Source organism: Bradyrhizobium sp. SZCCHNS1050, assembly GCF_032484785.1.
Classification (GTDB): Bacteria; Pseudomonadota; Alphaproteobacteria; order Rhizobiales; family Xanthobacteraceae; genus Bradyrhizobium.
In genome coordinates, this window is record NZ_JAUETR010000001.1 from 1,677,501 (window position 1) to 1,733,971 (window position 56,471).

Sequence of the window (56,471 nt, forward strand, 5' to 3'; positions counted from 1 at the left end):
AATGACCCGGAGATAGTGAAGTGTCGGTGCATAGTCGAAGCGCGGACCGCTTGCGCGGTGACGCTCCATTGCACGACCCAACTCGGATCGATCTCCTCTTCACGATGTCAGATAACACGCAGCCTTCTGTAATCCCGGTGAGGATCAGAAGATGCGAAATGTTGTCTCGCGGACGATGTTGAACCAGCGCTGTCAAGCGATCGCTCGGCGATCAGACCATCTGGTGGAGCCAGACGGGATCGAACCGACGACCTCATGCTTGCAAAGCACGCGCTCTCCCAGCTGAGCTATGGCCCCGTAACCAGAAGACGAATGCCAAGCCAGACCAGAGAGTGAGAGACGCCAGAAAGTGGTGGGCCTGGGAAGACTTGAACTTCCGACCTCACGCTTATCAAGCGCGCGCTCTAACCAACTGAGCTACAAGCCCTAACGCTCGAAGCTCGTCGCCACCCTGCCCGCGAGGGCAAATGCAGCAACCGCGCAGCCCCAGGCAGCGTGTTCGTCCGCGAAGAAAGAGAAACGAAGACGGCGAAATCCCGCCAATGGAGCTCAAGCAAGATCTGGCGATCTTGATGGCCCCTGATGTTTCTAAAACAGCTCGATAGCTGACCGGTCCGAAGACCAGCCGATCCGAAGATCATGCTGAAGAGCCATCCTTAGAAAGGAGGTGATCCAGCCGCAGGTTCCCCTACGGCTACCTTGTTACGACTTCACCCCAGTCGCTGACCCTACCGTGGTCGGCTGCCTCCATTGCTGGTTAGCGCACCGCCTTCAGGTAAAGCCAACTCCCATGGTGTGACGGGCGGTGTGTACAAGGCCCGGGAACGTATTCACCGTGGCGTGCTGATCCACGATTACTAGCGATTCCAACTTCATGGGCTCGAGTTGCAGAGCCCAATCCGAACTGAGACGGCTTTTTGAGATTTGCGAAGGGTTGCCCCTTAGCTTCCCACTGTCACCGCCATTGTAGCACGTGTGTAGCCCAGCCCGTAAGGGCCATGAGGACTTGACGTCATCCCCACCTTCCTCGCGGCTTATCACCGGCAGTCTCCTTAGAGTGCTCAACTAAATGGTAGCAACTAAGGACGGGGGTTGCGCTCGTTGCGGGACTTAACCCAACATCTCACGACACGAGCTGACGACAGCCATGCAGCACCTGTGTTTCGGGCTCCGAAGAGAAGGTCACGTCTCTGCGACCGGTCCCAAACATGTCAAGGGCTGGTAAGGTTCTGCGCGTTGCGTCGAATTAAACCACATGCTCCACCGCTTGTGCGGGCCCCCGTCAATTCCTTTGAGTTTTAATCTTGCGACCGTACTCCCCAGGCGGAATGCTTAAAGCGTTAGCTGCGCCACTAGTGAGTAAACCCACTAACGGCTGGCATTCATCGTTTACGGCGTGGACTACCAGGGTATCTAATCCTGTTTGCTCCCCACGCTTTCGTGCCTCAGCGTCAGTATCGGGCCAGTGAGCCGCCTTCGCCACTGGTGTTCTTGCGAATATCTACGAATTTCACCTCTACACTCGCAGTTCCACTCACCTCTCCCGAACTCAAGATCTTCAGTATCAAAGGCAGTTCTGGAGTTGAGCTCCAGGATTTCACCCCTGACTTAAAGACCCGCCTACGCACCCTTTACGCCCAGTGATTCCGAGCAACGCTAGCCCCCTTCGTATTACCGCGGCTGCTGGCACGAAGTTAGCCGGGGCTTATTCTTGCGGTACCGTCATTATCTTCCCGCACAAAAGAGCTTTACAACCCTAGGGCCTTCATCACTCACGCGGCATGGCTGGATCAGGGTTGCCCCCATTGTCCAATATTCCCCACTGCTGCCTCCCGTAGGAGTTTGGGCCGTGTCTCAGTCCCAATGTGGCTGATCATCCTCTCAGACCAGCTACTGATCGTCGCCTTGGTGGGCCATTACCCCACCAACTAGCTAATCAGACGCGGGCCGATCTTTCGGCGATAAATCTTTCCCCGTAAGGGCTTATCCGGTATTAGCACAAGTTTCCCTGTGTTGTTCCGAACCAAAAGGTACGTTCCCACGCGTTACTCACCCGTCTGCCGCTGACGTATTGCTACGCCCGCTCGACTTGCATGTGTTAAGCCTGCCGCCAGCGTTCGCTCTGAGCCAGGATCAAACTCTCAAGTTGAACTTGAAGCTTTGAACCGGCTGATCACAACGTTTGACGAGGTCCCACCAATCGATCTCCACGCTTCACAGCGCGAAAACCATGGTGTTACCTTTGAAACATTGTCCGCCGAAGTCTTCTCGTCCGATCCCAGAACCAAAAGCCGAAGCCCTCAATCCCGAGACCCGCAAGGACTCCGCCGTCCACGTTTCTCTTTCTTCATCTTCACTTGTCAAACAGCCCGGGACCTCGGTCCCACCCTCGGATGGAGGGGTGCCCAACATCTTCCGACGTCGATGAGCAACCGGGTTTTACCGGTTGTGCATCACTCAACAGAAGTGAGGAGCAATATTGGCGCGAATGCTCGCCTCGGTGTGTCCCGAAGCGGCGCCGCGCTCAGTGATCGGGTTTATAGGGGGGGCCGATCGGGGTGTCAACGCCCAATGTCAACAAATCGTCGCATCGAATCATTTTTTTCCGGACAGCAGGAGAACCCCGACTTCTTGCGGACTTCGTGCCCCACTTGGGCCACAATCCTGCGACGATTTGTTAAGCATCGACCTGGGTTGATTTGGGTCCAGCGGGGACTGCCATCGATTCAAGGATGATCCAGATCAAGGAAGTGGCGAGCCCTTCGCCTGATACGGCCGAGACGACATCGAGAGATCCTGAAGAACAATAGCGGTTTGCGGATTCCGGCTTTCCAGCCAGAGAGTCTCGAACCGTCAGAAGCGCGCCATCATTCCGAGCCGTTTGTCTTGGACGTTAAGCCAACCGGCAGCTGAGTGATCCCGGTGCTGACTTTGAATTTGGGGGACGAAGGTTGAACCATCGGACGTCACGCGGGGGGTATGGACGCGAGGTCGGCATGATCGATCTCGGTCATGAGCCGCCGCTATCGGTCGATGGCTCCGAGGCCGCGGTGATCGACCGCCGCCGCGTTTCCGTACAATGGTTCTCTGGTACGATTCTGACGGGTCTATGCGGCGCAGCCCTCATCGGCGGCGCCGTTTTCGCCTCGCTCGACGGCGAAATGACCTTCGCGCGCATGCCGGAGCGGATGGAGAGCGCGCTGCGCGGCGCCTTCGGTGCCAATGACCGCGTCGCCACCCTGCGCAAGAGCGACCGCCTGCCGCCGCCGAGCGAAGCGGCCGCGGCCCGCAATGTGGTGCGCATCTCGACCGTGACCCGCGCGGGATCGCGCGAGCTCATCCGGGTCCGTCCCTATGTCCGGATCTCGGGCAACCTGTCGATGACGACGAGCGATCTTTCCGCCAAGATCCCGCCGTTCAACGCCCAGCGCCTGCTGAGCGACACCGACAACGACAAGACAGGGTCCGGCGAGGATCCGAACAATCCCGAGGCCGTCGAGCCCGACGCCGAGGTCTCGTTCGTGACCAAGGATCTCGCCGCGGTGCTCCCCAAGGCGAAGATCGCAACCTCGGTGGCGCTCGACGAAATCGTCATGCGGGTCCGTGATGCGGCGAACTGGCGCGGCTACAATGGCGGCGTACGCTACGCCTCGCTTGCCAATGCCGCCGCCGACGCGGCCGGCGCGCAGGCCGTCCAAGGCGGCGACCTGAAACTGTCCTATGCCAATGACGGCACCTTGCCCGATCCTTACGCCGGCTTCGAGACCCGGGTGGTGCCGGAAAATGTCACCTTGCTCCCCAAGACCAAGGACCAGATCACCGGCGGCAATCCACTCGGCGAGCGCGTCCACCTGGTCAAGAAGGGCGATACCGTCGCCTCGATCCTGCGCGACCAGGGCGCGACGCCCGACGAAGCCAAGGCGATCGCCGCCCAGCTCGGCCCGCGCGGCCGTGACGGCGGCCTGAAGGAAGGCGAGAAACTGCGCATCCTGATGGCGCCATCCAGCCCTGCCCCCGGCGCCCGGCTACAGCCGTTCCGGGTCATCGTCGCCAACGACACCATGATCGAGGCGGTGGCCGCGCTGTCGGACCTCGGACGATACGTCGCCGTGGACGCGCAGAGCATGAACACGGTCACCGAGACCGCCGACAACACCAATGACGAGGAGGATGACGGCACCGGTGTCCGCCTCTATCAGAGCATTTACGAGACGGCGATGCGCAACAAGGTGCCCGCGCCGGTCATCGAGGACATGATCCGCATCTACTCCTACGACGTCGATTTCCAGCGCAAGGTGCAGCCTGGGGATTCGTTCGACGTCTTCTATGCCGGCGACGACGACGACAAGCCTGGCAACAACGACAAGACCGAGGTGCTGTTCACTTCGCTGACGGTCGGCGGCGAGACCAAGAAATACTACCGGTTCCAGACCCCCGACGACAGTGTCGTCGACTATTACGACGAGACCGGCAAGAGCGCGAAGAAGTTCCTGGTGCGCAAGCCGGTCAACAACGCGATCATGCGCTCCGGCTTTGGCGGCCGCCGCCATCCGATTCTCGGCTTCGTGAAGATGCACACCGGCGTCGACTGGGCCACCGCCTACGGCACCCCCATTTTCGCCTCCGGCAACGGCGTGCTCGAGAAGGTCGGCCAGGAAGGCGGCTACGGCAAATATATCCGCATCAAGCACAACAACGGATACGAGACCGCCTACGGCCACATGTCGGCGTTTGCCAAGGGCATGGAGCCCGGCAAGCGCGTGCGCCAGGGCCAGGTCATCGGTTTCGTCGGCTCGACCGGCATGTCGACCGGCCCGCACGTCCACTATGAGATCCTCGTCAACGGCCGCTTCGTCGACCCGATGCGCGTGAAGCTGCCGCGGGGCCGGTCGCTCGAGGGCCCGATCATGGCCAACTTCGAGAAGGAGCGCGACCGCGTCGACCAGATGATGACCAGCCGCGGCACCGGCGCCTCGCGCATCTCCGACGCCGGCCCGATCCAGGTCAGCCGGTGAGCGAGGCCCCTCGCCCCCCCAAAGGCGCGTTCAACTGAAAACGGCCCGCGCTGATCGCTCAGCGCGGGCCGCTTCCGTTTCAGTTCGGCGAAACGCCGCTCAGTTCAGCTTGCGCTTCGGGATCGGCGCCTCGAAAGTCGCGATCTCGGCAGTGTGCGGCACCTTGCCGTTGAAGGTCAGCACATTGCCTTCGGCCGAGATCGTCATGTGATCGCCGTCCTTCACGTCGCCGGCGAGGATCATCTCGGCGAGCGGATCCTGCACGCTGCGCTGGATCACCCGCTTCAACGGCCGTGCGCCGTAAGCCGGATCCCAGCCCTTGGCGGCGAGCCAGTCGCGCGCGTCGCCATCGAGCGACAGCGTGATCTTGCGCTCCTCCAGGAGCTTCTGGAGACGCCCGAACTGGATCTCGACGATCCGACCCATCTCGCTCTTCTGCAGGCGGTGGAACAGGATGATCTCGTCGACGCGGTTGAGGAACTCGGGTCGGAAATGGCTCCGCACCGTGCCCATCACCAGCTCGCGCACCTCCGACGTATCCTCGCCCTCCGGCTGATTGACCAGGAACTCGGAGCCGAGATTGCTGGTCATGATGATCAGCGTGTTGCGGAAGTCGACGGTGCGGCCCTGGCCATCGGTCAGGCGGCCGTCGTCGAGCACCTGCAAGAGAACGTTGAACACGTCCGGATGCGCCTTCTCGATCTCGTCGAACAAGACGACCTGGTACGGCCGGCGCCGCACGGCCTCGGTCAGCGCCCCGCCCTCGTCATAGCCGACATAGCCGGGAGGCGCGCCGATCAGCCGCGACACCGAGTGCTTCTCCATGTACTCGGACATGTCGAGCCGGACCATCGCGGTTTCGTCGTTGAACAGATACTCGGCGAGCGCTTTCGTCAGCTCGGTCTTGCCGACACCGGTCGGCCCTAGGAACATGAACGAGCCCATCGGCCGGTGCGGGTCCTGCAAGCCGGCACGCGAGCGCCGCACGGCGGTCGCGACCGCATGCACGGCTTCGAACTGGCCGACGACGCGCTTGCCGAGCGAGTCCTCCATGCGCAGGAGCTTGTCCTTCTCGCCCTCGAGCATCTTGTCGACCGGCACGCCGGTCCAGCGCGAGACCACCTGCGCGATGTGGTTGGCGGTGACCGCCTCCTCCATCATCTCCCCGGCATTCTCCTTGGCCTCGATGTCGGCCAGCTGCTTCTCCAGCTCGGGGATGCGGCCATAGGCCAGCTCGCCCGCCTTCTGATACTCGCCGCGGCGCTGCGCGTTGGCGAGCTCGATGCGCAGGCCGTCCAGCTCGCTCTTGAGCTTCTGCGCGTTCGACAGCTTGTCCTTCTCGGCGCTCCATTTCGACGTCAGCGCCGCCGACTTCTCCTCGAGATCGGCGAGCTCCTTCTCCAGCACCTGCAGCCGCGTCTTGGAGCCGAGATCGCTCTCCTTCTTCAAGGCCTCCTGCTCGATCTTGAGCCGGATGATCTCGCGATCCAGCGAGTCCAGTTCCTCGGGCTTGCTGTCGACCTGCATCTTCAGCCGCGCCGCCGCCTCGTCCATCAGGTCGATGGCCTTGTCGGGCAGGAAGCGGTCGGTGATGTAGCGGTTCGACAGCGTGGCCGACGCCACCAGCGCGGAGTCGGTGATGCGCACGCCGTGATGCTGCTCGTATTTGTCCTTTAGGCCGCGCAGGATCGAGATGGTATCCTCGACCGTCGGCTCGGTGACGTAGACCGGCTGGAACCGCCGCGCCAAGGCCGCGTCCTTCTCGACGTGCTTCTGATACTCATCGAGCGTGGTCGCGCCGATGCAGTGCAGCTCGCCGCGGGCGAGCGCGGGCTTCAGCAGGTTCGACGCATCCATCGCGCCGTCGGCCTTGCCGGCACCGATCAGGGTGTGCATCTCGTCGATGAACAGCACGAAGCTGCCTTCGGCCGACGTGACCTCCTGCAGCACGGCCTTCAGCCGCTCTTCGAACTCGCCGCGATATTTCGCGCCGGCGATCAGCGCGCCCAGATCGAGCGACAAAAGCCGCTTGTCCTTCAGGCTCTCCGGCACGTCGCCATTGACGATGCGCAGCGCGAGGCCCTCGACGATCGCGGTCTTGCCGACGCCGGGCTCGCCGATCAGCACGGGGTTGTTCTTGGTCCGACGCGACAGAACTTGAATGGTGCGGCGGATCTCCTCGTCGCGGCCGATCACCGGATCGAGCTTGCCGTCGCGCGCCGCCTGGGTCAGGTCGCGGGCATATTTCTTCAGCGCATCATAGGCGTTCTCGGCGGTCGCCGAATCGGCCGTGCGGCCCTTGCGCAAGGATTCGATCGCCGCATTGAGGTTCTGCGCGGTGACGCCGCCCTTGGCGAGGATGCCGCCCGCTTCGCTGTTCTTCTCCAGCGTCAGGCCGAGCAGCAGCCGCTCCACCGTGACGAAACTGTCGCCGGCCTTCTCAGCCGCCTTCTCCGCCGCGTCGAAGGCGCGCGCCAGCTCGGGCGACAGATAGATCTGCCCGGCGCCACTGCCCGAGACCTTCGGCAGCTTGCCCAGCGCATCCTCGGTCGCCTTCAAAATCGCACGCGAATTGCCGCCGGCGCGGTCGATGAGACCGCCCGCGAGTCCCTCGCCGTCGTCGAGCAGGACCTTCAGCAGATGCAGCGGCGAGAACTGCTGATGGCCGTCGCGCATCGCCAGCGACTGCGCCGATTGGATGAAGCCCCGCGCGCGCTCGGTATATTTTTCGATATTCATGATGTTTCCCTCAGCCTGCTGTGACGCCCCGAAGGCACGGCTTCAGCATCTTCATTGGGTTTCGGACCGCGCACGTTGACGTCCATCAACGCCGCAACCATTGACGTCGCCGGCTTGCGCCCGGCTTGAGTGGAAATGTGGGAAGGCGGTGCGAAAACGGAAGAGGCCGCTTCACAAATTCGTGTGCCCTGGCCGCGGCCAAGGGAATCTCCTATGAGGCGGCATGAGCCAGACCCCTCCCGCGCGCATCGCCGGCCTGTACCGCTATCCCGTCAAGGGCCTTACCCCGGAACCATTGCAGAGGGCGCCTTTGCGGGTCGGCCAGACCCTGCCGGCCGACCGCCGCTACGCGCTCGAGAACGGTCCCAGCGGGTTCGATCCCGCAGCTCCGGTCTGGAAACCGAAGACGGCGTATCTGATGCTGATGCGCAATGAGCGCCTCGCCGGCTTCAAGACCATCTTCGACGACGCGACGAACATCCTCACCATCCGCAAGGACGGCGCAATCGTCGCCCAAGGCGATCTCGAGAGCCCCGACGGCCGCGCGGCGATCGAGCGCTTCTTCGCAGGCGAGTTCGCCGCCGAGCTGCGCGGGCCGCCAAAGCTGCTGTCGGGCGGTGGCTACGCCTTTACGGATCTGGCGCGCAAGGTGGTCTCGATCATCAACCTCGCCTCCATCGCGGAGATCGAGACCTTGGTCGGCACTCCCGTGCACCCGCTGCGCTTCCGCGCCAACGTCTACATCACCGGCTGGCCGGCCTGGCACGAGACCTCGCTCATGGGCGAGACGCTGCGCATCGGCTCGGCGCGGCTGAAGGTCGTGAAGACCACCACCCGCTGCGCCGCCGTCAACGTCGACCCGGACACGGCCGCCCGCGACCTCGACATTCCGCCCGCGCTGATGACCCGGCGCGGCAACAATGAATGCGGCATCTATGCCGAGGTGATCGAAGCCGGCGATATCGCCGTTGGCGACGAACTCGCCGTGGAGCAGCCGCGGCTGGTGTAGTTCGAGCGCTGGCTGCATCGGCGGCGCGCCCCCTCTCCCGCTTGCGGGGGAGGGTGGGGGCCGCCCCACCCGAAAATCTTCGTGTGGAGAGACTTCCCCCACCCGCATCGCATCGAAGATGCGATGCGACCTCCCCCGCAAGCGGGGGAGGCGCACACCGAGCGAGCCTCGACGGCTCGATTCATTAGTTCGAGATTGGTTAGTTCGGCATCACGTAGGCGTACACCCGCCCCCGCGACACGGCGCTCTCGCGGACGCGGTTGCCGTTGTTGCCGGAGATGACGATCGGGTTGCCCTGGGCATCGACGCCCGACACCACGCCGACGTGGCCGCCGCCGCGGCGGCTCATCACCGCGATCGCCCCGACCTGCGGGCCGGAGACGCGCTGGCCATAGCTCGCGAACGAGCGCGCCATGTCGGAGCCGGTGCCGCGATGGCCGGTGCGCTCCAGCACCATGTTCATGAAACGGGCGCACCACAGGCTGCGCCGGCCGGTCGGATTGCCGCTGCCGATGAAGCTGCGCGCCGCGGAAACGACGCTGCTGCCGCCGCCGAAGCCGCCGGACGACGCCATGCCGTCGGACGCCGTTCCCGGCATCATGACGCTGGCCTGCGCGTCGGCAACGCCGCTCACCTGCACCCGCGCCACGCCGCGCTCCCAGCGCGACAGCCGGGCGACGGAACGCCGGTGGTGATGATGCCCTGCGTAGTGATGGCCGCCGTGGCTGCGGTGGGCATGATGCCCCGAGCCGTGATGCGGACGGGCCGATGCCGGTGTTGCGGTGACGGCGACGACTGCCGAGCACATGGTCAGCGCAACGACGTGAAGCGACCGGCGAAGGGTAGACACAACCATACTCAATCCTTCTGTTACTTCCCCCAGTACCCTGACTTGGCACCCCCTGGTCCTCAGCGCGGCCCCTCTGCAAGCCGCCAGCGGGGTCCGTAAAAAGTCGCGGTGTGACGAAACCATGACCTTCGGCGGCGAAAGCCTGGCGACGAGAGGGTGATTCCGGGTCTATCTTGGGGCGGAAACAAGGCTGCCGGCCGGGCCATTGTCGCGTGTCGCGCGACTCGTCAACATGCGGCACGTGACACGGGAGGAGCTGACGATGCCCCACGCAACGGCCAAAGACGGCGTTCGCCTCTATTTCGAAGAGGTCGGCGCCGGCACCCCGCTCATCTTCCTGCACGAGTTCGCCGCCGACCACACCAACTGGGAGCCGCAGTTGCGCTATTTCGCGCGCCGCCACCGCTGCATCGCCTACTCCGCGCGCGGCTACACGCCCTCGGAGGTGCCGGCCGCGCCCGACGTCTACAGCTACGTGCACTTCTACACCGACGCCCTGGCGGTGCTGGACCATCTCGGCATCGACAGCGCCCATTTCGTTGGCCTGTCGATGGGCTCGTACTCCGCGCTGCAGGTCGCGCTGAACGCGCCCGGCCGCATCCGCTCGATCGTGCTGGCCGGCGTCGGCTCGGGCTCCGACCTCACGCAGCTCGACGCCTTCCGCGCCCAGTGCCGCGCCACGGCCGAGCAGTTCGAGACCCTCGGCTCGGCCGAGACCGCCAAGGTCACCCGCGAGGCGCCCGGCCGCATTCCCTTCCTGATCAAGGACCCACGCGGCCACGCCGATTTCTACGCCGCACTCGCTCGCCACGACGCCAGGGGCTCGGCCAACACCATGCGCGGCTTTCAAGGCGCGAGGCCCTCGATCTACATCATGACGGATGCGATCCGCCGCGTCGCCACGCCCGCGCTGATCATTTGCGGCGACGAGGACGACGCCTGCATCGAGCCGAGCCTGTTCCTCAAGCAGCACCTGCCGGCGTCGGGACTGACGTTCTTCCCGAAGTCCGGCCATGTGCTGAATCTGGAGGAGCCGGCGTTGTTTAATGAGGCCGTGGAGCGCTTCATCACCCTGGTCGAGGCCGGCCGTTGGGGCCTGCGGGATCCAAGGTCGATGGTGTGATGACCTCCGGAAGCGCCTCTCCTTCGTGGCTGAATCACCGACGCCTCGCAGCCCTGCATTGTCGTCCCTGCGAACGCAGGGACCCATAACCACCGGCTTCAATGGGACGATGGCTGGTAGTTGTGCCTCACCGATAGATTCCGCGGTATGGGTCCCTGCGTTCGCAGGGACGACAGCGGAGATTGTGGCACGGACCAGCCCGGCCGTGACGACATGGGTCAGTCGGAGGCGTCAACGCATCCGGAAACGGCGACACCGCCCCCTACTCCCCGATGATCTTGATCAGCACGCGCTTGCGCCGACCGCCGTCGAACTCGCCGTAGAAGATCTGTTCCCACGGACCGAAGTCCAGCCTGCCTTGCGTGATCGCGACTACGACCTCGCGCCCCATGATCTGGCGCTTCATGTGGGCGTCGGCATTGTCCTCGCCGGTCCGGTTGTGCCGATAGCCCGCGACCGGCTCGTGCGGCGCCAGCTTCTCTAGCCACTGCTCGTAGTCGAAATGCAGCCCGCTCTCGTCGTCGTTGATGAACACCGACGCGGTGATGTGCATCGCGTTGACCAGCACCAGCCCTTCGCGCACCCCGCTCTCCTTCAGCGCCGCCTCGACATCATCCGTGATGTTGATGAAGGCGCGACGGCCCGGTGTCTGGAACCAAAGTTCCTTGCGGAACGATCTCATCGGAACAATCCAATCTTCCTGACCATGGAGCATGCGGCACGACGGTGTCCGACGTGGAGTGTGGCGTAGCTCACAGCGTGCGGTTCCGGCTGCGCCCAGACTGGACCCGATGGAGTGCATACTGCAAGCCACAACGGCACGGTCTCGCTTCGTCCTACAATCCAAGATTGAACCGAACGTTGCTCGGACAGACTTAACTGCATTGCCGATCTCATTTCGACGATGACAACGAACAGCGTGGCGGCTCGCCGTTCGGCGACGACCGTGCAGACCTGATCGGGCTGCAGCCGCTCAATCTCATCGCACGAGAAGCTCGACTTCTGCAGGCAAGGCGCCGATCGCAGCGAGTCGCCATTCAGAGGAGAGAGACAATGAGTCTGCTGCGTATCAATCTCTTTGGCGGTCTTGAAATCAGACGCGTCTCCGGCGAGCAGGTCGTCATCCCAAGCCGCAAGGCGGCAACGCTCCTGGGCTATCTCGCCCTCACCTCTCCGCACGGCATTTCACGCAGCAAGCTTGCCGCCCTCCTGTGGGAAGGCCGCTTCGGCGACAACGCGCGCGCAAACCTGCGCCAGGCGCTGTTGACGCTGCGCCGGGTGCTGCCGCAATGCACCGAGGTGATCTCGGCGGAACGCGACGACATCCGCATCCATCCGAACGCCGTCACGACCGACGTGCAGGAATTCGAGGTGCTGCTGCAGCTCGGCGATCTGGAAACCATGGCCCGCGCCGCCGCGCTGTTCCGGGGCGAGTTGCTCGACGGCATCAGCTCGACGTCCTGCGCGTTCGAGGCATGGCTCTCCGCCGAGCGTCAACGACTGAAGACGCGGGCGATCCGGGCGATCGCGGGCCTGCTGGACGTCGGCGGCCGGGAACATGTGGAGATCGCCACGACGTTCTCATTGCGTGTGCTGGCCGCAGATCCGCTGCAGGAGGACGTCCACCGCACCTTGATGCGCTGCTACGCGCAGCAGGGCCGCCGTGCCGACGCCCTGCGTCAATATGACTTCTGCCGCACCGTGCTGCGAAAGCAGGTCGGCGCCACGCCGGAGAGCGAAACCGAGAGCCTGCAGCGCGAAATCAGGCGCATGCTACGCGTCTGACGATCCGCGTGATCTTGCTCCATGCGTTCCACACATGATCGATTTTGACGGCACTTTCACGCCCCGCTTGACACTTGCATCACGGCCACGCGCGCAACATCGCCCTCGATCGACGTCGCGCAGCAACTACGCCTGATGAGGTCAAGCGGCGCGCCGCTCGAAGATCAAACAACGAGCGAGGAGGCTCAACATGAGTGGCATGCAGCAGTCGACTGAGGACTATGGTCAATTGAATCCCGAAGGGATCTTCGGCTCCGTTCTCGGCAGGTTCGCCGGACAGGCGATCGGACGCCTGATCGGCGGCAAGACCGGCCGCGACTTTGGCGGCGCCATCGGCGGAATCGCGGGCGGGTTCGCGCCGTTCTCGGTCGGCCCCGGCACCGAGCAGCCGTCGGAGATGGAGTTGCAGGGCTTCTGGAGCGTGCTCAAGAAGATCGGACAGGGCGTCCAGACCGGGCTCAACGTCGGGCACAACCTCGGCATCTTCAGCGCCGGCCCGCAGGCCGCAGCCGCCGCGCAGCCGACCGACATGGAGCTGCAGGGCTTCTGGAGCGTGCTCAAGAAGATCGGACAGGGCGTCCAGACCGGCCTCGACGTCGGCCACAACCTCGGCATCTTCAGCGCCGGCCCGCAGGCCGCAACCGCCGCGACGCAGCCGACCGACATGGAGCTGCAGGGCTTCTGGAGCGTGCTCAAGAAGATCGGACAGGGCGTCCAGACCGGCCTCGACGTCGGCCACAACCTCGGCATCTTCAGCGCCGGCCCGCAGGCCGCAACCGCCGCGACGCAGCCGACCGACATGGAGCTGCAGGGCTTCTGGAGCGTGCTCAAGAAGATCGGACAGGGCGTCCAGACCGGCCTCAACGTCGGCCACAACCTCGGCATCTTCAGCACCGGTCCGCAAGCGGCACCCGCAGCGGCGCAGCCGACCGACATGGAGCTGCAGGGCTTCTGGAGCGTGCTCAAGAAGATCGGTCAGGGCGTCCAGACCGGCCTCGACGTCGGCCACAACCTCGGCATCTTCAGCGCTGGCCAGCCGGGCCAGCAGACGGCGGCCGCGCAGCCCACCGACATGGAGCTGCAGAGCTTCTGGAGCGTGCTCAAGAAGATCGGTCAGGGCGTCCAGACCGGCCTCAACGTCGGCCACGACCTCGGCATCTTCAGCGCCGGCCAGCCGGGCCAGCAGGCGGCGGCCGCGCAGCCGACCGACATGGAGCTGCAGGGCTTCTGGAGCGTGCTCAAGAAGATCGGACAGGGCGCGCAGACCGGCCTCAACATCGGGCACACGCTCGGCATCTTCAGCACCGGCCAGCCCGCAGGCACGATGCACTAGGACGGCGGATCTGAAGCAGCGACCCGCGCCATTCGCAACGCGGGTCCAAGCAAGCAAGGCGGTGGGCGCACGAACAGTCCGCCCACCGCCGACCTGACATGGAGGGAGCGACGCATGGCGGATCCGAACTCAGAGCAGGAATTCATCGTGCAAGGCGAGCCGGTCAAGTCCGGCCAGCTTGCTGATCATTTGAGCCGCGAGCCCGGCGTGAAACGCGTCGGTCAGGTCGCGCCCGACGTCGTCATCCTGTCGATGACGAAGAGCCAGGCCGACCGCCTCCGATCGACTTTCAGCACGATCGTGGTGGAGCCGAATGCTCCGCTGAAACCCTTTGGCGCCGGCTGACTTCAGCCGCGCCCCCCGACGATGTCACGAGCGAGGATGAAGGAGCCCGCAAATGGCCGCACGAAGCAAACCTGAAATCTCGGATCCGAAGGATGCGGCCGGCACGGCCGTCAACGGCACCGGAGCACGGCCCGGAGCGGAGCAGCCACCAGCCGAGGCCGTTGCCGCACCGCGGGCGGCAACGCCGGTAGCCGCCGCTGCAGCCCCTGCCGCGCAAGGCACGGGCCGAAGCGACGGCGGCAAGGACGGCGGCAAGGCGCCGCCGGCAGCGGACCAACCCGTCGCAACGATCTCGCAGCGGCGGGCGCAGTACATCCTGGCACCGCGCCAGCAGACGGGGCTTGCGACCTTCAGCGCCGACTTCATCGTCCAGCAACTGACAAACACTCCGGACATCGACGTGGTGAAGACCATCCAGCCGCCGCGCCTGCTCGGCTTCCAGAGCGCCGACCCGGGACAGGCCCCGCTCGGCCCGATGGTGCTGGCCCGCATGGCGCCCGACAAGGCCGAATTGCTGAAGGCCCAGGCCGGCGCACGGCTCGCGGTCGAGCGCGATGCGCCGCTCACCTACATGCTCGATCCGACCGTCCCGCAGGTGCCGGCGCCGCACCAGCTTCCCAATCCCGGCGTTCTCATTCCCTTGGCCGACGGGTTCTCGACGACGATCGAAGTGGTCGGCGAGAGCGGCCCGCTGCCGGAGGTGGAAGTGTACGTGTTCGGCAGCGTATGGCCGGTTCAGGGCGTCACCGACGCCAGCGGCCGCGTCACGCTCAAGATTCAGGGCGAGACGCCCGACACCATCCGCTCGATCCTGATCAAGCCGCGGGTCGATTACTGGACCTTCTGGCTCGATCGTCCGCAACTGACCCCCGACAGCGTGAACCGCATCGCCGCGAAGACGCTGGGCGCCTACCTGCGCGGCTTTCCCGGCCAGCAATTGCTGGGATGGGGCCAGCGCGCGATGGGCCTCGACCGCGTTCCCCTCGCCTACAATGGCGCAGGCGTGAAGATCGCGGTGATCGATTCCGGCGCAGCACCAACCCATCGCAATCTGCACGGCGTCACGATCGGCAAGAGCATCGTCGGCAATGATCCCGCGAGCTGGACCATCGATACGATTGGCCACGGCTCGCATTGCGCCGGGATCATCGCCGGCGGGCCTGTCGGCAGCGGCGGAGGCATTCGCGGCTTCGCTCCGGCGGCCGAAATCCATGTCTGCCGGATCTTCCCGGGGGGCCGGTTCAGCGATCTCGTCTCGGCGCTCGACTACTGCATGGAGAACGGCATCGACGTCGCCAACATGAGCCTGGGCGGCGGCGAGCCGTCGCAGATCATCGAGGAGCGGATTCTGCGGGCCAAGCAGATGGGCCTCGCCTGTATCGTCGCCGCGGGAAATTCGTCGGGGCCGGTCCAGTTTCCCGGCTCGACGCCGCATTGCCTGTCGGTCGCCGCGATGGGCAAATGGGGCGAGTTTCCCGAGGACAGCTTCCACGCCCAGCAGGCGCTGGATGGCTTCCGCAGCACCGACGGATATTTTCCGGCCAAGTTCAGTTGCTTCGGGCCGGAGATCGACGTCTGCGCGCCGGGCGTCGGCATCGTGTCCTCGCTGCCGGCGGATGGCTTCGGCGCCTGGGACGGCACCTCGATGGCGACGCCGCACGTCACCGGCCTCGCCGCGCTGGTGCTGGCGCATCATCCCGACTTCAAGGGTCCGTTCGCGACGCGCGACGCGCGGCGTGTGGAGCGGCTGTTCCAGATCCTGAAGGAGACATCGACGCCGCTGCAATTCGGCGATCCCAATCGTGCAGGAGCCGGGCTGCCGAATGCGATGCGCGCCCTCGGCCTGGAGGCGAGCGTGGCCTCCGCGCCCGCGGCCGATCCCTCGCTCGACGTGCTCCGTCGCCTGTTGGGACTGGCGCGCGGCGCGCAGAACGGCGCGACGTCTCCGACGCTGGCGCCGCAGGCGCCCAATGGCAAGCTCAACGGATCCGGTTCGGTTGCCCGGGGCCCGGCAACGACGACCGGCGAGTGGTCCAGCCCGGCCGCCGGTGATCCCAGTCCGGCGCAGATCCGCGACATGATGCACAAGGTCGGCTTGCTGTAGATTGCCGGCCCAACCACAGCGACGAAGCGGCGTCAGGCGTTGCACGACGGGCAGTTTGCGCATGAGCGTCATGCGCGAGTTGCCCGTCGTGTTAGTTCGTCGCACGTTTGGCGCTTGCGCCGTCGGGCAAATCAGGCGCAGATTTCCGCGCGTCCCGCCTCGCAGCACGAGGGGCGTATCGCGGTCGTCACGAACGCTGAGTGTGGGATGCGATGGGCGTGTCGGATTGCGCGTGGGGCTTGCCTCGCGCGGACGAACAATTCCGATGCGCACGGTCAAGTCGCGCGGTCCTGGCATCCCGACGCTGATGCCAAGTTTGTTGTGGTGTTCTGCATCACGCGGACGACGGTGGCCAGAAAGCCCGGCGCACCGGGGAGAACGCGAAGCAGCCGTTCAGCCATCGCGCAGGGAAGGCCGGGTGTTCCGGCTCGTACCTGTGGTTCCTGCCGCCTGCATTTTTTCCGCAGGCGGGCCATGGGTGCGGTCAGCATCCGGCCTTCCCTGCGCCTCTTCGTTATCGGAGGCGGGACCTACCGCAAAGCTCGGGTGTAGACGCACCGCGAGGACACCGGGTCATGTCTCAGCTTCCACCCGCTCTTTGAAAAGTGAAGATCGCCCCCCAAGCTCGTCATGGCCGGGCTTGTCCCGGCCATCCACGTCGCTCCTCGTGCACGGTCTAGCTTGCGATCGTCTCGAAGAGATCATCCCAGCCGGGATTGCTCGTGATGATCAGTCCGACCTTCCAGGCACGCGACCAATGCTTGATGTTGTGCTCGCGCTGGATCGCGCTCTGAATGTCGTCGAAGACCTCGAAGTAGACCAGCCGCTTCAAGCCATATCGCTTAGTAAACCCGTCGACGAGGCCAGACCGGTGCTGATGCACTCGACGTACGAGATCACTGGTCACACCGACGTAGAGCGTGCCATTCGGACGATTGGTCATGAAATACACGTAGCCGCCCGCCATAGTGCCATACTGCAGGACATGGATGGCCTGGACAAGCCCGGCCATGGTGGCGGAGAGAGACATCGTCCATCCCTCGCCCTACATTCGGTCGCAATTGTGTTACTCGTCATGCCCGGGCTTGTCCCGGGCATCCACGTGGCTCTCCAAATGCCGAACGACGTGGATGGCCGGGACGAGCCCGGCCATGACGTGGAGAGAGCGAGCCATCAACTTAGACCGCGCCCCGCTGCAGCAGCGAGCGCGCTCTACCGCCCCTTCTCCGCCCTGCTCAGCAGGAACACGCCCTGCTCGCCGAACATGTTCCAGAACCACCAGGGCATGGCGACACGCAAGGGGCGGGCGTAGGCGTCAAGGGCGACGGCGCGCTCCATCTTGACGCCGATCTCATCGCAGAGCTGGACGAAGTCCTTGATGGTGCAGAAATGGATGTTCGGCGTGTCGTACCAGGTGAAGGGCAGATTGTCGGTTCGCGGCATGTGGCCGCCGACGAGCAGTTGCAGGCGCAGCCGCCAGAAGCCGAAATTCGGAAAGGTGACGATGGCGCGACGGCCGATGCGCAGCAGATTCTCCAGCACGACCTTGGGCTGCCGCGTCGCCTGCAAGGTCTGCGACAGGATCACATAGTCGAACGCATCGTCGGGATAGTCGACGAGATCGGTGTCGGCGTCGCCCTGCACCACCGCGAGCCCCTTGGCGACGCAATGATTGACGCCTTCGCGCGACAGCTCGATGCCGCGGCCGTCGATGCCGCGGCTCTCCAGCAGCTGCAAGAGATCGCCGTCGCCGCAGCCGATGTCGAGCACCTTGGAGTCGCGCTCGACCATGCCGGCGACCAGCAGATGATCCGGCCGATAGGCCAGCACCTCGCCGCCGGAAAAGCCGTTCAGCGGCAACACGCCCTGCATGCTCATGGCTCAGCCTCCGTTCGCGGCGTTGAGGCCGCGCGCCTTGCCGGCGGAATCGAGAAAGGCGCTGGCGATCTCGAAGAACTCGGGGACGTCGAGCAGGAACGCGTCGTGCCCCTTGTCGGTCTCGATCTCCGCGAACGACACCCGCGCGCTGGAGGCATTGAGCGCATGCACCAGCGCCCGCGATTCCGCGGTCGGAAACAGCCAGTCGCTGGTGAAGGACACCACGCAGAAGCGGGTCTTGATGCCGCGGAACGCCGCCGCCAGCACGCCGTCATGATCGGCGGCGATGTCGAAATAGTCCATCGCCCGCGTCAGATAGAGATAGGAGTTGGCGTCGAAGCGCTCGACGAAGGACGAGCCCTGATAGCGCAGATAGCTCTCGACCTGGAAATCGGCGTCGAACGAGAACGTCGGCAGTTCGCGGTCCTGCATGCGGCGGCCGAACTTGCGATGCAGGGCGGCATCCGACAGATAAGTGATATGCGCGGCCATCCGTGCCACCGCGAGGCCGCGATGCGGATGAGTGCCCTTGTCGCCGTAGCGGCCGTGGTCCCAGTCGGGATCGGCCATCACGGCCTGGCGGCCGAGCTCGTGGAAGGCGATGTTCTGCGCCGAATGCCGCGTCGCGCAGGCGATCGCGAGATTCGCGAACACGCGGGTGGGATAGGCCACCGTCCATTGCAGCGCCTGCATGCCGCCCATCGAGCCGCCGACCACGGCGAACAACGTGTCGATGCCGAGATGATCGATCAGCATGGCCTGAGCGCGCACCATGTCGGGGATGGTGATGATCGGGAAATCGAGCCCCCACACCTTGCCGGTGGCGGGATTCAGCGAGGCCGGGCCGGTCGAGCCCATGCAGCCGCCGATCACGTTCGAGCAGATGATGAAATAACGGCTCGGGTCGAGCGGGCGGCCAGGGCCGACCAGCGTCTCCCACCAGCCGGGCTTGCCGGTGACGGGATGGCGGTTGGCGACGTGCTGGTCGCCGGTCAGGGCGTGGCAGACCAGGACCGCGTTGGACCTGTCGGCGTTGAGTTCGCCATAGGTCTGGTAGGCGATCTGGAACGGCGACAGGTCGACGCCGCAATCGAGCCTGAGCGGCTTGTCGGCGCCGAACTGCGCGACCAGCGAGCTCGGATGATCGACCTCGTGCGAGCGCTCTTCGGGCGCAATCGTGCGCAGCGCGGAGGTGGGTTTCGGCGTCAGGCCTGTCATGTCTCTCACCCCGGCCATCCGGCAAGGGCTCCCGAACCACGTGACACATCAGGCCATGAAAAACCCGGCCTGAACTGGGGTTCGGCCGGGATCGATAACGTCCCCGGCCTGTTTAGCGAGTTTTTTAACGTGGCTGCAAGCCGGCCGGCTCAAATGACCACGGAACAGGCAGAAACTAGTCCCGCGGGCGCTCCGCGTCAAGGCAAGCTGGGGTTGACCGCCGATCGGGCGCCCCACGGCTGCAAACCAGCCAAGCCTAGGCGGCACAAGGTAAACTTGCTGTTGCGCGCGTCTCCCGCATCGGAGAGAACGACATCCGTTCCAGTCGGCCGCACGTTAACCGGTGGCCTGCGAAGAGTGACCAGCCCATGTCCAACCCGCCGCCTGCCCCGCCTTCGCTTGCCGATTTGCGCAAGGAGATCGACGCGATCGACGAGCAGGTCCATCAGCTCCTGATGAACAGGGCCGACATCATCGACCGGCTGATCAAGGTCAAGAAGACCCAGGAGGTCGGCTCGGCATTCCGGCCGGCGCGAGAGGCCGACATGATGCGGCGCCTGGTGCAGCGCCATCGCGGCATCCTGCCGCTCGACACCGTCGAGGGCATCTGGCGCGTGATCGTCTCGACGTTCACTTACGTGCAGGCGCCGTTCTCGGTTCACGCCGACGTGTCGGTCGGCGAATCCGCGATGCGCGATTCCGCCAGGTTCCATTTCGGCTTCGTGGTGCCTTATGTCGCCCATTTCAGCGCCCAGGCCGCCGTCGAAGCCGTGGCGCGCTCGAAGGGCGATCTTGCGCTGGTGTCGACGACATCGGGGCATACGCCGTGGTGGATCACGCTCGAGCCCGTGGGCGCGCCGAAGATCATCGCCCGGATGCCGTTCATCGAGCGTGCCGACCATCCGGCGGCGCTGCCGGTGTTCGCGGTGTCGCGGGTCGCCGACGACGCGCTCGTGCTGGAGGTCGAGACCTGGAGCATCCGCGTCTCCGGCTGGAATGCGCAGGTGTCGCGCGCGCTATCGCCGCTGGCCGACGTGGTCGCAGTGCCCGATACCGCCTTCGACGGCGCCGCGCTGCTGGTGTCGATCGAGGCGCCGTCGAACCTCGACAAGATCAAGGCTGCCCTGATCGCGGCGGGCGCCTCGGTCCGCTCGACGGCCCTCGTCGGCGGCCATGCGAAACGCTATACGGTTCCGAGCTGAGACGCCTCGCGCCAGTGATGATTTTCCGGAGTTGATGATGAACCGCCCCGTGCCGAACCCCGGCATCCTCGACATCGCGCCCTACACGCCGGGCAAGAGTCCCAAGCCGGAGCCTGGCCGCAAGGTTTTCAAGCTGTCGGCCAATGAGACCCCGTTTGGTCCCTCGCCGAGGGCGATCGAGGCGTTCAAGAGCGCGGCCACGCATCTGGAAGATTATCCGGAAGGGACTTCCCGGGTGCTGCGCGAGGCGATCGGCCGCACCTACGGCCTCGATCCCGACCGCATCGTCTGCGGCGCCGGCTCCGACGAGATCCTCAATCTGCTGGCACACACCTTTCTCGGCCAAGGCGACGAGGCGATCTCCACCGCGCACGGCTTCCTGGTCTATCCGATCGCGACCATGGCCTGCGGCGCCAGGAACGTGGTTGCCGCGGAGACCGAGTATCGCACCGATGTCGACGCCATCCTTGCCGCGGTGACGCCGCGCACCAAGCTGGTCTGGCTCGCCAACCCGAACAACCCGACCGGCACCTACATCCCGTTCGACGAGGTCAAGCGGCTGCGTGCCGGCCTGCCGTCGCATGTCCTGCTGGTGCTCGACGCCGCCTATGCCGACTACGTTTCGCGCAATGACTACGAGTTCGGGCTCGAGCTGGTGGCGACGACCGAGAACACGGTCGTCACTCATACCTTTTCCAAGATCCACGGCCTCGCGGCGCTCCGTGTCGGCTGGATGTTCGGCCCGGCGCACATCGTCGATGCGATCAACCGAATCCGTGGGCCGTTCAACGTCTCCTCGCCGGCGATGCTCGCCGCGGTCGCCGCGATCGAGGACACCGCGCATCAGCAGATGTCGAAGACGCACACGGAAACGTGGCGCAACTGGCTGACCGAGGAGATCGGCAAGCTCGGGCTGAAGGTGACGCCGAGCGTCACCAATTTCATCCAGATCCACTTCCCGACCGACAAGGGCAAGACCGCGGTCGAGGCCGACGCATTCCTGACCCGGCGCGGCCTCGTGCTGCGCGCGCTCGCCAACTACAAGCTGCCGAACGCGCTGCGCATGACGATCGGCACCGAGGAAGCCAATCGTCTGGTCGTGGAGGCTCTCAGCGAATTCATGAGGGCGAAATGAGCGTCGCGGGGCGGTTCGAACGCATCGCGCTGATCGGCTTCGGCCTGATCGGCGGCTCGATCGCACGCGCGGCGCGGCTGCAGGGCGTGGCCGGCGAGATCGTCACCACCGCGCGCTCGGAAAAGACGCGCGCGCGCGTCGCCGAACTCGGCCTCGTCGACCGCGTCGTGGCGAGTAATGCGGAGGCGGTCAAGGATGCCGACCTCGTCATCCTCTGCATTCCCGTCGGCGCGTGCGGTCCGGTCGCGGCCGAGATCGCGCCGCACCTGAAGCCCGGAGCCATCGTCTCCGACGTCGGCTCCGTGAAGGGCGCCATCGTTCGCGACATGGCGCCGCATCTGCCAGCGCATGTTCATTTCGTGCCGGCGCATCCGGTCGCCGGCACCGAGAATTCGGGACCGGATTCTGGTTTCGCCGAGCTGTTCATCAACCGCTGGTGCATCCTGACGCCACCCGACGGTGTAGATGCCGACGCGATCGATCGTCTCCGCGCGTTCTGGGCGGCGCTCGGCGCCAAGGTCGAGATCATGACGCCGGATCACCACGACCGCGTGCTCGCGATCACCAGCCATCTGCCGCATCTGATCGCCTACACCATCGTCGGCACCGCCGACGAGCTGGCGCAGGTCACGGAGTCCGAGGTGATCAAGTTCTCGGCCGGCGGCTTTCGCGATTTCACCCGCATCGCCGCCTCCGACCCGACGATGTGGCGCGACATCTTCCTGAGCAACAAGGATGCGGTGCTCGACATGCTCGGCACCTTCACCGAGGACCTCTCCAAGCTGACGCGGGCGATCCGCCGCGGCGACGGCGATGCGCTGTTCGATCACTTCACCCGCACCCGTGCGATCCGCCGCGGCATCGTCGATATCGGCCAGGATTCGGCGGCGCCGGACTTCGGCCGGCCGCTGCCGCAGTTGAAGAAGAGCTGAGGTCAGAACAGCGGCGGGACGCGGGCGACCTTGAACGGACCGAGCACGACGACGCCATCGGAGAAGCGCAACGGGAAGGTCCGCGCCTTGCGCCCTTCGAGGGTGGCCTCCTTGCCGAGCGCATTGATGCCGAGCGCGACGCCGACATTGGCGTTCTGCTTGACGACCTTGCCGAGGCCGGGAATGGCGCGGTCGAGCGCACCGAGCAGGTTGTTGACGTCCTGCGACTTCACACCCGGCGCTACGCGATCGAGCGTCCCCTGCGGCACGCCGTTTTCGAGCATCTTGTCGAGACCGAGCGCCGGAATGACCTTTTCGATCCCGGCCACCGTCATTTGCACTTCGCCATCAATGCCGCCATTGGCGGTCAGGCTGAGCGTGCCCGACGCAACGGCCAGCAGCTCGCCCTGCTGGATGCGCGACTGGACGATCTCGACATGACCGCCCGCCGCCTGGATCTCGCGAAACCGCTCCGGCCAGGGTTTGGGCCGGAAGTCCTTGAGACCCGTGACGCGGGCCTGGATGTCGGTATTGAACGGTTCGGCGAGCAGAGGATGGCTGCCTTGGATGCTGCCGCTTTCGATCTGCAGCGCAGTCTCCAGCACCGGATGATCGGACGGCGTGCCGTCGGCGAAGCGGCCGTGCAACTCGACGTGATCGGCGCGCGCGGCGGGCACGGCAGTGTTGCCCTCGATGCGGTCGATGGTCGGTTGTTCGAACACGAGGTCGGCGCGCTGTGGCGGCCCTGGCAGGCCGCGGACACTGGCTTCGCCGACGCGCCAGTTCGCGGAGAACGAGGTCGGTCCGCGCCCATCAGCAATCGTCGCGGGTCCCTTGAACTCCGCGATGAGCCGCTTCGGGTCCCACACCTGGGCGACGACGAGGATCTCGTCGAGCCTGGCATTCATCAAAGGCGTGCCCGCGGCCTGGGAGAAGAGGGCCACGCTCGGATCCGTACAGCGGACCTCGAGCCGGAACGGGAAGCCGGCGACCGAGCGCTTCGCGCAGTCATAGACGCGTCCCGATTTTGCTTCGCGCGCACGCCAAGCGTCGGCCTGGACATCCACTTGCGAAGCGGCGAAGAACCAGAATGCGCTCCACGCAACAGCGGCGATCAGGAGCAGAACGGGAGCTATGAAGAGCCCCCAACGAGAGCGCCTGCGGCGCGCTTGCGGCAAACGAGACATGCAGGACACCCTTTGGGCAGCAATTTTGGCAATTCGGCGATCACGGATTGTGTATCTAAATTAACAATTCGCGAGCATCACACTTAGGCTTCCGCATTGATGTCCGCAATGACCCTCTCCGAACGCGACCTTCCCCACGGCGACCTCTGGGTCTTCGGCTACGGCTCGCTGATGTGGCGGCCCGGATTCGCTTTTCTCGAGCAGGTGCCGGCGCGGCTGATCGGCGAGCATCGCGCGCTCTGTGTGTATTCGTTCGTCCACCGCGGAACGCCGGAGAAGCCGGGCCTCGTGCTCGGTCTCGATCGCGGCGGCGCGTGTCGCGGCATTGCGTTCCGGGTGGCAGCAGACAAGCGCGACGAGACCATCGCCTATTTGCGGGCGCGTGAGCAGGTGACCTCGGTCTATCGCGAAGTGACGCGCTCGGTTTGGCTTGAAAACGACGCGCGCGAGCGGGTGAGCGCGCTGGTCTACGTGGTCGATCGCGGCCATGTGCAATATGCAGGCCGGCTGTCGCCGCAGGAGCAGTTGCGCCATGTACGCCAGGGTCACGGCCAGTCCGGCGCCAATCGCGACTACGTGATCTCGACCGTGAAGGCGATCGAGGCGCAGGGCTTTCGCGACGCGCAGTTGCATCGGCTGGCGACGATGCTGCACGATGACGGCCACTCGCTGCATCCTGCGCCAAGCAAGACATAGCCCTCAAGCCTTCACCGGTGCCGGCACCCGGCCAAACAACTGCGCCTGTTCCGCCTGCCCCGCGGCGACGAGCCGGCCGGTCGCCTCTTCGATGACGCTCTGAATCCGCGCCATGAACTCATCGCGCGGCAGGCCAGGCGGCAGCGGATCGAGAAACTCCACGACGAGCGTGCCCGGATAGCGCAGAAATGTGCGGCGTGGCCAAAACAGACCCGAATTCAGGGCCACCGGCAGGCAGGGTACGCCGCAATCCGTGTAGATCAGGCCGACCCCGCCCTTGTAGTCGGGCGGTGCGCCCGCCGGACGCCGGGTGCCTTCCGGGAAGATCACAAACTGACGGCCGTGCTTCACCTCCTCCGCCGCCCGCCGCATCACCTGCTTCAACGCACGGGCGCCGGAGCTGCGGTCGATCGCGATCATGTCCGCCTTGACGAGATACTGTCCGAACAAGGGAATCCGCAGCAGCTCGCGCTTGAGAACGAAGAACGGCGCATCGAAGAAATGCAGCAGCGAGATCGTCTCCCACATCGACTGATGCTTGGCGGCGACGATCAGCGGCCCCTTCGGGATCTTCTCGACGCCGCGATATTCGACGCGGATGTTGCAGACGACGCGCATCAACAAGATGTTGCTCTGCGCCCACCAGTTGGCGACGCGCAGCAGCGCCTTGCGGGGCATAGCCAGGGTCGGCAACGCGATCAGCGCCCAGAGCACGAAGTTCGGGTAGAACAGGATGTTGAACAGCAGCGAACGCAGGAAGATCGAGACCATCAGAAACCCAGTTCAATTGGCTTGCGCCGTCGTCGGTCGGCGCGACACCGAGCCGGTTGGCGGATCGAACTCGGGCGCGAGATCGAGGCCGAGATCGGCCAGCCGCAGCCGCATCTCGGCGGCGACATATTTGGCATATTCGGACAGCAGAAGCCGCACCGTCGGCGCGCTGGTCCACCACGGCTCGTCGCGCCATTTCTCGCCGACGACCGCATAGGGAATGAGATCCATGCTCGGCATCGCATGCGACAGTTCGACGATGGCCCGCGGCATGTGATAGTTCGACGTCACGACGATCAGCGACTTGAAGCCGCGCTCGCTCGCCCATCGCCGCGTCTGCGCAGCGTTGCTGCGGGTGTTGATCGCCGAATAATCCAGATCGACGCAGCAGTTGATGAATGATCGCGCCTCGGGCAGCGACCGGGTGATGTCGCTGGCCTCGTTGGTCGGGTGCACACCGGAGATCAGCAGCCGCCGGCCATAGCCTCCCGCCAGGAGTTCCACCGCGTCCGATACGCGTGACGAGCCGCCGGTCAGGACCACGATTCCGTCCGCCTTGCGCTCGGGCTGGATCTCGGCGCCCCGCAATTGCGAGAGGAAGCCGACGAAGCCGACCGCCGCGACGAAGAAGCCGACCCCGAGCGTCGCCACGGCGCCCGCGAGCGTCCGCCACACCGCCACGGTGAGCGGCAGCTTTCGCCTGCTATGGTCAGTCTCCGGCTCCATGCAACGCCTGGCTTGTCCTTGCCTGCCTGCGCGCGGCGCCATGCCGTCGCGCGATCCCGTCGTTCAAGTCCGGGAACGCAGGCAGGTTTCGCCGGCCTCCCGATCACGTTCGCTCGCCGCCGATCCTGGCGCGCGACCTCCGCCGTGTTCGTGACCCAGCTCACCCCGTCCTGCCTCACCCCGGCGCAGACGATTTTAGGCGGTTTTCGGGCCAAGTGAAATCCGCAACGAGACGGCTGGGGATAGAAGCCGCCATCAGTCGATGCTCGCCAGGGTCGTGAACAGGGTCCGGCGTGCGGCCCAGCCGGTCACCGCGGCGATCACCACGGCCTGCAGCGCGATCGCGACATAGCCGAGCGGGCGCAGCGAGAATGTCCCCAGCAACGCCGCGAACTGATCGCCGACGGGAGTGCCGGAGAACCAGTTGGCGATCGACTCCGAGAACCCGAATCCGAGCATCGCAAGGCCGCCACCGATCACGCCCCCCTCCAGTCCGAGTTGCAAAAAGTGCCGCAGGAAGTGATTGGCGATGTAGCGGTCGCCGGCGCCGACGAAATGCAGCACCTCGACGATCGGCCGGTTCGCGGCCATCGCGCCGCGGGTCGCGAACGACACCGAGATGATGGTGGCCGCGATCACCAGCACCAGAATGCCGAAGCCTGCGAAAAGCGTCGCGCCTGTCATCGAGCGCATGCGCTCGATCCAGGCGCGGTGGTCGTCCACGCTGGCGGTCGGCGCAACCTGGGTCACGCGGCTGCGCAGCGCGTTGAGATCGAAGCTGGTGCCGGGCTGGACGCGCGCGATGATGACGCGCGGCACCGGAAGCTCGTCGAACGACAGGCCGCTGCCGAGCCACGGCTCCAGCAGCTTGCTGGATTCCTCCTTGGTGAACGGCCGGACCTCGACGATTCCGGACTGCGCCCGCATCGCCTCCGTCACCAGGGCAATGTCGCGCTCGATGTCCCGGCCGGTCTTGGGGCGAACCTGGACGGTGATCTCGCTCGACACCTCCGACTGCCATTCGGCCGCGGACTCGCTGACCAGTAGCACGCCGCCGGTCGTGATCGAGGCCAGGAAGGTCATGATCGCCACCACGGCGACCAGCGCGCGGCCGGCGATCGAGGCGCGCGGCACGATCGGCGACACGATGCGGGCCTGCGCCGGCAGTTGCGGACGGTCGTCGCCGAGATCGACCAGGAGGCCGCGATCGTCTACGCTACTCATAGATGTGCAATCGTCCCTGATGCAGCACCAGCCGGCGGGCCTCGTATTGGTCCATCAGCGTGATGTCATGGGTTGCGATGATGACCGCCGTCCCCGAGCGGTTCAATTCGATGAACAGCCGCAGCAGGCGGCGCCCGAGCGTCGGATCGACGTTGCCGGTCGGCTCGTCCGCGAGCAGCAGTTGCGGCCGCGAGATCACGGCGCGCGCGATCGCCGCGCGCTGCTTCTCACCACCCGACAGGATCGGCGGCAGCGCGTCCATGCGCTCGCCAAGGCCGACCCATTTCAGGAGGTCGATGACCTCCTTGCGGTAGCTCGATTCATCCCGCCCCATGACGCGAAACGGCAGCGCCACGTTCTCATAGGTCGTCATATGATCGAGCAGCCGGAAGTCCTGCAGCACGATGCCGATGCGCTTGCGCAGATCGGCGATCTCCTCCTTGCTGAGCAGCGAGATGTCGTAGCCGAACAGATTGACCAGGCCGCGGGTCGGCCGCAGCGATAGAAACAACAGCTTGAGCAGCGAGGTCTTGCCCGCGCCCGACGGGCCGGTGAGGAACTGGAAGGAATGGGCCGGAATCTGGAAACTGAGGTCGCGGAGGATCTCCGGCCCCAATCCATAGCGCAGCCCAACATTTTCGAACCGAACCAAAGCGTCAGCTCCGTTCGACCGCGTGCGCGGCAGACCCGCACGCTCCAAGCTCAGCGGTACGATGGCCCGATTGAGCGCCCGTTATGGTTTCCGGTTCGTTAACGGTCGCCGTGTACCATTCGCGCGATTGAGTTCCGAAGTTCGTCGACATGGCGGTCCTTGTAGCACGAACTGTCGGAAACAAAGCGGCAATGGCCGTTGGAGAACAGGCGCGATGTTCATCGTTTGCCCTCATTGTACGACATCTTATGCCATCGACGTGGCAACCCTGGGTATGGCTGGCCGCAGTGTACGCTGTTCCCGTTGCAAGGAGGTCTGGCTGGCGCGACCGGAGGATGCGGTCGAGGCGCCCGCCCCCATGCCTGCCATGGCGGAGGCCGGCGCGGCGGCCGCGCCCCGTGACGCGGCCGACGAGTGGGAAGCCCTCGCGCGCCAGGAAGACGACGACGAACGGACGCCCGACGTGGAAAGTCCGCCGCTGGCTGCCGGCTGGCCCGAGGATGCCCTCGCCGAGCCCGACGACGACACGGCCGATGCCGAGCAGCCGTTGCAGAGCGGGGCTTCGCGCCTCGCCGGTCTCCGCAAGCTCATCAGGCGCCCGACGTTGCCGGATTTCCCAGGCAACAAGGTGTTGAACCTGCCGGTGCTGACGGCCGCCATGGCGGCGCTCACAATTGCGCTGGTGGTGTGGCGCGCCGACGTCGTCAGGCTGCTGCCGCAGACGGCCTCGTTCTACAAGCTGGTCGGGCTCGAGGTGAACCTGCGCGGCCTGACCTTCAAGGACCTGAAGGTGGCGACCGAAACCGTCGACGGCAAGCCGGTGCTGGTGATCGAGGGGACGATCGTCAGCCTGACGAAGAAATCGGTCGACCTGCCGCGGCTGCGCTTCAGCGTCCGTGACGCGCAGGGCACCGAGATCTACGCCTGGAACACGCTGCTCGAGCAGACCGCGCTCAAGCCCGGCGAGCGCACGACGTTCAAGTCGCGGCTCGCCTCGCCCCCTCCCGAAGGCCGCAATATCGATATACGGTTCTTCAACCGGCGCGATCTCGCCGCCGGCAGTGCATGATGGTTCCGGTCTCGTGGGTCGCCCGCGGGGCCCACGAGACGGAGACGAAACGACATGTCGCGCGTGCTGATCGCCGACGACGAAGATTCGATGCGGACCTTGGTCGCGCGCGCCATTGCCATGGATGGACATGAGATCGTGACGGCGCAGGACGGTGCCGAGGCGCTCGACATCCTGACGCGCGAGGCCGGCGCCTTCGACCTGCTGCTGACCGACATCCAAATGCCCATCATGGACGGCATCGCGCTGGCGCTGTCGGCAGCACGCGATTTTCCCGACCTGACCATCCTGCTGATGACCGGCTTTGCCCATCAGCGCGAGCGGGCGTCGAATCTCAGCGCGATCGCTCACGACGTCATCACCAAGCCGTTCTCGATCGCCGACATCCGCACCGCGGTCGCCGACGCGCTGGCGTCAAAGGCTGCGAAGGCGTAGGGCGCCAACGATGATCCTCGACGTTGCTGCAGTCCGCGCTGTCATCCCTGCAAACGCAGGGATCCATAGCCACCGCCGCCGTTGAGGGACAAGACTGGTCCCACATCTCGCGCCATCACATCTCCCTGGGGGTATGGGTCCCGGGTCGGCGCCACGCCGTCGCTTCGCGCCATCGCGGCTTGCCCGGGACGACAGCGATGGGTGCGATGGAGCGCGGACGTGCCTGATGGGCTCGCGCCTGCGTAAAGGTCGCTGAAGGAACTGATCCTCTCTCTGCGTCATTGCGAGCGAAGTGTTCAGCCCGGAGACATAGCTTACACCTGTTCGGGGACATAGTTGACAGTTTTGGGGTCGCGCAGATCAATCGCTGCGATCTGATGTGCGGCAAAGAAAATTCCGAACTTTCCGTCGGCACTGAGTGGCCGGATAGCCAGCCGCTCACCTCGGAAGGCTTGCGGGACTTTCCAGAGCCGCCCCTCGAAACTGACGTAGGCCTTCGTGCTCGACACGGAACGGATGCTCTCACCCTCGTCGTATTCGACGATCGGAAGCCGGTCGGGCATCGCACGTTGGCTCGGTTGATAGCGGCTTGCCGGCACGTCGAAGTTCAAGGCCTCGTGCGGCCGGTCGAGATTGTAGACAGAGCGCCATCCGTCGAGTGCCCGCTGGACATCGGGAAGATCACGGTAGCGCCTGAAGGCAAACACCTCGGCCTTCAGACTACGGTGGAAGCGTTCGTTCTTGCCGCGGCTCTGAGGATGGTAGGGCCGGCTGTGGATCGTTCGAACGCCGAGCTTCAGAAGCCAGACCGTCAACGCGGTCCAGGGGTCTTCGAGGGTAAATCCCCAGGGGCCACCATTGTCGACGAACATCGCATCCGGCAGTCCATAACGGCGGAACGTCGTCTCCAAATGTCCTTTGACCGTAGAGCCGCGCTCGTTGTCACAAGCCGCCAGGCACAACGAGAAGCGGGAGTGATCGTCCAACGCTGTCAGCGGATGACAGGACACACCGTTCTCCAGCGCACTGTGCCCCTTGAAGTCCATCTGCCACAGCTGATTGGGCGCATCCTTCTCGAACCGCGTGTAGGGCTGTCCGGGCGTGCCTGCAGGCTCGACCACTCGATCGTAGCGGCGCAGGATGGTGTGCACGGTGGATATCGCCGGGACAGCTTGACCATCACGCTCAAGACACCGTGCGAGCTTGCGCGCGCCCCAGGCCGGGTGAGCATCGCGCAATGCGACGATCTGCTGCTCGGTCGCAGCCGCGGTGCGCTCCGGACTTCGATGAGGCCGCCGCGACCGATCCGCCAGCGCCGTGTCCCCAGCGTCATGCCGCTGGATCCATTTGTAGCCCGTCTGAGGGCTGATGCCGAACCGCCGACACAGCTCCCGCCGGTTCGCCCCTTCCTGCTTGGCAAGCATCACAAACTCTCGTCGCTGGTCCATGACAGACACCTCTCGCCACGGCATCGCTCGCCCCTCTGCTTGACGAATCGAGCCGATTTTGAAGTGTCAACCATCTCCCCGAACACCCGTCAGCTATGTCCCCGGGCTGAACAGCAGCGAAGCAATCCAGAATCCCTCTGCGGAGACCATCTGGATTGCTTCGCTGCGCTCGCAATGACGCTGGGGCGGCCGTCGGACGCCCCGCTCAGCTTCACGCGCTGAGCGCGCGCATCTCGGCATAGAGATCGGATTTGCCCTCGAAACCGATGCCGGGGAGGTCGGGCATCGTGATGTGGCCGTCGGTCACCTTCACGCCGTCGGGGAAGCCACCATAGGGCTGGAACAGGTCGGGATAGCTCTCATTGCCGCCGAGGCCGAGGCCGGCGGCAATGTTGAGGGACATCTGGTGACCGCCATGCGGGATGCAGCGCGACGGCGACCAGCCATAGATCCTGAGCACGTCGAGCGTGCGCAGATACTCGCACAGGCCGTAGGACAGCGCGCAGTCGAACTGCAACCAGTCGCGATCGGGGCGCATGCCGCCGTAGCGGATGAGGTTGCGCGCGTCCTGGTGGCTGAACAGGTTCTCGCCGGTCGCCATCGGGCCGGGATAGAAATCGGCCAGCGTCGCCTGCAGGTGATAGTCGAGCGGATCGCCCGCCTCCTCGTACCAGAACAGCGGATAGTCGCGCAGCATCTTGGCGTAGGCGATCGCAGTCTCCAGGTCGAAGCGGCCATTGGCGTCGACCGCGAGCTGATTGTTGGGGCCGATCTCCGCGAGCACGGCCTCGATGCGCTGGCGGTCCTCGTCGATCGGCGCGCCGCCGATCTTCATCTTCACGACAGTGTAGCCACGCTCGAGATAGCCGCGCATCTCGCGGCGCAGCGCCGAGAGATCCTTGCCGGGATAGTAGTAGCCGCCGGCAGCGTAGACGAAGACGCGCGGTTCGGCCTTGCGGCCGTGCCGCTCCGCGAGCAGACGGAACAGCGGCTTGTCGGCGATCTTGGCGACCGCATCCCAGATCGCCATGTCCAACGTGCCGACCGCGACCGAGCGCTCGCCGTGGCCGCCGGGCTTCTCGTTGATCATCATCGCCGCCCAGGCCTTGTCCGGGTCGATGTTGTCCTTGCTGGCATCGAGCAACGATGTCGGGTCAGCTTCCACGAGGCGCGCGCGAAAGCGCTCGCGGATCAAGCCGCCCTGGCCGTAGCGGCCGTTGGAGTTGAAGCCGTAGCCGACCACGGGCCGGCCATTGCGCTCGACATTGGTGATGACCGCGACCAGGCTCGACGTCATCTTGGTGAAGTCGATATAGGCATTGCGGATCGGCGACGAGATCGGCTTCGTCACCTCGCGGACGTCGACGATACGAACGGTCATGGTCATTCTCCTGGTCGGGGTCGCACGCGCCGTTTCAGAGCGAGGCGCCTGCGCAGATGGTGATGGTCTGGCCGGTGATGGCGCCCGCTTCCGGCAACAGCAGGAAGGCGGTGAGCGCAGCCACCTCGACCGGATCGACGTAGCGCCCCATCGGCGGCAGCACCGGGGCGATGCCGGCGCGGCTGGGATCGCGCAGAAACGGCGTGTCGGTCGCAGCCGGTGCGACGACGTTGACGGTGATCAGGCGCGGCGCCAGCTCGATCGCCCAGGAGCGCGCGAGGCCGGTGAGTGCCGCCTTGGTCGCGGCGTATTGGCTGCGGCCGGCCGCGCCATTGGCGGTGCGGCTGCCGATCAGCACGATGCGCCCGCCTTCGCGCAGGCGCGGCGCCAGCGCATTGGCCAGCGCCTCCGCGGCGCCGACATGGACGCGCCACATCCCTTCGCTGCTCTCGGCCTGCAACTCGCCGAGACGGCCGACACGCATGTAGCCGGCGGCGTGGACCAGCGCGGTCACGGCGCCGACGTCAGCAAGGCGCGCGATCAGCGTCTGCGGTTCGGCGAGATCGGCCTCGAAGCCACCGAAGTGTTCGTGCGACAGCACCGAGGCCGCGCGGTCGATGCCGGTCACGCGCCAGCCGTCCGCCAGCAGACGCTCGGCGATGGCGCGGCCGATGCCCGAGCTGGTTCCGGTCACCACCGCATGGCGAAGGCCCGAGCTGCTGTCGTGGTCCTGTGCCGTCATCCCTTGTACGCAGCCGCCTCGGCCTTGACCTTCACCGCATCGAAATTGTTGATCTTGTCGATCAGCTCATTGGTGTAGAGCGCAGCATAGTCCTTGATGTCCAGCCCGTTCATCGCGGCCTCGGTGCGGAACTCTTGCTCGTTGATCCCGCCCATCTTCGTATCGGCATAAGGCGGCGCGTAGAGCTTGATGCGGCGGCTGATCGACTGCAGCACGGCCTTGACCGCCGCGTCCTCGCTGGCACCGCGCGGCGCCGTCTCCGGGTACATCTTGAGAAAGGCCCTGGCGCCGGCGGTCGGATTGGCGAGCAGGAATTGCGACGCCTTGCACACCGAGCGGCCAAAGCCGACCAGGAGATCCCTGTCCTTCTCGAACGTCTGCGGCATCGCCATCAGGAACTGGCCGCCGACCATCGGGATCGTGGTCGGACGCGGCAGATAGGCCAGCTCGATGCCGGCCGCCTCGATCTGGCCGAAGCCAGTATCGAAATAAGCGAGCGCATCGATCACGCCGCGCTGCAGGGCGACGCCCGCCGGCGTGCCGTTGCCGACCGCGACCCAGCTCACATCCTTCTCGGGATCCAGGCCCAGCGCCTTCAGCACGTTCTTGGTGACGGGATATTCGGTGGCACCGAAGTCGGACACGCCGATCTTCTTGCCTTTGAGGTCCGTGTAGCTCTTGAGCCCCGAGCCGGGCGGGACGGCGATGTCCCATTTGTACGGATAGGTATATTGATAGAACAGTTTGGCGCCACTCCATTCGCCCTTGGCGAGCAGCGGCAGCGCTGTCGACGGCACGCCGACGCCGACGAAGACGGAGCCCCGGTCAGTCGCGACCTGGACGTTGGCATTGGTGCCGAGCGCCTGGACGTCGAGCGAGAACCCTTCCTGCGCGTTGTAGCCGAGCGCCTCGCCGATCACGCAATTGATGATAGTGGCGTTGAGCGCCTTGAGCCCGACGCCGAAGCGAAGCTTCTTCGCGTCCGCCGCCATCAGGCCGGCCGGCGCGCCGCTCATCAGCAGCGCCGCGCCGGCACTGCTCTTCAGGAATGACCTGCGCGAAACCATCCTTCGTTCCTCCCTGTGGTCCTATTTTTTCCGGTTGGCGCCCCAGTGCACGACCTTGGCCTCGCACCAGCGCACGATCCCATGCAGCACGATGCCGAGCACGCCGAGAATGATCAGCGCGGCGAACACGCCGGCGACGTCCGACACCGCCTGCGCCTGCGTGATGACGACCCCCATGCCACGCTGGGCGCCGAGGAATTCGGCCACGATCGCGCCGAGCAGTGCATAGACCACCGCCATGTCGAGGCCCGCGAAAATGAAGGGCGCGGCGTTGGGCAGCTTGACGATGCGGTAGGTCTCGAAGCGCGAGGCCGACAGCGAGCGCATCAGGTCGATACGCTCGGGCTCGACGGCGCGCAGCCCCGTGAAGCTGTTGATCAGCACCGGGAAGAACGACAGCAGCGCCGAGATCGCGACCTTCGAGCCGTCACCGAAGCCGAACCAGATCACGATCAGCGGCGCGATCGCCACCTTGGGCAGGCTCTGCAGCGCGAACGCATAGGGCATCACCAGGCGCTCGATGGCTTCGACCTCGGCCATCAAGGAGCCGATGACGAGGCCGAGCCCGACGCCGATGGCGCAGCCGGCGGCGGCGTTGCTCAGCGTGCTCCACAGCGGCAGGTAATAGCCGAGCGGGCTGGCCGGGCTGACCGCGAGCCCGGACCACAACGCACGAACGACCGCTTCGGGCTTCGGCAGAATGTAGGACGGGATGTTCAGCAGGTTGACCGCGGCGATCCAGCTCAGGATCAGCACCGCGAGGCCGATCCAGGCGATCGGCGAGCCCAGGCTGACGCGGCGCCGGGGGCTTGCGGGCTTCTGCGACAGGGCTGAAACGGCGACGTTGGCGAGATCAGTCATGGCCGTGCTCCTGTGCATTGAGCAGCCCGCGAACTTCCCTGGCAAGCCGCGCATAGTCCGGATGCAGCACGATGTCGTCGAAGCTGCGCTGCCGCGGGATCGGCACGTGGAGATCGGCAAGGATGCGGCCGGGACGCGCCGACATCACGATGACGCGGTCGGCCAGGAAGATGGCTTCCGAGATCGAGTGCGTAATCAGCAGGACGGTCTTGCGGTTCTCCTGCCAGATTCGCTGCAGCTCGAGGTTCAGCCGCTCGCGCGTCAGTGCGTCGAGCGCGCCGAACGGCTCGTCCATCAGCAGGATCTCGGGATCGCGCGCCAGCGCGCGGCAGATCCCGGCGCGCTGCTGCATGCCGCCGGACAGCTCATAGGGATATTTGTCGCCGAAATCGCCGAGACCGGTAACGGCGAGCAGCTGCTCGATGCGATCGCCGGCCGGCGCATGTTTGCCGCCGACGCGCAAGGGCAGCCCGACATTGTCGCGCACCGTCATCCACGGCAGCAAGTTGGCCGCCTGGAACACGACGCCGACCTTGCGCGAGGGACCGGCGACGGCCTCGCCATCGAGCAGCAGCCGGCCGTCGCTGTAACTATCAAGCCCCGCGAGCAGACGCAGCAAGGTGCTCTTGCCGCAGCCGGAGGGACCGACGACACAGACGAACTCGCCCGGCTTGATATCCAGCGAGATCCGGCTCAGCGCATGGACCGCCGCGCCGGAGGCCGAGACGTAGGTCTTCGACAGTTGATCGATCGCAATGAGCACAGCCTCGGGCGCAGCCGCAGCGCGCCGGGGTGCATCGTCGACATCCATCGTCAGCATCAGCGTCCACCCGGTGTCTTTTTGTTGTGATCACGGGGCGACGGCCGGCACCGGCCGTCGCCTCTCGCAAGCTCAGGCCGCAGCCTTCGCCGTCAGCCCGGCCGCGGCCACCGCGGCGCGGATCGCGGCCATCTCCTCGGCGCTCGGCGCATGCGTCGGCGGCCGCACGGTGGCATCGCGGATCACGCCGGCGACCTGCATCGCCGCCTTCATGCGGCCATGCGCCTCCCCGGTCGGCTCGCCGCCGCCATACACCGCGTCCTTGAGCGGATCGATCATGGCCTGCAGCTTCATCGCAAGCTTGAGGTCACCGGCGGTGACGGCAGCGAACAGATCGTAGATCAGATCCGGAATCAGCGAGGCGAAGCCGACCAGCGCACCATCGACGCCCTGCACCATCGAGGCCAGCAGATATTCGTCATGACAGGTCAGCAGCGCCTTGTGCGGCGCCGCGGCGCGGATCGCCTTGAGGTCGCGGGCGTATTTGTTCATCTCGCGGGTGCCGATCTTGAACGCCTGCACGTGGTCGAGGCGGGCGAGCTCGGCGAGCAGCTCCGAGGAGAACGAGGCGCGGGTCCAGGCGGGATAGACATGCACGATCAGCGGCAGCCTGGTGGCTTCGCCGATGGCGCTGAAATAATCCAGGCAGTGCTCGCGCTTGAAGCCGAAGCGCAGCCAGTGATGGGGCGGCATGATGTCGAGAGCAGTCGCGCCCGCTTCCTTCGCCATCAGCGCATGCTCGATGCCGTCCTTGATGCCTTCGCACACGACGGAGGAGATGGTCGGGCAGATGCCGGTGAGCGCCTTGGCGACGATGCGCGTCACCTCCGCGCGCTCCTTCGCCGTGAGGCTGAACACCTCGCCGGTGTGGCCATTGGTCATGATGCCGACGATGCCGCGTCGTTTGCTGAGCCACGCCGCATAGCGCGTCAGCTCGGCCTCGTCGATCGAATGGTCGGCGTTGAAGGGGACGGCGATCGCCGGGATGATCCCCTTGAAATTGGTCATGACGCTCATGCTTGCTCCTGTTTCGTCACATCGACGTTCATCGTTTCGCGACCGTCGCAGTCGCCCCGCCCATGGCCTCCAGAGCCCGGGACAGCTGGGCTGCCGCTCTGAGCAGCGGCGCCACGCCAAGCCGCTCGAAGTCGTCCGCGGTGATGCGCATGGTGGGCGCAGCGATACTGATCGCCGCGAGCGGAATGCCGTCGCGGTCGATGACGGGCGCGGCGAGCACGCACAGCCCCGGCGCATTTTCCTGATTTGACAGCGCGTAGCCGGCAGCCTTCACTTCGCACAGGCGCTGCAGCAGCGCGTCGAGATCGGTGATCGTGGTTTCGGTGCGCTTGATGCGCGGCTGCGCCTCGAGCACCTCGATCTGCGTCTCGACCGGCAGCAATGACAGGATCGCCTGGCCGACGGCGGTCGAATAGACCGGCGCGCGGCTGCCGATGCGGACGTCGACGCCGAGCCGGACGAGGCCCGCCTGGATGCGCTCGACATAGACGATGTCGCTGCCGTCGAGCACCGCGAGCGAGGCAGCCTCGTTCATCTCGCCGACCAGGCTGCGCAGGATCGGGCGCGCCTGTGTGCGTAGCTCCGAGCGCGCGATCGCGTTGAAGCCCAGATCGAGGCATTTCAGCGTCAGGCGGAAGCGCCTGGAGTCGCCGACCTTCTCGACATAGCCGAGCATCACGAGCGTGTTGAGCAGGCGGAACGTGGTGCCCTTGTCGAGCGCCGCGCGGCGCGCAACGTCGGCGAGCACCAGCTCGGGCTCCTCGCTGGTGAAGGCATTGAGCACCTGAAAGCCCTTGGCCAGCGACTGCACGACGCTTTTGCCAGCCTTGCTGTCCTCGTCCACGTGGAGGCTCCGACGTTTCCTGCTTGACGCCGGCCTTGACGACCGGCATTCGGATTGACTAAGGTTCGGATTGCGAACTATAGTTCGTATATTAGAATGCGCGTAGCCGCTGCTGTCAAGCGCGCTCGCGCGCGGCATGCGACACGGCTTGAAATCCGCGCAGCCGGCATGATCTCTCCCTGAGGGCCGCGACATCTCGCGGCCCTTTTCAGGAGTCCGGCGTGAGCGTCGCATTCACCAAGGAAGAGAGCGCCGAGACGGCGGCCGAAACGCAACTGCCCGACCGGCCGGTCTCGCCGCATCCGAACCTCGTGACCGCGGCCGGACTCAAGGCGCTCGAGGAGCAGTTGCGCGAAGCGCAGGCGGCGTTTGAGGCGGCCCAGGGAATCGAGGACGTCAACGAGCGGCGACGGGAGTCGGCGCTGCCGCTGCGCGACGCGCGCTACTTTGCAGCGCGGGTGCGGACCGCGCAGGTGATGCCGGCGCCGACATCGACGGAGCAGATCGCGTTCGGCAGCACGGTGACGTTCAAGCGCGGCGACGGCCGCGTCCAGACCTACACCATCGTCGGCGAGGACGAGGCCGATCCGAAGCGCGGCATGATCTCCTATGTCTCCCCTGTGGCTCGCCTGCTGATGGGCAAATCGGCCGGCGACATGGTCGAGGTCACCGGACAAGAGCTGGAGATTCTCACGATCGCCTGAGGCGATGCCCATCACGCCGGCAGGAAACGATGCTCAAAGTTGGAATCATCTCCGACACTCATGGGCTGCTGCGGCCGGAGGCAGTGCGATGTCTGTCGGGCGTCCACCACATCATCCACGCCGGCGATATCGGCCGGCACGAGATCGTCGAGCGGCTTCGCCTGATCGCGCCGGTGACTGCGATCCGCGGCAACATCGATACGGCAGATTGGGCGAATGCATATCCTGCGACCGAGACCGTCAGGCTCGGCACGCGTGCCGTCCATGTCGTGCACGACGTCCACGACCTCGCGATCGACCCTGCAACGGCGGGTATCGACATCGTCGTGTCCGGTCATTCGCATCGCGCAGGCGTCGAGACACACAACGGCGTGCTCTACCTGAATCCGGGCAGCGCAGGGCCGCGCCGCTTCAAGCTGCCGATCACCCTGGCGACGCTGAACATCTCCTCGGGCCAACTGTCACCCGCGATCCACGATCTCGGCAGCGCCTGACGCAAAGCGAAAGGGCGCCCATGGGCGCCCTCCGCAAATCTCGTGGATGCATCGATCAGAAGCGGTCGGCCAGCGCCATCCCGGGATCGCTGAACGAGGGACGGCCGGTCTCGATATGTCCGGCGACGCGCCGGTAGAAGCTGTCGTCGGTGTCGCTGGTGACGACGAAGTCGTACCACAGGCCGGATTTGCGCAAATGCCAGTAGAGCTCGCCGTGGCGGCCGGGCGCAGACACCTTGACGGTCCACGACGTCGATGGGCCGCCATGGCTCGGTCCGGGGAAGAAGGTCGGTGCGCCAAAGCCGAAGCCGGGAGCATCGAAGTCGGGCGCGGACCGGAAGCCCGGCACCACGCCAAAACCCACCGGATGGAAGCCCGGGCGCGGACCGAAGCCGGGACATTGCGGCTCCAGCGCGGCCGAGACCGAGGCGGTGACGGCCTGCAACGGGCCATAGATCTCGTTGGACTTCACCGTGAAGCTCACGCGGGCATGGCCGTCGTTGCGCAGCTGCATGTGCAGGCCGCCCTCGAAGACGTTGTAGCCGACGAAGATCTCCGGGTTGGCGGCATTCGACAACCTGACCTTGTCGAGGTCGCCCTTGAAATGACGATGGAAGCCGTTCGGGCCGAGCACCCAGAGATCATACAGGCCATCGCTGCCGACGCTCCATTCATCGTCGATCATCTTGCCGGCCTCGACGGTGTATCGGCGCGGAATGAGATCGAGATGCTGCTTGTCGTAGACGTGGAACACCGCGCCGGCAAAGCCGGTGTTGGCGAACAGCAGTTTCACCTTGCCCGCGGCGGCGTCGACCTTTGCGGTGGCGTGCAGGATATAGGGCAGCGGACGCGAATAGCGCGCGCCGCTCTCCTGAAAAAGCGGCTGCGGTGTCGCGGGCGCAACCGGCGCCGGCAAGGTCTTTTGGTGCGCGTCCGAGGCCTGCCAGTTGCTCTGATCGGGCAGCTCCGGGAAGCGCGGATCGTTCGGGCTGGCGAAGTCGAACGCCGAGGTGAGATCGCCGGAGACGGCGCGGTGCCAGGGGCTGATGGCGTCGACCTTGATCGCAAAGCGCTTCTCGAGGAAGCGACCGATCGAGGTGTGGTCGAACACCTGCGAGTTGACCCAGCCGCCCTTGCTCCAAGGTGAAACGACGTACATCGGCACCCGCGCGGAGAGGCCCCAGGGACGGATGTTGCCGCTGATGGTGTCGGTCGCAGTCAGCACGTTGCCGACGGTGTTGGAGAAATACTCGCCGTCGAGCGGCAAGGTCGCCTTGCCCATCAGCTTGCCGTTGATGTCGTAGGACGGCACCGCGGGCGCCGGCAGATGATCGAAGAAGCCGTCATTCTCGTCGAAGGTCAGGAAGAAGACGGTCTGGCTCCAGACCTCGGGATTGGCGGTCAGGGCTTCCAGCACCTGGTCGGTGAAATTGCCGGCGCGGGTCGGGCTGCCGCCGCCGGGATGCTCGGAGTTGGCCTGCGTCGGCAGGATCCACGACACCTGCGGCAAGGTGCCGGCCATCACGTCGGCCTTCAGCCGGTCGAGATAATCCGGACCGCCGGTCAGGCCGTGCACGTAGTTCGGATCGTTCGGCTGCGCATGACGGAAGCTGGAGAACGCCAGGCAGCCGTGCATCGCGCCGGTCCAGTTGTCGTTCATGTCCTGATAGATGTGCCAGCTGACGCCGGCCTTGTTCAGCAGATCGGGCAGCGTGTCCCAGGCGAAGTCGCTGCCGACATATTTGTAGGTCGCCTGTGGCTGCGGCTGGCCGGCGACCCAATTGTGCGGGTTCGGCCAGCAGCGCAGGTTGTTGGGCTCGGAGTCGTTGGTGGTGGAGTTGATGCCCTGCGCGCGCAGCGCCGGATTGAAGTTGGAGCCCGACCAGAACACGATGCGGTTGGGATCGGTGCCGGTGGTGATCGAGGCGTGGTAGGCGTCGCAGATCGTGAACGCCTCGGCGAGCGCGAACTGGAACGGAATGTCGTCGCGGCCGAAATAGCCCATCGCATAGGGCGTCTTGTACTTCGCCCAATAGCCCATCTTGCCCTGATTCCAGGCCGCCTGGCTGTCGCCGAAGGAGTGCGGCGTGCCGTAGCCGACCAGCGCGTTGGAGGTCGTGGAGTCGCGGTGATAGGGCGGAATCTCGCGGCTGCCGTCGGACTGGAACCAGACCGGCTTGCCGCTCTCCAGCGGGATCGGGAAGCGATCGCCGAAGCCACGCACGCCGCGCAGCGTGCCGAAGTAGTGATCGAAGGAGCGGTTCTCCTGCATCAGGATGACGATGTGCTTGACGTCCTGAATGGTGCCGGTCCGGCGCCGTGCCGGAATGGCCAGCGCCTGGCGGATGCTGGCGAAGGCAGCCGCCGCCGTGGCGCCTGCCAAGAAATCGCGACGTGTTGTCATGCTGATACGACCTTTTGAAATCTTGAAGAACGTATTCAGGGTTGGCGGGGCGAGCCCGACCTGCTCCTGCGAACGTCCCTGGCGTATCAGCGCGACTTGACAGCGCTGTGAAATTTTTATTTACGAAGTGAATCTGAATGAGATTTTCTCAGCATCGGGCACAGCGTATCGGGGCACAGCGTGACGGGATCGACCTTTCGTTCTGGGCCGGGCGTGAACGGCATCTTGTTTCGTATTCGGGAGCTGCAGAACGAGCTGCCGCCAAAAGCGCGGCAGATCGCGGAGCTGGTCATCGCCCGGCCGGAGCCGTTCATCCACATGTCGATCACCGAGGTCGCGGAAGCCTGCGGCGTGAGCGAGGGGACGATCGTGTCGTTCTGCCGGCGGGTCGGGGTGCGGGGCTTCCAGGAGCTCAAGATCATGCTGGCGCGGGACCTGATCGAGCCGGTCCGGCTGATCCAGGAGGACCTGCATCGCGGCGATGATCCGGCGACGGTGACGGACCACATCTTCGTGGCGCATGCCGCCTCGCTGCAGGAGACGCGGCGGCTGCTGTCGATGGACGCGCTGGCGCAGGCGGCGAAGCTGCTGCGCGCGGCGCGGCGCGTCGAGATCTACGGCATCGGGAGCTCGGCGCCGATTGCGCAGGACCTGTCGTACCGGCTGCTGCAGCTCGGGCTGGCGGCCAATGCGATCGTCGATTCGCATGTTCAGGCGGTCAGCGCCGGGATGGCCGGCCCCGATGTCGCGACCGTCACCGTGTCGCATTCGGGCAGCACGGTCGAGACCGTGCTGGCGACGCGGCTGGCGCAGGCCGCGGGTGCGCGCACCATCGGCATCACCCGGCTCGGCAAGTCGCCGCTGGCGGCGCATTGCGAGGTGCTGCTCTACACCGTCGCCAACGAGACGCGCTATCGCCCGGAGGCGATGAGCAGCCGTGTCGCGCAGCTCGCGATCATCGACACGCTGGTCAGCTGCTGCGCGCTGACCGACACCGAGCGCTCCGTCGACCGGCTGCAGCACGCGGCGCGCATCCTGTCCGAGAAGCGCTACTGAACTGCGCGGCCTCCGGTCAAAACGGTGAGCCACGGGGATGATCTCCCGTGGCCGATCCATCCTCAATAGTCCTTCAGCAGCCGCTCGATGTAGTCGAGCTCGAGCTGCGGCCGCGACTGATCGCCGAGCCGGCGGCGCAGCTCCTCGAGGATGCGGCGGACGCGCTGCACGTCGATCTCGCCGGGAATCTTCTGCGAGAAATCGTCGATGTCGCGCCCCGGATGCATCGGACGTCCGAGCGGATCGGTCTGCTGCGCGCCCTGCTGGCGGCCGGCGCGCTGGCCGGGGCCGTCGCCGGGCTGGTCGCCGTCGCCCTGCTGCATCGCCTCGGCGAGGCTCTGTGCGCCCTTGCGCAGCGCGTCCAGCGCCTTGCCCTGCGATTCCACGGCGCCGTCGGCATTGTTGTCGCCGAGCTGACTGCCGGCATCGCCCATCGCGCTGTCGGCGTCGTCGAGCCCGTCGCCGGAATCGCCCTGGTCGCCTTGATCCCCCTGCTCGCCTTGCTGGCCGGGCTGCCCCTTCTGGCCTTTCTGACCCTTCTGTCCCTTTTCGCCCTGCTGGCCCATGCCACGCTTGGCGAGCTGGTCCTGCAACTGCTTCAGGCGGTCGCGCAGCGCCTGCTGGTCCTGCTGCAGGTCGCCCATGCCCTGGTCCTGGTCGCCCTGCTGCTTGTTGCGGTTGCGGCGCGAATCCTGGCCCTGCTTGAAGGTCTTGTCGCGGAGCTGCTGCTGCTTGCGGATCATGTCGCCGAGCTCGTTGAGCGCCTGCTCCATGTCGTTGTCGCCGCCCTGGTTGGGCTGCGCCATCTGCAGGTTCTCCAGCATCTGCTGCAACTGCTCGAGCAGCTCGCGCGCGCCCTCCTTGTCGCCCTGCCGCGACAGCCGCTCCATGCGGTCGATCATGTTCTGCAGGTCCTGCTGGCGCAGGATCTTGGTGTTCTGATCGAGCGGCCGCTGCGCCATCTGCGGGTTGTTGCGCAATTGCTCGGCGAGCTGGCGCATGTAGTTGTCCATCGCCTTGCGCAGGTCCTCGGCGAGCTTCTTGATCTCCTCGTCGCTGGCGCCGCGCTCCAACGCCTGCTTCAGTGCGTCCTGGGCCGCGCGCAGCGCCTTGTCGACGTCGGAGATGTTGCCGTCCTCGATGGTGACCGCGAGCGCCCACAGGCTCGCCACGACCTCGCGCAGCGCATCGTCGGTGCGCGCGGCCTCGAGCTGGCGCGTCACCGAGCGCAGGCCGAGATACTGGCCGAGTTCGGGCGTGAACAGCTCCGGCGCGATCGCCAGCGCATCGAGCGCGGTGAACACGTCGGCATTGCGGTTGCCGTCGAGCGCGAGGATGCGCCGCTGCTCGATCAGCGCCCGCGCCAGCGGCTTGGTGAACAGCCGCTCCGGCAGCCTGGTCTCGAACGGCTCGCTGGTGCCCTCGTTGCCGGCCTCGTCCTTGGCCGTCAGCGTGAGCGTGACGTCGGCGCCGGCGTACGGGTCCTCGCTGAGATCCTTGACGGTCTGGCCGACGCCGTTGCGGGTGCGCGCGTTCGGCAGCACCAGCGGAAACTCCGGCGGCTGGAACAGCGGCCGTGCGGCGGGCGCGTCAGCCGTCTTGCTTTCGTTGCTTTCGGCAGCCTTGCTTTCGACGGGCCGCGCAGCGACCTTGGCGCGGGCTTCGGTGACGCCGTAATCATCCTCGAGCTTGTAGGACAGCTTCAGCGAGCCACGCGCCTGCCGCTCCGGGTCCTTGGCCATGCTGATGACCGGCGGCTTGTCCGGCGTCGCCGCGAACACCCATTGCGGCTGCCCTGCGGGCGCGCGGACGTGAACGGTGCCGTCGGTCTTGATCGTGTAGTGCTTCTCGGTGGTGCCCTTCGGCGCGGCCTCGCCGACCGCGACCTCGCCGGGCGCCGCCTCGGCGACGCCGCCTGACGTGATGATGTCGAGATTGCCGCCGCTGGAACGCACGATCAGCGTCGAGCCCTGGGGCACCACGATCGGGCCGCTCGACGGCACGGCGCCTTCCTTGTTGGCGGCGGACAGGATGATCGGCGGCTTCGCCGTGTAGAGCGGCGGCTTGACCCAGGCATCGACCCGGACCGTGACCGGCGTCAGCACGCCGTTCCAGTCGAACGCCGAGGCCACGCGCAGTGCCCGCTCGTCGCCGGCCGCGATAGAGGTCGCGACCAAGAGCACGATCACCAGCGCGCGCACCGCCCAGGGGTCGTGCAGCGACAGCCGCGGCCGCGGCGTGCCGGCGCGGATGCGCTTGATCGAGGCCAAGGTGCGCTCGCGCTGCGCCTGCCACAGCGCGTGCGCGATCGGATCCTTGGTGGTCAGCGTGTCGGTGAGCGCGGTGGCGGGGCGATGGGCGATGCCCGAGCCGCGATCGAGCCGCGCCAGGCCCTCGTCGCGGGTCGGCCAGCGATATCTCAGCATCGGCACGGCGGCGCCGAGCAGGAGCAGCAGAAACAACCCGACGCCGATCATGCGGACCGCGAACGGCAGGCCGAGCCAGAGGCCGGCCCAGGAGACGATCAGGAACAGACCGACCACCGTGAGCAGCCGGGCGAGATGCGGCCAGCCGCGCTCCCAGGCGATGGCGAGACGCGCCCGCTTCAGCGCCTGCGCCAGCTTGAGCCGCGCCAAGCCATCATGCGTCAGGCCATCGGGCGTGCTGCTTGCCGGCCCGGCCGGCTCGGGGGTGATGCCGCTCAACAATCTCTCCAGGTTGCCCGGATGTTCACCCTAGCACAAAGGCAGTCGTGAGGCACCCGCTCTGCGCGGACTTTCCCGGCGCCGGCCGCCGTTCACACGGGAGTGTGACCGGCCGGGTTCCCGGGGAGTTACGGGGCGCCCCGATGACAGCAGGGCGCCCGGTGACGACGGAGGGTGATCCACGCCGCACACCCTAACTCCGTCATTGCGAGCGCAGCGACGTGTCCGCCGAAGCCCTTCGGGCGAAGGCGGAAGCAATCCAGGGGCTGCGGGCGTGACTCTGAATTGCTTCGTCGCTGCGCTCCTCGCAATGACGTCGTGGCGAACGTCACGATGCACATGATCAAACACTCCGCGGAGGAAATCATTAGCAAAACGAGCACCATCGTTCTCGCGACGCATTCGGCGCCCGAGTGATACCCGCCATCTCACCCTCTCGAGAAGCGAGGGCGCAGGGAAGACCGGGCGCCGGCCGGCGCCCATGGTCCGCGTGCAGCAAAAAAGCACGCGGCAGAACCACAGGCTCAGCCGAGATCACCCGGCCTTCCCTGCGCGATGGTGTTACGACTTATACGCGCTCTTCCCGGGGACCGGCTTGTTGGCCCCGTCGCGGACGACACGTCATCGCCCACTTGGCATCAGCACCGGGATGCCAGAACCACGCGACTTCCTCGTCGCACCGGGATCGTTCGTCCGCGCGAGCAAGCCCACGCTGCGTCCCAATGCGCCCACCGCATCCCGCACCCGACGTCCGTGACGATCGCGAAGCGCCCCCTCAGCGGGACGGGATGCCGGGAGTAGAGCATGATTTCGGATAAAGCGCAACCGAAATATTCGAGTAAGGCGGCGATTGTTTTTCATGCGCTGCGCGCCGCTCGCGTGTCCGCGCCGAAGACGGTATATAGTCCTGAGCGACGACGAGACCGGAGGCTCTGCACCCATGATGCCCCAAGGCATTGCCGCCCTCACGCCTCAGGAGCGGTTCGACCTCCTGACCGACCTCTGGGACAGTCTGGCCGCCGAAGGCGTGATGCTGACCCCGGCGCAGAAAGCCGCGCTTGCGCAGCGCGCCGCCGCGCTCGGTACGCGCATGATGAATTGGAATGGACCAAGCCGTTATTGGCCGAGGCCATCGCCGAGGTCGAACGCAGCGAGGGTGTGCGGCTCAGCGAACTCGAGGCGCGTCTCGACACTGAAATCCAATCGAGCCCATAGCCGCGATAAATCAGCCCTTCTTCAGAACTAAAACCAATTCGCGCTTGGTCGCGGCGCCCGTTCGCCGGCTTCTCCTGATGTCAGGAATAACATCTCGGATGACACGCTCAACCCGAAGGTCGGGATAGCTGGCGGTGAGCTTCGCGAGTATACGCTCGGCCGGGTGAGACTTTACTCGTTTGCGAAGGACTGTCTCGCCGACGACCAGAACGCAGTGACCACCCTTGCGAAGGTACCGCAATGCGTTATTAGCGAAAGCCGCAGTTATTTCATCTGATTGCGCTTGTTTTTCTGTCGGCTCCGGAGAGTAATCGACAGTGCTCCTGTCAAGGAACCACATACGAAGCCGGTTGTCCCGTACATAGTCGAGCGCATTCATATAGGGTGGACTTGTAATTATTGCATCCACCTCGAAGTCCAATTTGAGATCAGCGACGCAGACCTGTTCGACGCGCAGCACATTTGCTTTGTCTATCAAATTTCCATGCTTGTAGGTGCGCGCCAGCTTCGCCGCAAGACGAGGAGCCAACTCGCGCTCCTCGTACATATCCGGGAATTCTTCCTTTGGGAATTTCTTATCGCGGAGATACGGCACAAGGTGACTACTTGGGTACGACAAGAACCCCGGACGTTGATGGTGGAGAACGCTCAGCAAACATGCGAGCAAAAATTGATCGTCCCTCTCAATACACTCGTCTGCAAAGCGCACTGCATTCTGCAACGTTGCGGGATGGAAGAACTTTCGAACCCAGAGCGGAAGCTCCTTAATTTTGTAGCGAGGACGCCTTTGTGCGTCTGCCAGCCTCCGGTTCAGTTGTTCATTAGCCAAATCCAACGATTGCGGAGCTTCGAGTTTCGCCCGGGTCAGCGTGACAGCATAGGGGTTTGCATCGAATGCAAGCGATCTTCGTCCCATCAGAACAGCTTCCAACGGGATGGTGCCAGACCCAGAAAAGCAATCAAGCACGACATCACCCTGCGAACTGAATTGCTCGACGAGCTGACGGGCGATTACTGGCTTCAACTTGCCTATGTAGGGAGCCAACTGATGAAGGCGAGAATAGTCAGCCGTTAAGGTAGCCTTACGCCATTCACGAGGAGCTCTTTCCGCAACGATGGCCAATTGTTCGAGCATTGTTACCACGCCGCCGTCTTCGCTATTTGCTCGCGCGCAGTCTCAACCTTGCCCGCCAGCACAGCAATCGAATCAGCGAGCTCCTTATGGTTGTCGGCCGGATCGTAAACAAGCGCTTTGAGGTTCATGGTTTCTTCTAGAACTCGCAGTATTCCTGTTCGCGTCGAATCGTTGGGCATAGCCATATAGTGCGGACGAGCTCCTTCAAAACGATAAGCATGATCTTCGAGGAGTAATTGCATATCGGGGTCTCGCATTGACGCCCCGAGAAACACGAAAGTGTGGGTTATGAAGAGCCCCCGCAGCAGTTGATAGAAGTGGCTGTAGTCCCGGCGGGCGAGAGCATACTGGCTACGGGTGAAGATGGTCTTATCGGGATTATCGATTGTGCCGTGCACTTTAATTACGACGCGGTCCTGTCGACGGAAAACGTCCGCGACGTCGTGGTCGTAATAGTTCTTCACAATTACAGTGTTGCTCTGGAGCTGATTGGCTCTGTTTTCATAAAGCTTGTCAAAGTTCGTGGTCATTACGATCCGCGAGTCGACTGAACTCAAGTCATCGTGAATCTGGGCATGACGATACGCATTACCAACGAACTCCTGCAACATTTCGGTTTTAAATATGGAGGGCGACAGATACTTCCGCGCCAGCTCGCATGCAGTCAAAAGGTCTGCATCTTTGATGCATTGTTCAACTTCTGCCGCTTGCCCCTTATCGGAGATCCGAGAGGCAAGGTGCGCCAGGTAGGCAGACCATTCTTTCGGATGCACTCCATGGTCGTTCTGAGCATTGCGGGACACCCCCGCGCCCAAAAAGAGAACAGACCTGCGAGCAGCTATGTCTTGAACTAGGTCATCTGGCCAGTCAATCATGCCCGAATCTCCGCAGTACGTCGGAGGTTTCGCATGAGAGATGAGGTTAGATTGCCGATAAACTTCTGATACTGCTGCTGCTGCTGGTACTGACCTCCCGATAGGCCCTCGCGCGACGTCAACTTGTGGATTGGGGTATGAGCCGTTTGTGCAAGAGGGACGAGGCTGAACATGTGAGGCACGTCGCCGAGCCGAACTTCCTCGGCTGCCAACCTAGGAGCAATGAAGGGCCCCAAGCTTTTTGTGATTTCATTCGGGATTTTTGAAAGGATCGCCTCGTAAGCAGCAGTTGCTCTTTTCTGATCGCGAATAGTCTTCGTAATGTACTGCTGTACCGTATACCCCACAAATCGACCCATGAGCCCTGAAGACGCACGTACTTCGCCAGCATACGCTTCGAGAGCGGCTTCATTCCGAGCCACCACTTGCTTGTAGGCTGTCTCATAGTAGTTGCGCCATTGAGCAATCCAGTCCGCGATATTCTCGATGCCAATTAGACTGAATATGTCGCAACCCATCGGAGCGAGAAAAAAATCAACGCCGACTAGGATTGAGCGATTGAGCGCGCCGAGACTTGGTCCAACGTCATAGATTATCAAGTCATATTGCGGCTTTAGATGACTGAGTAGCTGAGTGTTCCAATTTGTGACGCGAGCTCCACCTAAGTTGCCAGCCATAAATTGTGTCCAACTGGTACTCAGCCCATCCTCGAGGAGAGCAACATGGGGATGTCCTGGAATGATAGAGATACCGAAGCGATTTGTATCTGGTCCCGCGATCTTGTGAGTTTTCCCAAGTGACGCATCGCCATCTAGAAGAGGGCGGAGAACCTGTTTGAGAGTATCCATATCAGACAGGCCGGACGGAGACCCGTACAGTCTTTCTGTCGTCTCATCTGACAATACTAGTTGTGTAGCGTTACATTGAGGGTCTCCATCAATCAGGAGAACGTTAAGTTTCTCCGTTTCTGCTATATAAGCGGCGACATTGCAGGCCAGGGTGGTTTTGCCTACGCCGCCTTTATTGTTGAAAAAACATAGGCTACCGAGTGCTGGCATGCAGGAAAACTCCTAAGGGCGCCCAGTCAGTGATTCGGTCGATCTTGCTGGTTTGGCCGCATGCGTACAAGTGGTTGCAACAACGAGGCAACACATTTTGGTCGGCGCGCCAGCCTTCAGCCCATGCCTGCTCGCTCGCAAGAACTCACAACCGCGACACCCGCGTACACGTCGCGATTAGGTGCCAATTGCGCGAGCGGATCACGGCGGACCGGCCGCCATAGCCCTCACGGCCAGACCGGCACCCCCTCCAGCCCCGCGGTCTCCGGCAGCCCGCACATCAGGTTCGCATTCTGCACCGCCTGCCCGGCTGCGCCCTTGCCGAGATTGTCGACGACGCCGAGCGCGATCACCAGGTTGCGGTCGGGGTCGGCGGCGTAGCTGACGAAGGCGAGGTTGGAGCCGGTGGCCCATTTGGTCTGCGGCGGCGTGTCGGTGACGCGGACGAAGGCGCTGCCTTCGTAGAAGCGGCGGGCGGCGTCGAGGCACTGCGCTGGATTACGGTGACACTGCACGAAACTCGAGGCACGCGGGGGACTAGATCCGGAGCGCCGACGAGATCGAGAGCGCCGCAGTGTCAAACGCATCTCACGCGGACGCCAGTTGCGAGATGACGAGGTCGAGCAGCGCCCGCAGCCGGGCGAGCCGGCGCAGATCGCGGTGATAGCCGACATAGGTGTCCCGCCCCGGCGGCTGCTCGCCGATGTCGACGGGCCGCAGGCCCGGCGTCGCGTCGCCGAGCGGCCGGGGCAGCACGGCGAGCCCCGCGCCTTGCGCTGATAGCATGGCCTGAACGTCGCGGTTGTTGCTGCGCATCGCGACCTCGGCCTTCGGCAGTCGCTTCGCCAGCCAGCGCGCATCGGGCATGTCGGCGAAGGCCGTGTCCATGGTGACGACCCTGATCCCCTGGCCATCGCCCTCGACGGCCTGCGGGCCGTCGAGCGGACCGTACACGGCATAGGGGATGTGCAGGAGCCGGCGCGAGATCACCTCCGGCTCATCGAACGCGCGGATGCGAAACACGAGATCGGCCTCGCGGCGTGGAAGACTGTAGAGCCGCGCGTCGGTCAAGAGCTCGACACAGACGCGCGGGTGCAGCCGGCCGAATTCGGCCAGAACCGGCGTCAGCACCAGGCGGCCGAACCAATCCGACGACGAGATCCTGAGAAAACCGTCGAGCTGCGCCTGCGCGCCCGCCAGGCGCCGCTCGAACGCGAGCGCCTCCTCCTCCATCCGCTCGGCGTGGGCCAACACCGCCGTGCCCTCGTGAGTCAGCACGAAGCCTTCGGCCGTGCGCTGAAACAGCGTCTGGCTCACGGCCGCTTCGAGCGCCGCCAGGCGGCGTCCCATGGTCGGCTGAGACAGGCCGAGCCGGCGCGCGGCCGCGCCGAGCGTGCCCTCGCGCGCGATGGCGAGGAAGATCCGCAGGTCGCTCCACTCCATGCGAGGCCTTTCGACGACGGGGGCGACGGACACGAGACGCCCATTCAAAACTGAATGGATTACATACGAACTCGATGATGTCCATTCATGGCACGACGGCCGACGATGCCTCCATCACAACAGGAGGTCGCCATGACCATCTCGATGAAGGCTGCCATTCTCCACGAAACCGGCGCGCCGCTCCGCGTCACCGCGATCAGCCGCCCCGCGCCGAGACGCGGCGAGGTCCTCGTCCGCATCGCCGCGGCCGGCACCAACCCGCTCGATACCAAGATCCATGCCGGCCAGGCCGCGCATGCCAGGCAACCGGCTCCCGCCATCCTCGGCCTGGACATGGCCGGCACGGTCGAGGCCACAGGCGAAGGCGTCACCCGGTTTCGTCCGGGCGACGAGGTCTACGGCATGGTCGGCGGGGTCGGCGGCCACCCGGGAACGCTGGCCGAATATGTCAGCGCCGACGCGGATCTGCTCGCGGCCAAGCCGGCGAACCTCAGCTTGCGCGAGGCGGCCGTCCTGCCGCTGGTGACGATCACGGCCTGGGAAGGTCTGGTCGATCGCGTCGGCATCCGGCCGGGACAGACGCTGCTCGTCCTGGGCGGCGCCGGCGGTGTCGGTCACATCGTCGTCCAGCTCGGCCTCGCCTTCGGCGCAACGGTTTTCGCAACGGGACGTCCAGAGAGCCGGCCGGTGATCGAGCGCCTGGGCGCTGTTTTCATCGACCGCAACGAACCGATCGCCGACGCCGTCGAGCGCATCACGGCGGGCCGCGGCTTCGACATCGTCTACGACACGGTCGGCGCGCTCGACACAGCCTTCGCCGCGGTCGCGCGGTTCGGCCATGTCACCTCGTCGCTGGGCTGGGGCACCCATCCGCTGGCGCCGCTGTCGTTCAAGGGCGGCACCTATTCCGGCGTCTTCACGCTGCTGCCGCTGCTCGACGGCAAGGGACGGCGGCATCACGGCGAGATCCTCGCCCAGGCCGCACAGCTGGTGGAAGCCGGCAAGCTCACGCCGCTGCTCGACTCGCGCCGGTTCGCCCTCGAGGACGTCGGTGCGGCCTATGACGCGCTCAAGACGGGCGGCACCGGCAAGATCGCCATCGACATCGCGGCGGCATGAGCCGGCGCGACCCGCGAGCCTCACACGCAACGGCAATATCGAGGAATAGTCCGATGAGAGTCTGGTTCATCACAGGGGCCTCGCGCGGCTTCGGCGCGCTGGTCGCGCAGCAGGCGCTGGACAGAGGCGACGCCGTCGTGGCGACCGCCCGCAATCCGAAGGCGATCGTCGATCGCATCGGGGCGCATCCCGACCTCCTGGCCCTCGCGCTCGACGTGACCAGGGAGAGCGAGGCGGTCGCGGCGACGCAGGCGGCGATCGACCGCTTCGGCAGGATCGACGTGCTCCTCAACAACGCCGGCTTCGGCCTGATGGGCGCGGTCGAGGAAACCAGCCAAGAGGAGATCGAGGCCGTCTTCCGCACCAACGTGTTCGGACTCCTGGCCGTCACCCGCGCCATTCTGCCCCACATGCGCAAGGCACGGTCCGGCCGCATCCTCAACATCTCGTCGATCGGCGGCTATCGCGGCTCGGCCGGCTTCGGCGTCTATGGCGCGACCAAGTTCGCCGTCGAGGCGTTGTCGGAGGCGATGCGCGCCGAGCTCAGGCCGCTCGGCATCCATGTGACGGCGATCGAGCCGGGCTACTTCCGGACCGACTTCATGGACGCCTCGTCGTTGAAGGTCAGCCGCATCGTGATCCCCGATTACAGCGCGACGGCAGGTCGGGTCCGGGCGAACGCCGGCACCGTCAACGGCGCCCAGCCCGGCGATCCCGACAAGCTCGCGCGGGTGCTCGTCGACTTCGCCGGCGAGCCCGACCCGCCGGTGCGGTTACCACTGGGGGCCGACACCGTCGCGGCGATCGAGGCGAAGCACGCCTCCGACGCCGCCATCATCGCCCGATGGCGCGAGGTCGCGCTCTCGACGGGCTTCTGAGTGGGGACCACGGTGACGGTGCACCGGATCAAACGCTGAGGAGAGACGCCATTTGATCACCCGTGCCGTCTCCCGCTGCTGTGACAATCGCGGCCGACCTCACGGCCAGACCGGCGCCCCCTCCAGCCCCGCGGTCTCCGGCAGCCCGCACATCAGGTTCGCGTTCTGCACCGCCTGCCCGGCGGCGCCCTTGCCGAGATTGTCGACGACTCCGAGCGCGATCACCAGATTGCGCTCGGGGTCGGCGGCGTAGCTGACGAAGGCGAGGTTGGAGCCGGTGGCCCATTTGGTCTGCGGCGGCTTGTCGGTGACACGGACGAAGGCGCGGCCTTCGTAGAAGCGGCGGGCGGCGTCCAGGCACTGCTCGGTGGTGGCGCGGCCGCGGGCGTAGATGGTGGCGAGGATGCCGCGGGTCATCGGCACCAGATGCGGCGTGAACACCAGCCCGGCGGCGCTGCCGCCACTGAGACGCGCGATCGTGCTTTCGATCTCGGGCATGTGGACGTGCCTGAGCAGGCCGTAGGGGATCAGGTTCTCGTTGCTCTCGGCGTAGCCGAACTTGCTGTCGCCGCCGCGGCCGGCGCCGGAGATGCCGGTCTTGGCGTCGATCACGATGTTGTCGGGCGCGATCAGCTTGTCGGCCAGCAGGCGAAGCATCCAGTACTCCGCGGCGGAAGATATTGAACCGAGACGTCACAGCGTACTGGATCGTCTGCTTTCGCGGACGATGCCCGCGAGGGTCTACATGTTCATCAATTGTCGATAGCAACGATTTCAAAGCTGGGCGCGGCTTTGGAGAGCACGTCCATGCATCCCCATCCGGTGATGAAACGGTAGTGACGAGCGGGATGGAAATTCACTTTCCAAGCCTCGGATTGCGTCGCCGCAAACACGGCCCCCTCCACCCGATAGGCGAAATGACGCGAGACCAGACCTTCCGTCTCAGTATCCTGCTCGGTACTGAGCGGAAATTCGTCCACAAGACGAACGATGGTGGCGTCGTTGAAGCGAACGCGGACAACATGGCCCGAGATGCCGGGAAGAATGAAGTCTGCCGAAAGACTGCCCGGACGCCAGTTGATTGCGATCAGGTCGCTCTCATCACAAGCAAAGGCCACGCCCGCATCTATCGGAAAATACTTGGGCACATCTGCTCCGGTGACCTCGTCGCGCAGGAACCATATCCTAACATTTTGACGCCAAATGTCTACTATGGCCCTGCTGTCTGGCGGGCCGCGGACATCCGTCAGCCACACGCTTCACAAAGCTCACGGCAGACGAACTCGGCACCGCCTGCGGTCGACTGGCCGCCTTACCCGGAGCGCAGCCAGCATGCCGAACGACGTGGATGCCCGGGACAAGCCCGGGCATGACGATGTGGGGACAGATGGGCGCAACAGCGCGAGCGGCTTGCGCGGCAGCGCCGCCTCACAGCCACGGCGCCGGCGTGTCCATCGCGATCAGCTGCTCGACCTCGATGCGCGGGCGGATCACGGCGGACTGGTCGCCCTTGACCAGCACCTCGGGCACCAAAGCGCGGGTGTTGTAGGTGCAGGCCTGGACGGCGCCGTAGGCGCCTGATGTCATGATGGCGAGGAGATCGCCGGGCGCAGGTTCGGGCAGCGTGCGGTCGAGCGCGAGGTAGTCCCCGCTTTCGCAGACCGGGCCGACGACGTCGGCGACGAACGACGGCGCACCCGGCGCCGGCTGGACCACCGGCAGGATGTCGTGATGGGCCTCATAGAGCGTCGGGCGGATCAGGTCGTTCATCGCGGCGTCGATGATGACGAAGTTCTTGGCCTCGCCGTGCTTCACATAGATCACCTTGGCGACGAGGATGCCGGCATTGCCGACGATCATCCGTCCCGGCTCGAACATCAGGGTGCAGCCGAGATTGTGGCTGACGCGCTTGACCATCGCGGCATAGGCGGCGGGTTCCGGCGGCACCGCGCGGTCCATGTGATAGGGGATGCCGAGGCCGCCGCCGAAATCGACATGGGAGATGTCGTGGCCGTCGGCGCGCAGGGTCTGCACGAACTCGGTGAGGATGCGGAACGCCGTCTCCATCGGGCCGAGATCGGTGATCTGGCTGCCGATATGGACGTCGACGCCGGTGACCTTGATGCCCGGCATCTTGGCCGCGCGGGCGTAGACGCGGCGGGCGTGCTCCAGGGGAATGCCGAACTTGTTCTCCGACTTGCCGGTCGAGATCTTGGCGTGGGTGCCGGCATCGACATCCGGGTTGACGCGCACGGAGATGCGGGCGGTGTGGCCGGTCTCGACCGCGAGGCGCGCCAGCAGATCGAGCTCGGGCTCGGATTCGATGTTGAGGCAGTGGATGTCGGCCGCGAGCGCGGCGCGCAGCTCGGCCTCGGTCTTGCCGACGCCGGAGAACACGATCTTGCGCGAGGGGATGCCGGCCGCCAGCGCGCGCTTCAGCTCGCCGCCGGAGACGACGTCGGCCCCGGCGCCGAGCTTTGCGAGCGTGCGCAGCACCGACTGGTTGGAGTTGGCCTTCATCGCGTAGCAGATCAGCACGTCCTGGCCGGCAAAGGCGTCGGCGAACACGCGGTAGTGCCGCTCCAGCGTGGCGGTGGAGTAGCAGTAGAACGGGGTGCCGACGGTGGCGGCGAGCCCGGCGAGATTGACGGCCTCGGCGTGCAGCACGCCGTCGCGGTAGTCGAAGTGGTTCATGGGTCAGGTCCGCGCGCGGGCTGCGAGATGAATGATTGTGGCGGCGAATTGCCGGGAAATGGGGCGGATTGTCAAACCCGCGCTGCCACCCTCCCCTGGAGGGGGAGGGTCGATCGCACGCGAAGCGGGCGAGCGGGGTGGGGTGAAGCCGCGAGGACGGTGCGCGTGGAGAGATCACCCCACCCCGCCTCGCGTTTCGCTTCGCTCACCGTGAGGCGACCCTCCCCCTCCAGGGGAGGGTGGCATCGAGCGCTGATCGAGAGGGAGTTCGAGCTCTATTTGCTGTCGAGCAGCGGGTCGAGGATGAAGGGTTTCTTCTGGCCGCGGGTGGCGGCGGGGGCGGCGTCGGCGCCGTAGCCGGAGTTGAACAGGCCGGGCTTGTTGGCGGCATCCGTCGCGGTGTCGGCGGGAGCGGCCGACATCTGCGGCGCCGGCGGGGAGTTGGCCGGCAGGTCCAACGGACCCTTGCGGCCGCAGGCGGCCAGCAGAAGGGCTGAAGCGCCGAGGACGAGCAGGACCCGGGCGGCGGAGGTTGGACGGCGAGCGCGATTCACGTGTGAAATCCCCATGCGGGCGGCACCATACAGAGAATGCACCGGCCTGACGAGTGCGGGAGTGCCACGCCGGGCCGATCAAATTTCGAACGGGAGCCCTACTTTCGCTGTTTTTCCAGCCGCTTCAGCCAGGCTTTGGCCTGCGCGGCCACGTTCTTCGGCGCGGTGCCGCCGTAGCTGGTGCGGCTCTTCACCGAGGACTCGACCGAGAGCACGCCGAGCACCTCGGCTGATATCTTCGGCTCGACCTCCTGCATCGCCTTCAGCGGCAGCTCGTGCAGGGCGACGCCTTGCTTGGCGGCCAAGGCCACGATCCGGCCCGTGACGTGGTGGGCCTCGCGGAACGGCATCTTGAGGGTGCGCACCAGCCAGTCGGCGAGGTCGGTCGCGGTGGCGTAGCCCTCGCCGGCTGCGGCCTTCATGCGGGCCTCGTCCGGCACGAGGTCGAGCGCCATGCCGGTCATGGCGCGGATGGCGAGCGACAGCGCCGCGAACGCCTCCATCGCGCCCTGCTTATCCTCCTGCATGT

At 65.3% G+C, this 56,471-nt stretch carries 49 protein-coding genes, 2 tRNA genes, 1 rRNA gene, 1 pseudogene and 1 riboswitch (1 of these 54 only partly in view); of the genes and pseudogenes, 19 read left to right on the top strand and 34 right to left on the bottom strand.

Annotated elements, in window-relative coordinates; translation table 11 throughout:
* Positions 1 to 221: 221 nt before the first annotated feature.
* From QX094_RS07710 to QX094_RS07720, 3 genes are all read right to left on the bottom strand, one after another.
* Positions 222 to 297: transfer RNA gene (locus tag QX094_RS07710), tRNA-Ala, on the bottom strand.
* A 53-nt stretch (positions 298 to 350) separates the two neighbouring features.
* Positions 351 to 427, bottom strand: a tRNA-Ile gene (locus QX094_RS07715).
* A gap of 233 nt (positions 428 to 660) precedes the next feature.
* Positions 661 to 2,149, bottom strand: a 16S ribosomal RNA gene (locus QX094_RS07720).
* An 802-nt stretch (positions 2,150 to 2,951) separates the two neighbouring features.
* On the opposite strand from QX094_RS07720, the gene QX094_RS07725 reads away from it, so the two are divergent.
* Positions 2,952 to 5,015 (top strand): M23 family metallopeptidase, encoded by a 2,064-nt coding sequence (locus QX094_RS07725; protein WP_315753801.1) that lies wholly within the window; start codon positions 2,952 to 2,954, stop codon positions 5,013 to 5,015.
* A gap of 99 nt (positions 5,016 to 5,114) precedes the next feature.
* On the opposite strand, the gene clpB is transcribed toward QX094_RS07725, so the two are convergent.
* Positions 5,115 to 7,754, bottom strand: a complete 2,640-nt coding sequence (gene clpB / locus QX094_RS07730; RefSeq protein WP_315826652.1) for an ATP-dependent chaperone ClpB — start codon at positions 7,752 to 7,754, stop codon at positions 5,115 to 5,117.
* Between the two features lie 223 nt (positions 7,755 to 7,977).
* On the opposite strand from clpB, the gene QX094_RS07735 reads away from it, so the two are divergent.
* Entirely contained in the window at positions 7,978 to 8,763 is a 786-nt protein-coding gene (locus QX094_RS07735) for an MOSC domain-containing protein (protein ID WP_316187750.1), read from the top strand.
* Between the two features lie 199 nt (positions 8,764 to 8,962).
* On the opposite strand, the gene QX094_RS07740 is transcribed toward QX094_RS07735, so the two are convergent.
* The gene (locus QX094_RS07740) at positions 8,963 to 9,619 is read right to left on the bottom strand and encodes a TIGR02594 family protein (RefSeq protein ID WP_315718092.1); all 657 of its coding nucleotides are present in this window, start codon (positions 9,617 to 9,619) and stop codon (positions 8,963 to 8,965) included.
* 256 nt (positions 9,620 to 9,875) lie between these two features.
* Between QX094_RS07740 and QX094_RS07745 the strand changes: the two genes are divergently transcribed.
* Positions 9,876 to 10,736, top strand: a complete 861-nt coding sequence (locus QX094_RS07745) for an alpha/beta hydrolase (RefSeq protein ID WP_316186155.1) — start codon at positions 9,876 to 9,878, stop codon at positions 10,734 to 10,736.
* 262 nt (positions 10,737 to 10,998) lie between these two features.
* On the opposite strand, the gene QX094_RS07750 is transcribed toward QX094_RS07745, so the two are convergent.
* Entirely contained in the window at positions 10,999 to 11,418 is a 420-nt protein-coding gene (locus QX094_RS07750; protein ID WP_315755973.1) for a secondary thiamine-phosphate synthase enzyme YjbQ, read from the bottom strand.
* A gap of 371 nt (positions 11,419 to 11,789) precedes the next feature.
* Between QX094_RS07750 and QX094_RS07755 the strand changes: the two genes are divergently transcribed.
* The 4 genes from QX094_RS07755 to QX094_RS07770 all read left to right on the top strand — a co-directional run bounded on the left by QX094_RS07755 (position 11,790) and on the right by QX094_RS07770 (position 16,303).
* Positions 11,790 to 12,521, top strand: coding sequence for a BTAD domain-containing putative transcriptional regulator (locus tag QX094_RS07755; protein ID WP_315826647.1), 732 nt, complete (start codon positions 11,790 to 11,792; stop codon positions 12,519 to 12,521).
* Between the two features lie 190 nt (positions 12,522 to 12,711).
* The gene (locus QX094_RS07760) at positions 12,712 to 13,854 is read left to right on the top strand and encodes a hypothetical protein (protein ID WP_315826646.1); all 1,143 of its coding nucleotides are present in this window, start codon (positions 12,712 to 12,714) and stop codon (positions 13,852 to 13,854) included.
* Positions 13,855 to 13,968: 114 nt separating this feature from the next.
* Positions 13,969 to 14,199, top strand: a complete 231-nt coding sequence (locus QX094_RS07765) for a hypothetical protein (RefSeq protein ID WP_315718098.1) — start codon at positions 13,969 to 13,971, stop codon at positions 14,197 to 14,199.
* 52 nt (positions 14,200 to 14,251) lie between these two features.
* Complete coding sequence (locus QX094_RS07770; RefSeq protein ID WP_316186156.1) at positions 14,252 to 16,303, top strand: S8 family serine peptidase; 2,052 nt, start codon at positions 14,252 to 14,254, stop codon at positions 16,301 to 16,303.
* 676 nt (positions 16,304 to 16,979) lie between these two features.
* Here the strand turns inward: QX094_RS07770 and QX094_RS07775 are convergent.
* The 3 genes from QX094_RS07775 to QX094_RS07785 form a co-directional block, all read right to left on the bottom strand.
* Positions 16,980 to 17,315, bottom strand: a complete 336-nt coding sequence (locus QX094_RS07775) for a GIY-YIG nuclease family protein (protein ID WP_316186200.1) — start codon at positions 17,313 to 17,315, stop codon at positions 16,980 to 16,982.
* A gap of 200 nt (positions 17,316 to 17,515) precedes the next feature.
* Entirely contained in the window at positions 17,516 to 18,181 is a 666-nt protein-coding gene (gene metW / locus QX094_RS07780) for a methionine biosynthesis protein MetW (RefSeq protein WP_316186157.1), read from the bottom strand.
* Between the two features lie 3 nt (positions 18,182 to 18,184).
* Positions 18,185 to 19,399 carry a homoserine O-acetyltransferase gene (locus QX094_RS07785; protein WP_315753818.1) on the bottom strand — a complete coding sequence of 405 codons (1,215 nt, stop codon included), beginning with the start codon at positions 19,397 to 19,399 and terminating at the stop codon, positions 18,185 to 18,187.
* 91 nt (positions 19,400 to 19,490) lie between these two features.
* Positions 19,491 to 19,570: riboswitch (SAM riboswitch) on the bottom strand.
* 197 nt (positions 19,571 to 19,767) lie between these two features.
* Here QX094_RS07785 and QX094_RS07790 point away from each other — a divergent pair.
* From QX094_RS07790 to QX094_RS07800, 3 genes are read left to right on the top strand one after another with little or no spacing between them, the layout of a single operon-like run.
* Positions 19,768 to 20,601, top strand: a complete 834-nt coding sequence (locus tag QX094_RS07790) for a chorismate mutase (protein WP_315718102.1) — start codon at positions 19,768 to 19,770, stop codon at positions 20,599 to 20,601.
* A 37-nt stretch (positions 20,602 to 20,638) separates the two neighbouring features.
* On the top strand, positions 20,639 to 21,736 hold the full coding sequence (gene hisC, locus QX094_RS07795) for a histidinol-phosphate transaminase (protein WP_316186158.1): 1,098 nt from the start codon (positions 20,639 to 20,641) through the stop codon (positions 21,734 to 21,736).
* The gene (locus QX094_RS07800; RefSeq protein WP_315753824.1) at positions 21,733 to 22,668 is read left to right on the top strand and encodes a prephenate/arogenate dehydrogenase family protein; all 936 of its coding nucleotides are present in this window, start codon (positions 21,733 to 21,735) and stop codon (positions 22,666 to 22,668) included. Before hisC ends, QX094_RS07800 begins: the two co-directional genes overlap by 4 nt.
* Positions 22,669 to 22,670: 2 nt before the next feature.
* Here the strand turns inward: QX094_RS07800 and QX094_RS07805 are convergent, their stop codons facing one another.
* Positions 22,671 to 23,855 (bottom strand): DUF2125 domain-containing protein, encoded by a 1,185-nt coding sequence (locus QX094_RS07805; RefSeq protein ID WP_316186159.1) that lies wholly within the window; start codon positions 23,853 to 23,855, stop codon positions 22,671 to 22,673.
* Between the two features lie 99 nt (positions 23,856 to 23,954).
* Between QX094_RS07805 and QX094_RS07810 the strand changes: the two genes are divergently transcribed.
* Positions 23,955 to 24,551, top strand: a complete 597-nt coding sequence (locus tag QX094_RS07810) for a gamma-glutamylcyclotransferase (protein ID WP_409977989.1) — start codon at positions 23,955 to 23,957, stop codon at positions 24,549 to 24,551.
* A gap of 3 nt (positions 24,552 to 24,554) precedes the next feature.
* Here QX094_RS07810 and QX094_RS07815 read toward each other — a convergent pair whose 3' ends face one another.
* The 4 genes from QX094_RS07815 to ftsE form a co-directional block, all read right to left on the bottom strand.
* Complete coding sequence (locus QX094_RS07815; RefSeq protein WP_315718107.1) at positions 24,555 to 25,322, bottom strand: lysophospholipid acyltransferase family protein; 768 nt, start codon at positions 25,320 to 25,322, stop codon at positions 24,555 to 24,557.
* A gap of 12 nt (positions 25,323 to 25,334) precedes the next feature.
* Positions 25,335 to 26,048, bottom strand: a complete 714-nt coding sequence (locus QX094_RS07820; protein ID WP_315718108.1) for a YdcF family protein — start codon at positions 26,046 to 26,048, stop codon at positions 25,335 to 25,337.
* A gap of 255 nt (positions 26,049 to 26,303) precedes the next feature.
* Positions 26,304 to 27,272, bottom strand: a complete 969-nt coding sequence (locus QX094_RS07825; protein WP_316186161.1) for an ABC transporter permease — start codon at positions 27,270 to 27,272, stop codon at positions 26,304 to 26,306.
* Entirely contained in the window at positions 27,265 to 27,924 is a 660-nt protein-coding gene (ftsE, locus tag QX094_RS07830; RefSeq protein WP_006615648.1) for a cell division ATP-binding protein FtsE, read from the bottom strand. Before ftsE ends, QX094_RS07825 begins: the two co-directional genes overlap by 8 nt.
* Positions 27,925 to 28,138: 214 nt before the next feature.
* Between ftsE and QX094_RS07835 the strand changes: the two genes are divergently transcribed.
* Together QX094_RS07835 and QX094_RS07840 are read left to right on the top strand one after the other, a co-directional pair.
* Positions 28,139 to 28,993 carry an MJ0042-type zinc finger domain-containing protein gene (locus tag QX094_RS07835; RefSeq protein ID WP_316187402.1) on the top strand — a complete coding sequence of 285 codons (855 nt, stop codon included), beginning with the start codon at positions 28,139 to 28,141 and terminating at the stop codon, positions 28,991 to 28,993.
* A 54-nt stretch (positions 28,994 to 29,047) separates the two neighbouring features.
* Positions 29,048 to 29,428: a response regulator gene (locus tag QX094_RS07840; protein ID WP_315718112.1), complete on the top strand. Its 381-nt coding sequence runs from the start codon at positions 29,048 to 29,050 to the stop codon at positions 29,426 to 29,428.
* A gap of 314 nt (positions 29,429 to 29,742) precedes the next feature.
* Here QX094_RS07840 and QX094_RS07845 read toward each other — a convergent pair whose 3' ends face one another.
* The 8 genes from QX094_RS07845 to QX094_RS07880 form a co-directional block, all read right to left on the bottom strand.
* The gene (locus tag QX094_RS07845) at positions 29,743 to 30,900 is read right to left on the bottom strand and encodes an IS481 family transposase (RefSeq protein WP_315759740.1); all 1,158 of its coding nucleotides are present in this window, start codon (positions 30,898 to 30,900) and stop codon (positions 29,743 to 29,745) included.
* A 187-nt stretch (positions 30,901 to 31,087) separates the two neighbouring features.
* Positions 31,088 to 32,257: a mandelate racemase/muconate lactonizing enzyme family protein gene (locus QX094_RS07850; RefSeq protein ID WP_315826641.1), complete on the bottom strand. Its 1,170-nt coding sequence runs from the start codon at positions 32,255 to 32,257 to the stop codon at positions 31,088 to 31,090.
* A 34-nt stretch (positions 32,258 to 32,291) separates the two neighbouring features.
* Positions 32,292 to 32,999, bottom strand: a complete 708-nt coding sequence (locus QX094_RS07855; protein WP_315718115.1) for an SDR family oxidoreductase — start codon at positions 32,997 to 32,999, stop codon at positions 32,292 to 32,294.
* The gene (locus QX094_RS07860) at positions 32,996 to 34,066 is read right to left on the bottom strand and encodes an ABC transporter substrate-binding protein (protein WP_315826640.1); all 1,071 of its coding nucleotides are present in this window, start codon (positions 34,064 to 34,066) and stop codon (positions 32,996 to 32,998) included. Before QX094_RS07860 ends, QX094_RS07855 begins: the two co-directional genes overlap by 4 nt.
* A gap of 21 nt (positions 34,067 to 34,087) precedes the next feature.
* A complete protein-coding gene (locus QX094_RS07865; protein ID WP_315718117.1) occupies positions 34,088 to 34,927 on the bottom strand; it encodes an ABC transporter permease in 840 nt (279 codons plus the stop codon).
* Positions 34,920 to 35,747, bottom strand: a complete 828-nt coding sequence (locus QX094_RS07870) for an ABC transporter ATP-binding protein (RefSeq protein WP_316187751.1) — start codon at positions 35,745 to 35,747, stop codon at positions 34,920 to 34,922. The genes QX094_RS07865 and QX094_RS07870 overlap by 8 nt, the downstream gene beginning before the upstream one ends.
* A 72-nt stretch (positions 35,748 to 35,819) precedes the next feature.
* Positions 35,820 to 36,764 carry a dihydrodipicolinate synthase family protein gene (locus QX094_RS07875; protein ID WP_315753839.1) on the bottom strand — a complete coding sequence of 315 codons (945 nt, stop codon included), beginning with the start codon at positions 36,762 to 36,764 and terminating at the stop codon, positions 35,820 to 35,822.
* 28 nt (positions 36,765 to 36,792) lie between these two features.
* Positions 36,793 to 37,608, bottom strand: a complete 816-nt coding sequence (locus QX094_RS07880) for an IclR family transcriptional regulator (protein WP_315753841.1) — start codon at positions 37,606 to 37,608, stop codon at positions 36,793 to 36,795.
* 221 nt (positions 37,609 to 37,829) lie between these two features.
* On the opposite strand from QX094_RS07880, the gene greA reads away from it, so the two are divergent.
* Positions 37,830 to 38,312 carry a transcription elongation factor GreA gene (gene greA / locus QX094_RS07885; RefSeq protein WP_315753843.1) on the top strand — a complete coding sequence of 161 codons (483 nt, stop codon included), beginning with the start codon at positions 37,830 to 37,832 and terminating at the stop codon, positions 38,310 to 38,312.
* Positions 38,313 to 38,341: 29 nt separating this feature from the next.
* On the top strand, positions 38,342 to 38,806 hold the full coding sequence (locus tag QX094_RS07890) for a metallophosphoesterase family protein (RefSeq protein ID WP_316187752.1): 465 nt from the start codon (positions 38,342 to 38,344) through the stop codon (positions 38,804 to 38,806).
* A gap of 55 nt (positions 38,807 to 38,861) precedes the next feature.
* Here the strand turns inward: QX094_RS07890 and QX094_RS07895 are convergent, their stop codons facing one another.
* The gene (locus tag QX094_RS07895) at positions 38,862 to 41,210 is read right to left on the bottom strand and encodes a phosphocholine-specific phospholipase C (protein WP_316187753.1); all 2,349 of its coding nucleotides are present in this window, start codon (positions 41,208 to 41,210) and stop codon (positions 38,862 to 38,864) included.
* A 225-nt stretch (positions 41,211 to 41,435) separates the two neighbouring features.
* Between QX094_RS07895 and QX094_RS07900 the strand changes: the two genes are divergently transcribed.
* On the top strand, positions 41,436 to 42,266 hold the full coding sequence (locus QX094_RS07900) for a MurR/RpiR family transcriptional regulator (RefSeq protein ID WP_316187754.1): 831 nt from the start codon (positions 41,436 to 41,438) through the stop codon (positions 42,264 to 42,266).
* A gap of 62 nt (positions 42,267 to 42,328) precedes the next feature.
* On the opposite strand, the gene QX094_RS07905 is transcribed toward QX094_RS07900, so the two are convergent.
* Positions 42,329 to 44,971 (bottom strand): TIGR02302 family protein, encoded by a 2,643-nt coding sequence (locus QX094_RS07905; RefSeq protein WP_316187755.1) that lies wholly within the window; start codon positions 44,969 to 44,971, stop codon positions 42,329 to 42,331.
* Positions 44,972 to 45,914: 943 nt separating this feature from the next.
* Here QX094_RS07905 and QX094_RS34525 point away from each other — a divergent pair.
* Positions 45,915 to 46,217 carry an addiction module protein gene (locus QX094_RS34525; protein ID WP_410052402.1) on the top strand — a complete coding sequence of 101 codons (303 nt, stop codon included), beginning with the start codon at positions 45,915 to 45,917 and terminating at the stop codon, positions 46,215 to 46,217.
* On the opposite strand, the gene QX094_RS07910 is transcribed toward QX094_RS34525, so the two are convergent.
* From QX094_RS07910 to QX094_RS07930, 5 genes and pseudogenes are all read right to left on the bottom strand, one after another.
* The gene (locus tag QX094_RS07910; RefSeq protein WP_316187756.1) at positions 46,197 to 47,321 is read right to left on the bottom strand and encodes a DNA methyltransferase; all 1,125 of its coding nucleotides are present in this window, start codon (positions 47,319 to 47,321) and stop codon (positions 46,197 to 46,199) included. The genes QX094_RS34525 and QX094_RS07910 overlap by 21 nt on opposite strands.
* Positions 47,322 to 47,323: 2 nt before the next feature.
* The gene (locus tag QX094_RS07915) at positions 47,324 to 48,196 is read right to left on the bottom strand and encodes an SIR2 family protein (RefSeq protein ID WP_316187757.1); all 873 of its coding nucleotides are present in this window, start codon (positions 48,194 to 48,196) and stop codon (positions 47,324 to 47,326) included.
* A complete protein-coding gene (locus tag QX094_RS07920) occupies positions 48,193 to 49,254 on the bottom strand; it encodes a ParA family protein (protein ID WP_316187758.1) in 1,062 nt (353 codons plus the stop codon). The genes QX094_RS07915 and QX094_RS07920 overlap by 4 nt, the downstream gene beginning before the upstream one ends.
* Positions 49,255 to 49,481: 227 nt before the next feature.
* A pseudogene (locus tag QX094_RS07925) lies at positions 49,482 to 49,748 on the bottom strand (N-acetyl-gamma-glutamyl-phosphate reductase); the annotation flags it as partial.
* 94 nt (positions 49,749 to 49,842) lie between these two features.
* Positions 49,843 to 50,697, bottom strand: coding sequence for a LysR family transcriptional regulator (locus QX094_RS07930; RefSeq protein WP_316187759.1), 855 nt, complete (start codon positions 50,695 to 50,697; stop codon positions 49,843 to 49,845).
* Positions 50,698 to 50,829: 132 nt separating this feature from the next.
* Between QX094_RS07930 and QX094_RS07935 the strand changes: the two genes are divergently transcribed.
* Together QX094_RS07935 and QX094_RS07940 are read left to right on the top strand one after the other, a co-directional pair.
* On the top strand, positions 50,830 to 51,816 hold the full coding sequence (locus tag QX094_RS07935; protein ID WP_316187760.1) for a zinc-dependent alcohol dehydrogenase family protein: 987 nt from the start codon (positions 50,830 to 50,832) through the stop codon (positions 51,814 to 51,816).
* Between the two features lie 53 nt (positions 51,817 to 51,869).
* Positions 51,870 to 52,694, top strand: coding sequence for an SDR family NAD(P)-dependent oxidoreductase (locus tag QX094_RS07940; protein ID WP_316187761.1), 825 nt, complete (start codon positions 51,870 to 51,872; stop codon positions 52,692 to 52,694).
* Between the two features lie 99 nt (positions 52,695 to 52,793).
* Here QX094_RS07940 and QX094_RS07945 read toward each other — a convergent pair whose 3' ends face one another.
* From QX094_RS07945 to argH, 5 genes are all read right to left on the bottom strand, one after another.
* Positions 52,794 to 53,375, bottom strand: a complete 582-nt coding sequence (locus QX094_RS07945) for an Asd/ArgC dimerization domain-containing protein (protein ID WP_410052906.1) — start codon at positions 53,373 to 53,375, stop codon at positions 52,794 to 52,796.
* A 71-nt stretch (positions 53,376 to 53,446) separates the two neighbouring features.
* On the bottom strand, positions 53,447 to 53,842 hold the full coding sequence (locus tag QX094_RS07950; protein ID WP_316176010.1) for a hypothetical protein: 396 nt from the start codon (positions 53,840 to 53,842) through the stop codon (positions 53,447 to 53,449).
* A gap of 280 nt (positions 53,843 to 54,122) precedes the next feature.
* Positions 54,123 to 55,388, bottom strand: a complete 1,266-nt coding sequence (gene lysA / locus QX094_RS07955; RefSeq protein WP_316187762.1) for a diaminopimelate decarboxylase — start codon at positions 55,386 to 55,388, stop codon at positions 54,123 to 54,125.
* A 275-nt stretch (positions 55,389 to 55,663) separates the two neighbouring features.
* Positions 55,664 to 55,957 carry an LPS translocon maturation chaperone LptM gene (gene lptM, locus QX094_RS07960; protein WP_315718142.1) on the bottom strand — a complete coding sequence of 98 codons (294 nt, stop codon included), beginning with the start codon at positions 55,955 to 55,957 and terminating at the stop codon, positions 55,664 to 55,666.
* Positions 55,958 to 56,040: 83 nt separating this feature from the next.
* On the bottom strand, positions 56,041 to 56,471 hold the end of the coding sequence (gene argH / locus QX094_RS07965) for an argininosuccinate lyase (protein WP_316187763.1). It continues 961 nt past the right edge of the window; 431 of the gene's 1,392 nt are visible here — the last part of the coding sequence; its start codon lies beyond the right edge, outside the window — the gene reads right to left on this strand; it ends in the stop codon at positions 56,041 to 56,043.

What these genes read in the sequence shown, in the direction of transcription:
- QX094_RS07910 (WP_316187756.1), bottom strand. Translation starts at nt 47,321, where the DNA reads ATGCTCGAACAATTGGCCATCGTTGCGGAAAGAGCTCCTCGTGAATGG.
- metW (WP_316186157.1), bottom strand. Translation starts at nt 18,181, where the DNA reads ATGAGCATGCAGGGCGTGTTGCCGCTGAACGGCTTTTCCGGCGGCGAG.
- QX094_RS07890 (WP_316187752.1), top strand. Translation starts at nt 38,342, where the DNA reads ATGCTCAAAGTTGGAATCATCTCCGACACTCATGGGCTGCTGCGGCCG.
- QX094_RS07770 (WP_316186156.1), top strand. Translation starts at nt 14,252, where the DNA reads ATGGCCGCACGAAGCAAACCTGAAATCTCGGATCCGAAGGATGCGGCC.
- QX094_RS07940 (WP_316187761.1), top strand. Translation starts at nt 51,870, where the DNA reads ATGAGAGTCTGGTTCATCACAGGGGCCTCGCGCGGCTTCGGCGCGCTG.
- QX094_RS07800 (WP_315753824.1), top strand. Translation starts at nt 21,733, where the DNA reads ATGAGCGTCGCGGGGCGGTTCGAACGCATCGCGCTGATCGGCTTCGGC.
- QX094_RS07750 (WP_315755973.1), bottom strand. Translation starts at nt 11,418, where the DNA reads ATGAGATCGTTCCGCAAGGAACTTTGGTTCCAGACACCGGGCCGTCGC.
- QX094_RS07870 (WP_316187751.1), bottom strand. Translation starts at nt 35,747, where the DNA reads ATGCTGACGATGGATGTCGACGATGCACCCCGGCGCGCTGCGGCTGCG.
- QX094_RS07860 (WP_315826640.1), bottom strand. Translation starts at nt 34,066, where the DNA reads ATGGTTTCGCGCAGGTCATTCCTGAAGAGCAGTGCCGGCGCGGCGCTG.
- QX094_RS07935 (WP_316187760.1), top strand. Translation starts at nt 50,830, where the DNA reads ATGACCATCTCGATGAAGGCTGCCATTCTCCACGAAACCGGCGCGCCG.
- QX094_RS07825 (WP_316186161.1), bottom strand. Translation starts at nt 27,272, where the DNA reads ATGAGTAGCGTAGACGATCGCGGCCTCCTGGTCGATCTCGGCGACGAC.
- QX094_RS07775 (WP_316186200.1), bottom strand. Translation starts at nt 17,315, where the DNA reads ATGGCCGGGCTTGTCCAGGCCATCCATGTCCTGCAGTATGGCACTATG.
- QX094_RS07790 (WP_315718102.1), top strand. Translation starts at nt 19,768, where the DNA reads ATGTCCAACCCGCCGCCTGCCCCGCCTTCGCTTGCCGATTTGCGCAAG.
- QX094_RS07855 (WP_315718115.1), bottom strand. Translation starts at nt 32,999, where the DNA reads ATGACGGCACAGGACCACGACAGCAGCTCGGGCCTTCGCCATGCGGTG.
- QX094_RS07850 (WP_315826641.1), bottom strand. Translation starts at nt 32,257, where the DNA reads ATGACCGTTCGTATCGTCGACGTCCGCGAGGTGACGAAGCCGATCTCG.
- QX094_RS07820 (WP_315718108.1), bottom strand. Translation starts at nt 26,048, where the DNA reads ATGGAGCCGGAGACTGACCATAGCAGGCGAAAGCTGCCGCTCACCGTG.
- QX094_RS34525 (WP_410052402.1), top strand. Translation starts at nt 45,915, where the DNA reads ATGCCCCAAGGCATTGCCGCCCTCACGCCTCAGGAGCGGTTCGACCTC.
- QX094_RS07930 (WP_316187759.1), bottom strand. Translation starts at nt 50,697, where the DNA reads ATGGAGTGGAGCGACCTGCGGATCTTCCTCGCCATCGCGCGCGAGGGC.
- QX094_RS07755 (WP_315826647.1), top strand. Translation starts at nt 11,790, where the DNA reads ATGAGTCTGCTGCGTATCAATCTCTTTGGCGGTCTTGAAATCAGACGC.
- clpB (WP_315826652.1), bottom strand. Translation starts at nt 7,754, where the DNA reads ATGAATATCGAAAAATATACCGAGCGCGCGCGGGGCTTCATCCAATCG.
- QX094_RS07835 (WP_316187402.1), top strand. Translation starts at nt 28,139, where the DNA reads ATGTTCATCGTTTGCCCTCATTGTACGACATCTTATGCCATCGACGTG.
- QX094_RS07895 (WP_316187753.1), bottom strand. Translation starts at nt 41,210, where the DNA reads ATGACAACACGTCGCGATTTCTTGGCAGGCGCCACGGCGGCGGCTGCC.
- QX094_RS07915 (WP_316187757.1), bottom strand. Translation starts at nt 48,196, where the DNA reads ATGATTGACTGGCCAGATGACCTAGTTCAAGACATAGCTGCTCGCAGG.
- QX094_RS07810 (WP_409977989.1), top strand. Translation starts at nt 23,955, where the DNA reads ATGTCCGCAATGACCCTCTCCGAACGCGACCTTCCCCACGGCGACCTC.
- QX094_RS07845 (WP_315759740.1), bottom strand. Translation starts at nt 30,900, where the DNA reads ATGCCGTGGCGAGAGGTGTCTGTCATGGACCAGCGACGAGAGTTTGTG.
- QX094_RS07805 (WP_316186159.1), bottom strand. Translation starts at nt 23,855, where the DNA reads ATGTCTCGTTTGCCGCAAGCGCGCCGCAGGCGCTCTCGTTGGGGGCTC.
- QX094_RS07865 (WP_315718117.1), bottom strand. Translation starts at nt 34,927, where the DNA reads ATGACTGATCTCGCCAACGTCGCCGTTTCAGCCCTGTCGCAGAAGCCC.
- lysA (WP_316187762.1), bottom strand. Translation starts at nt 55,388, where the DNA reads ATGAACCACTTCGACTACCGCGACGGCGTGCTGCACGCCGAGGCCGTC.
- QX094_RS07815 (WP_315718107.1), bottom strand. Translation starts at nt 25,322, where the DNA reads ATGGTCTCGATCTTCCTGCGTTCGCTGCTGTTCAACATCCTGTTCTAC.
- QX094_RS07840 (WP_315718112.1), top strand. Translation starts at nt 29,048, where the DNA reads ATGTCGCGCGTGCTGATCGCCGACGACGAAGATTCGATGCGGACCTTG.
- lptM (WP_315718142.1), bottom strand. Translation starts at nt 55,957, where the DNA reads ATGGGGATTTCACACGTGAATCGCGCTCGCCGTCCAACCTCCGCCGCC.
- QX094_RS07920 (WP_316187758.1), bottom strand. Translation starts at nt 49,254, where the DNA reads ATGCCAGCACTCGGTAGCCTATGTTTTTTCAACAATAAAGGCGGCGTA.
- QX094_RS07765 (WP_315718098.1), top strand. Translation starts at nt 13,969, where the DNA reads ATGGCGGATCCGAACTCAGAGCAGGAATTCATCGTGCAAGGCGAGCCG.
- hisC (WP_316186158.1), top strand. Translation starts at nt 20,639, where the DNA reads ATGAACCGCCCCGTGCCGAACCCCGGCATCCTCGACATCGCGCCCTAC.
- QX094_RS07745 (WP_316186155.1), top strand. Translation starts at nt 9,876, where the DNA reads ATGCCCCACGCAACGGCCAAAGACGGCGTTCGCCTCTATTTCGAAGAG.
- QX094_RS07875 (WP_315753839.1), bottom strand. Translation starts at nt 36,764, where the DNA reads ATGAGCGTCATGACCAATTTCAAGGGGATCATCCCGGCGATCGCCGTC.
- QX094_RS07760 (WP_315826646.1), top strand. Translation starts at nt 12,712, where the DNA reads ATGAGTGGCATGCAGCAGTCGACTGAGGACTATGGTCAATTGAATCCC.
- QX094_RS07735 (WP_316187750.1), top strand. Translation starts at nt 7,978, where the DNA reads ATGAGCCAGACCCCTCCCGCGCGCATCGCCGGCCTGTACCGCTATCCC.
- QX094_RS07740 (WP_315718092.1), bottom strand. Translation starts at nt 9,619, where the DNA reads ATGGTTGTGTCTACCCTTCGCCGGTCGCTTCACGTCGTTGCGCTGACC.
- QX094_RS07785 (WP_315753818.1), bottom strand. Translation starts at nt 19,399, where the DNA reads ATGACAGGCCTGACGCCGAAACCCACCTCCGCGCTGCGCACGATTGCG.